We start from the raw sequence: 57,671 nt of genomic DNA, 5'->3' as shown, positions 1-57,671 counted from the left end.
ATTAATTCTACAGTAGGAAGTAAAGTGCAGCGATTACTGCCGCTGATAGTACAATGAACATGATGATGTTCATCATATCTCGATTAATGACTTTCATATCCGTCTTCAATCCTGAAGAATGCTTGCCCTGCTTCTTCGTAAGTTCATGCTGTTCCTGTTCATTGATCTGGTTCATATGGAAATTATTCCTCCTCGTAACTATCGTTGTTTACTACCGGTATGATAGAACTGAATACATCCGATCAGCGAACGACGTACTTGGAGGTAAACTTTAAGGGCATGAGACAGATGCTGAGTAATAGAAGGCGGAAAGGCACATCGAATAAATATTTGGGAACGATATTCCGTATTATGAGAATGAACAGGTAAATGAAAAAGAGAACAGCCCATTGCAAGAACGTATGAATTTTCACGATATAGTGATGCGGAATCCCGACCACCGTCTCATAATGCAGCGCATGGGCGTATTCCGCATCCGCGCTGGGCTGTCCGAGCGGATCTGCTGACAGCGCAGGCAGCAGGGAGGAACAGAGCAGCATGAGCACGCAAATGATGATGACGGCGCAGCGGGGCAAGCGGCCGTTCAAATGTTTAATCATCAAGTTCCTCCCTTTCATTCCGAATGGTATGCACCTTGTCGTGCACATAGATACTTAAAGCGTATCATAACAAGAGAAGGGGGACAATGCCTATCATTTTCGGGTATTGTTGTTCTGTGATAATGCTGCCTTGTAACTGTCTAATTCACTGGAACAGGACCCGGCTGATTGCGGGAAGGATTATAAGATAAGATTGTGTGCGATGATAAACATCCGACCCGTCTCCTGCCCGAAGAGAAAAAGCAGGGCGGAAGGTTTGGGCCTTTGTTTCATCCATTGGATTTCGTCCAATGAAATAGCGGGGTGCAGCTCTTTACGGTCGGTTCCATTGGAGTTCATCCAATGGCTTGACACTCTATCCGTGCTAATGGCTGAAAAGAGCCCGATCCATTGGACAAATTACAGTCTGCATGCCATTTAGCCGTAGAGTCCATACATTTTACTGTATGTTTTCCAATGGATCTTGCTTCGACCTCGTCCGAAGAGAACCATTTACCTCGTTTCCTTTTCATATCCTTATCTGTCTGGAGAAAGCAAAGCTGCTTGCACAACGGTAAGGCAGTTGCCTTGAGAGAAGCCGATCCGGAAAAATCCACAAACGGATGCAAAAAGAAAGAAGCGAGTATTGCGCCTCCGCGCAAACCCGCTTCAATTGATATGCCTATCATTTCCGAGCCATACCCAAAGTTTCTCTCTTCAAGCCCGGAATGAGCGCGAACGCAAATGTCACCAACGGGGATAGCCAGAGGAAAAAGGCGTACGGCGCATAATCGAGCACCGTCAGTCCCAATGCGCTCGTCATCATCGCTCCGCTGACGCCCCACGGAATGAGCGGATTGACCAAGGTCCCGCAATCTTCCAATGTGCGTGAGAGGGTAACGCGCGGAATGCCGCGTTTCTCATATTCTTCTTCAAAGAGCTGGCCCGGCAGCAGAATAGACATATACTGTTCACCGGTAATGATATTGACGCCAATGGAGCTGAGCCCGCTCGTTACGACGAGCGCTTCTTTGCTCTTTACCGGAGCGATGAGACGATTGAACATCGTCTGGATGACTCCGCAGTGCTGCAGCAGTCCGCCTAATGCGAATGCGATAGCGATAAGTGTAATGGCCCCGGTCATCGATTGAAGCCCGCCGCGATTGACGATGCGCGCGACTTCTTCCAGTTGGAAGGAGCCTTGATATCCGTGGTTCATCGTAACAATCCATTGCGTAACAGCGAAATCTCCTTGAATGAACAGCGCTATGAGCAAGCCTGTGCCGATACCGAGCAGCATCGTAATGATGATGGGCAGCCGCTTAAAGGCTGCGGCAAGCACGACGACAAGCGGGAGCAGCGTCAGTGGGTGAATATGAAACGACTGGCTAATATCACGCTGCATCGCTTCGAGCTGCGACAAGTCTGTCTGGGACGATGAACCAAAAAAGAAAAATGCGGCGAGGGTCAATACGAATGCCGGCACGGTCGTCCGCGTCATGTTCCGGATATGATCAGGCATTTGCACGCGTGCGACGGCAGATGCGAAATTGGTCGTATCGGAGAGCGGAGACATTTTATCTCCGAAGCATGCACCAGATACGACGGCACCCGCCACGATGGCTGGATGGACGCCCATAGAGCCTGCCATGCCGACCAGGGCGACACCGAACGTGCCGACGGTCGTAAGTGAGCTGCCGACGAACATCGACACGACGACGGTAAGCAGCATCGCACTAATTGTGAACCACTGCGGCTGGAACCAAGTGGTTCCATATACAAGCAGTGTCGGAACTGTACCGCTCATCATCCAGACTGCGATTAGAATGCCGATGAGAGATAGCAGCGCTGCCGGCATGACGGATGCCTGAAGTCCGCGCATGAGTGCTTGTTCAACCGATTTCCACGATTGGCCGAAGGCGAGCAGCAGACACCCGGTCAATACGGCGGCGGCGATGAGCGGAATATGGGGCTCTGCCTGCCATACGAGAATGGTAAGTAAGAGCAGGACGATAATGCTGGTGAAAATCGTAACACTTTGCGCGAAGCTAAGCGGACGAGTCTCGTTGTGTTGCTGGTGGGCTTGCATGGTGTCATCTCCTTGATACTATATACATTGTAGTTCATAGCTGGTTCGATATTAGCGTATGACTTGATTACATAATCGCTTCTACGCTTACACGCTTGTCCGTGTTAAAGCGAGTGAATAAACCTATTATAACTTATCGTGACTTGACTATAAGGTCAACGGTAACAATAACCAGTTTTTTTGAAGGCTCAGCGCTCATATCAGCGGTGAGCCTTATTTGCATGTGTAAAAAACAATATTGCATTTATAAATGCTATAATGGTATTTTGATATTTATAAATACTAAAAAAGGCTGGTGAATATGGAAGTGAGTGCAACAATAGAACGGGCTGGAGACAAAGGCGTGTCACGGGAGGGGAATGCTAAGTTGATTTCGTGTCAGGAAGCGACGATTCCTTGCGAGGAAGTCGCTATGACTTTGTCGAGACAATTCCCGATCCATATTATCGATACGATTGGCGTAGCGCCGGAATATCAGCGGCTTCATCGCCATGATGTGCTGGAGATTAATTGGATTAAATCCGGATCGGGCCATTACATCATCAATGGGCAGCGGATTAATTTTCAAGAAGGAGATATTTTGCTGATTAACTCGAATGATTTGCACAGGGCATATGAAAAAGAACATCTCGTTATGCAGGTAACGGCTTTTGACGCTTCCTGGTTTGTGCATGATCTGCGCTACGAGCATGATCTGCTGGCGCCTTTTGCAGAGCTGGGCATACATTTTACGCATCTGCTTAGCCGGGACCACAGCAAGCTGCTGCAATCCATCCTCAGCGACATGCAGGAGGAGTACAACCGGAGTCAGCCGTTACATGTATCGATAGTGCGATCGCACCTCATCCGGTTTTTGGCTTATGTGAGCCGTTATTTGCGCAGCGAAGCTCCGCTATCTCCAGACGGCGCAGCACGGCATCCCAGCTCCGAACATGATGTAAAGGTACGCGCCGCCATTCAAGCGATGGATCGGGATTTTGCCCGGCCGTGGACCTTAAAGGAGCTTGCCGGACTTGTCTACTTAAGCCCATCCCGATTCAGTGCCGTGTTTAAGCAAACGGTTGGCGTCTCGCCCGTTGAATACCTAATTTCCGTCCGCATTAAGCATGCAGTGAGGCTGCTTGAATCGTCAGACTTGCAGATTATTAACATTGCGCTGGAATGCGGCTTTCGCAATCTGTCCAACTTTTATCGGCTATTCAAAAGCAGTACGGGTTATGCGCCGAGCGAAGTACGGTCAGGGGGATTTGCAAAACGATAACATTATACAGTCTAAGCAGAAGAATACTGGAGGAAACAGGGCAGGCCGCAATTTACAATCAAGTAAGACATCGGCCATGACATGAAGTATTTCGGTCTGCAGTTCACGGACCGACCAAGGAGGGAATGCATACGATCATGGTGTTACTAGGCCGCTTCAAGCGTATTTTTGAACAATGGGATATTCAGCTCATGGTGCTGCCTGCAATAGCGTTCATTTTTGTGTTCAGCTACATCCCGATGTACGGCGTGCTTATGTCGTTTCAAGACTACAACATATTTAAAGGCTTTCTGCACAGTCCATGGGTCGGCTTGAAGCATTTCGGCATGTTTTTTCAAGCGCCCGAATTTTGGAATGTCATGCGCAATACGGTCGTCATTAGCTTGCTCAAATTCTGTATCGGCTTTCCGGCCCCGATCCTGTTGGCGCTAATGCTGAACGAAGTGAAAAACATGGTGTTCAAGCGGGTGATTCAAACCATCAGCTATTTGCCGCATTTTCTATCGTGGGTTATCGTATCAGGCTTTGTCATGTCGCTATTATCGACGGACAACGGAAGTGTGAATATGTTGTTTGAGCGTATCGGAGTTATTGACGAACCAATCAACTTTCTTTCTATGCCAGAATACTTTTGGACGATTCTTGTCACCACGGGAATATGGAAGGAGATTGGCTTCTCCTCCATCGTATACTTGGCAGCGATTGCTGGTGTCGACCCGCACATGTATGAAGCGGCTTCCATTGACGGAGCCAGCCGCTTCAAGCAAATGTTCCTCATTACGCTGCCCGCGATTATGCCGATCATTATCATCTTCATGATACTGGCCATCGGCAATTTGCTGAATGCCGGCTTTGAAGACATTTTGCTGTTGGGAGCGAGTCCTGCCGTCAGGGAGGTTGCCGACGTGCTAGATACATACGTGTACCGGATCGGCATTCAGAACTCCCGGTTTTCATACGCGACGGCAGCTGGGCTGTTCAAAGCGGTCATTAGCGTCGCGATGCTGGCAGGGGCCAACTATATTGCCCGGAGGACAGGGAACAGCTTGTGGTGACGCGATTATGGATAGAGAGAAGGATGCAGCTTGGTTAAGGATGGTTTTGGCGACAGAGTGATGTCTTTCCTCATTCACGTCTGCTTGTTGGTATTGGGCTTTGTTACGTTTTATCCATTCTGGAATGCGGCGGTTATTTCGTTTAACAGCGGCACGGATACGCTCTTGGGCGGAGTTACCTTTTGGCCTCGTGATCTGACGGTAGACAATTATACAATTGTATTTCGGGATGCCCGCTTGCTGAATGGGTTTCTAATATCGGTAATCAGAACGCTTATCGGCACCGTTTTGGCGATATTGGCAACGGCGATCTTTGCCTACGGGATGACGAAGAGGGAGCTGATAGGGAAAAAGCTGTACATGATTATGGGCATTATTACGATGTATTTCGGGGGCGGACTCATTCCATCCTTTTTATTAATCCGGGAGTTGGGTCTGATGAACACGTTCTGGGTCATGATTATTCCCGGACTGATTAGCGTATATAACATGATTATTTTCCGGACATTCTTTATGGGTCTTCCCAACGGATTAGAGGAGTCGGCGAAGATAGACGGATGTACGAACTGGGGCGTCTTATTCCGCATCGTGCTGCCGCTATCCGGTCCCGTGCTGGCTACGTTATCGCTGTTCACGGCCATATACCATTGGAACGACTGGTTCACGCCGAGCATTTACATTTCCAATTTGGATTTATTGCCTATCCAGACGAAGCTGCAGCAGATTTTGAGCTCCAACATTATGAGCGAGCAAATGGCGCAAATGGATTCCGCAGCGAAAGGCCACATGGAACGGATGAAAACGATCACGAGCAAGTCGCTCTCCATGGCAACGATGATGGTTGCGACCGTGCCGGTCATCTGCGTGTATCCTTTTGTGCAAAAATATTTTGTCAAGGGAGTCCTCATCGGATCGTTGAAGGAATAACGGTTAAGCGCAGCGCAGATTGCTTTCTATACAGCGCATACCGCTTTGCCGATGCATGTATTTATAAGTGACGGGATTTATTCTGCAACGAGGGGAAAGGGGATAGGGAAAATGAAGCACGGGAGAACATGGATGGCGTTGAGCCTTGCGTTGGTGATGCTTGCATCGCTGCTGGCGGCATGCGGCCCTTCGACCCAACAAGAAGCTGCCGGGAACAAACAAGAGGGGGAGCCAATCAATGCGGCAGCGTTTGGAGAGGCGACGATAGCCTTCTCTTTCTATGGCAACTATGATTGGTATACGATGCCGCAGTGGGGCAAGGACTTGGCCACGAAATGGATTAGAGAGAATAAAAAAGTGGAGATTACCGCAATTAGTTCCGGAGGCAATGCCAAACAGAAGCTCAATACGATGATCGCGTCCGACGAATTGCCCGATGTCATTTGGTTGGAGCGTGGTGTCGATGTCGAGCGATTGCGAGCAGCCGATCTGCTGGTGCCGTTAGATGAATATTTGGACAAGTATCCGAATTTAAAAAAATGGGCGGGGGAATCAACGCTCAATATGCTGCGCTCCCCTGACGGGAAAATCTATCAGTTTCCGAACTGGTACACGACGCAGCCAAATGGAAATGCCGGTTATGTCGTGAACAAGAAAATATATATGGAACTCGGCTCCCCCAAGCTGGAGACAACCGATGATTTATATGCGTATCTAAAAAAGGTGAAGCAGAACTATCCGAACGCAGTGCCGCTCGAAGTCGGATCAGGCGCAGAAGGAGTGGAAATATTGACGTCCGCCTTTGCGGAAAACCGCCCTTCCCTCTTCAACGTCATGCAAGCCGTGCCGATGGGTGACGAGCTGACATCGATATTTACGGATCCCGTGTTTCGCGAGGCGATGGTCTATGCCAGCAGGCTGTTCCGTGAGAGATTAATGTCGCAGGATACGATGTCGCAAACGAGAGATCAACTGGCAGAGAAAATCGTATCTGGCAGAGTTGCGGTGCTGGCCGGCTCCAGTCCGACCGAATTCGCCTCGAGAGGGGACAATATGCTGAGAGCGGAGGACCCGGATGACGGCTATATGATGGTATGGCCGCTGCGCAAAGAAGGCTTGGATAAAAACAAAATATATCCGGGCGATTTCAAGCAGCTCGGCTGGAATGTCAGCGTGATTACGAAAGCGGCGGACAATCCCGAAGCGACATTCGCATTTCTGGATTGGCTGACCGGACCGGAAGGTCAACGGATTATTTTCTGGGGACCTGAGGGGTTGTATTGGGAGGGGACAGATGCGGACGATGCGCCGATTTTTACAGAGAAGTTCACGACGGACATCGAGAACCGCAACAAACTGATGGACTCCACCATCAACTTCCAATGGAACGGAAATACGGTATACGTCGATACATCCAAGAGCAAATTTGAACAGACACTGCCGGAGGAGAAGCGGAATTGGGAAACGCGCTGGCAAACTGAAATAACGTGGAAGACCCAATATAATGGAACCGAATTTGTCAATTTGGACCCGCCGGGAGACACGGAGGAAGGCATTGCCGCGCAAAGCATAGCGGATATTTATTCCGAAACGAGGGCGAAGATCCTTCTCAATGCCAAAAGTGACGATGATGTGCTGCGGCTTCTCGATGAGGCCGAGACGAAGGCGCAGCAAGTCGGTTACGCCAAGCTATTAGCTTATAAAACCGAGAAGTGGCAGGAAAACGTGAAAAAACTAAAATAGACTGATGCGTATGAAAAATGAAAAGGCCGCAGGCTGTTTCAGAGGGATAAAACCTCTGGCGCAGTCTGCGGCATTATTGCGGTTTAATGTGTGTTGAATCTATGTGAATCTATGCTTCTTCTTTTACTTCCACAATGATTTCGATTTCGACTGGCGTATGGAACGGCAAGTCGCTCGTGCCAATCGCTGAACGCGCGTGTCTTCCTGCGTCTCCGAACACCTCGATAAGCAAATCCGAAGCCCCGTTAATGACGTAAGGCTGATCGGCAAATCCCGGTGCGCTGTTGACGAACGCCAGCATCTTCACGACCTTGGCCACTTTATCCAAGGTGCCAAGCTCATGCTTGATGACAGCCAAGGCGTTAATGATGACTTGGCGCGCGGCGCGTTGGCCTTCTTCAATCGTCAGCTCCGCGCCGACCTTTCCCTCATACATGAGCACGCCGTCAATTCGGCAATCCATGCCTGATGTGTACAATAGATTGCCTGTGCGATTGCAAGGAATATAAGAAAATTTCGGTTCCCCTACAGCTGGCAGCTCGATTCCTAATTGCTGCAGACGTTGTTCGATTTGACCCATATTATTCGCTCCTTTAGTAGGTAGTATGTTAAATAAGTAGTTAAAAAAATTGATTAGTCAATCCATTCCTGATGAAGCGGTCAGCAGCAACCGCAAGTATGGTGAAGCTGAAGGCGGCGTTCCGCTTTTAGCATGGAACCGGCGTGTACGGACTGAAATTCGCCGTGCCGCAGCGCAAGCTGACCGTTAACGAACACATGCGATATTCCGTTAGGGAACTGGCGCGGTTCTTCAAAGGTGGCCGTATCCTGCACCGTGTCCGGATTGAAGACGACGAGATCCGCCGCATATCCCGGCACAAGCAGGCCGCGTCGGCCTAGGCGGAAGCGCGCCGCCGGAAAGGCGCTCATCTTGCGCACCGCATCCTCCACGGTAAGCAGCTTGCGCTCGCGCACATATGTGCCAAGTATGCGCGGGAACGTTCCATAGAGCCGCGGATGAGGCTTGCCGGTCTCGCAGTGCAGACTGTCAGAAGCGATGAGCGAGCGTGAATAAGCGATGACCTGATCGACGTCGGATTCTGCCATATGGTAATAGACGATGGTGATCTTGCCTTGCTCTTCCAGCAGCAGTTCAATCATGGCATCGACAGGGTGAATGCCGCGCTTCGCGGCAACATCCGCAATCGATAGCCCTTCGAGCTCTTTGTTGCGATCTGTCTGCACCGCAGAGATAACGACGCTGTGCCAGCCGGTGGAAGCGACGAGATTGTCCCATGTGTCTTGCTCCTCTGCCAGCTCTTCATGCAGACGCTGCCGGATAGCCGGACGCTGCAGCGCTTCCAGCGTGGCAGGCAAGCCGCCTTCCAAGATCCAAGGCGGCAGCACCGTCGTGAGCGTGGTGGAGCCAGCATGGTACGGATATACGTCGCATGTGACGTCCATTCCGCGGGCCCGCGCCGCTTCAATGCGCTCGAGCGCATCCAGCACTTGGCCCCAGCTGCGCTTTCCAGCAGCTTTGAGATGGCTGATGTGCAGAGTCACTCCGGATTGCTCCGCAATCCAGATCACTTCATCAATCGAAGCGAGCAGGTGGCGTCCTTCGCCGCGAATATGCGTGGACAGCAGCCCGCCGTATTGGGCGACGACGCGGGACAATTCCGCAATTTCATTTTTGTCCGCGTAACTGCCTGGCGCGTACAGCAAGCCGATGGAGAGGCCGATAGCGCCCGCTTCCATTCCTTCGCGCAGAATCGTCTTCATTTCATTCAATTCCGCAGGCGTAGGCGGACGATGATCGAAGCCCATGACGGCAATTCGGAGCGCGCCGTGCGCTACGTAGGTAGCGAGGTGCTCGGCTGGAGAGCAGCTCTGAACGGCGTCCATATATTCTGCGATGCTGTTCCACGTCCACGGCTTGTTCGTTGTCCCAATGACTGGCGTAATGTATTCCCGCAGCAAGTCGCCGCGTGCGGGCACGAACGGTGCGGGCGCCAAGCCGCAATTGCCGACAACTTCAGTCGTTACGCCTTGCTGCATTTTAATGTTGCTGTCAGGGTAATCCATAATCATCAGGTCGGAGTGACAGTGTCCGTCAATGAATCCAGGAGCGATGATGTGCCCTTGCGCATCAATCGTGTCCCGTGCCTCGACATCAATGGAACCCGGAGACGCGACATGGGTAATCTGTCCGTCCTTTACTCCGATTTCGCCCCAAAACCAAGGGTTGCCGGTACCGTCGGCAACGCGTGTATTCCGAATGATTACATCAAGCATGATCCTTCCTCCTTCATTATGTTTACCAGCTGTGTCCGCGTGCTTCGATCGGAACGTGGACCGCACAGTCCGATTGAACAAGCCATGCCTTGTTATATAAATTAAGAGTGCTGCAAATGTGATTAGGAATAATATGTAAGCGATCGCCGACCTTGAAGGAATGACCGGCCGTAATACGAATCGTGCCATGCTCCTCGGATAATCGCTCCAACACGGCTTCGGGAGCTTCCATAATATGACCGAAGCCTTGCAAAAGAAGTGGGGGCGTGTTCGGCTGCACGTCGGTAGCGAATGCTTTGCTGCCGCCATCGATGATAATGATGTCGTCTTGCGGGCAGCTGACGACGGTAACGGCTACGCAACCGGCGCAGTCATCGAGCATGCATCCGCCGAATTCGACTTGCATGCGGTCTTGAAATACGTATGTGCCCGGACGGATTTCCGTCACGCCAGGAACGGCAGCCGCATAAGTGCCTGTTGGAGTCGAACCGACGCTGACATCCCGGATGTCATGACCGGCTTCACGCAGCATGTCTGCGATCCGGACCATGGTCAAGCCTTCATCACGCCCCGCGCTCTGCACATCGAGCGTACCTTCTCCGTTCAGCAGCGCTCCGCGGAAGGTGAAGATGCCGCCAAGCTGCAGGTGCGGGCAGTGCGCGATGAATTGAGCTATCGGCATAATGTCGGCTGCACGCGCGCCCGAGCGCTTCAAGCCAGTGTCGATTTCCAGCCGCACCTCAAGCACAACATCGCACTCCTGCGCGATCTCTTCCAGTATGCCGGCGCCGGCGATGCTGTCGACCCCGACAATAATGCGGGCTCGTGAAGTTAAAGCGATCGCCCGGCGTACTTTGGAAGGGGTAACGAGCGGATAGGCAATGAAAATATCGAGAATTCCATGCTCCACCATGATCTCCGCTTCTGACACCTTCGCTGCCGTAATGCCGGAGGCGCCATGATGCAATTGCATTTGCGCAATGCGTGGCATCTTATGTGTCTTCAGATGGGGACGCAGCTGCACTCCATTCTGGGCTGCCGCTTGAGCCATTGCGGATATATTGCGCTCTGTTCGTTCCAAATCGATGAGCAGAAAAGGAGTCTCGGCTATTGCTAGCTGCGGATGCTGAACGGATAGATTCGATAGAGCAGCAACGTTCTCCATTTGTCCGATTTGCAGTTCCTTCGTCATGAGTTTCACGCTCCGTTAGGTAGATTGCTTGGCTTCTTCCAAGTAGCTATATAACGTATATTTCGATATGCCCAAGTACGTGCAAATTTTCTCCCCGGCTTTTTTGATGAGGAAGGCCCCTTTGTCGTCCAAAAGAACGAGCAGCTTCATCTTGTCCTCCTTCGTCATCAATGCAACCGGTTTATCGATCTGCGCCTGAGCTTCTTGAATGAGAGTATCCAATAAATCGTTCACATTGGTCACGAACGATTCCTTCACTTCCGGCTGTAATCCGGCCATGGTGAGTGACTTCAGCGCTTTCTCCGCCATCGTCAGGTCGGTAATATCGTAATTAATGCATAGCGACCCGATAATCTGCCCTTCGCGATTGCGCATATACAATGAAGTGGAGCGGAGCAAGCGGCCATCCTTCGTCTGCGTAATATAGTTGATTTTATTGCCGTCTTGCTGTGTGCCGCGCAACAGCTCTAGGCCAAGATTCGTGCCAGGATCACCGACATGGCGGCCCGTAATGTGACCGTTTTCAATCGCAACGATCGTACGATCATACGGCAGCGTCAAATCATGGAGCACAACCTCGCACTGATCGCCGAACTGGGCGGCTATCCCTTTGACAACTGCCTGTAGAAAGGGAAGTTCTTCTTGTATGGATTCCATTGCTTCCTCCCTCAAATTGAAGTGGAGCTGCGGATGGGAGCCATTTCATAATTTCATGCTCCATCGCTCTCCACCTCATCGTATCATAATTTTGCCAGCGATCAAACTAAAAGTTTGTTGACCTAACAAAAATTAATGCTGCATAATGATCGTGACAGAGGAAGAAATAGGAAGGAGGGCTAATTGTGAATTGGATCGCACGTTCGCTGCACCGAAAATTGTTGATTTTGCTGCTGGCCTGCATCATTTTGCCGGTCATGCTGCTCGGCTACGTCTCTTACCGCACCGCATGGTCGATTACCGAGGAGAAGACGAAGCAGGCGAGCTTGAACACGTTGAGACAGATTAGCGCCATTCTCGAGACGATTGCCCAGGACGTCGAGAATATGTCTGTCTTCTTAATCGGACAGCATGATGTTCAGACCTATTTGGCGAAGAAGGAGCGGGCCAGCGCCAACGACTATTTGCGCATGATCGGATTTTTGACGAATTTGGCTTTTTCCAAAGACTACATTGCCGACATCCGCATCATTCCGCTCAACGGAAATCCAGAGCTGTCCAACACGACGATTTTGACCTCCTCGCTGTTCCAGCAAGTTCCGGCCTCGCCTGATTATTGGGAGGAGCATCCGACCTGGTGGTCCCCTCCGATTCCGATCGATACGAGTCTGGGGCGCAAACGCACGGTGTCGCTTGTCCGGCCAATTCGCAATATGAATACGTTTGAATCGCTTGGCATGCTGTCCATCGGCATCGACGGGGATGCGCTGACCGCCCGGCTGGGCAATGCTGTCGTGGAAGGCGGAGGAAGCCTCATTCTTGCAGATAACGAGGGGAACATCGTCGCTTCTGGAGCCGATGATGCGACGGCTGCCGCCTGGCAACCGCAGCTTGCGTCGCTTGGCGGCGCGATTACGGGCAACGAAGCGCAGTTTTTCGATGTCGGGGAAGGGAGCGGCCGCCATGTGGTCGTGACCATGAAGGTTCCGCTCGCCCCATGGGATGTGTACGCGATGATCCCGTACCAGACGTTCAGCGAACAGAACCGCTATGTGCTTCAATTGACTGCCGTGACGGTGGGCGTTGCCCTGCTCGTGATCGTGGCGGCAGTTGCTTATTTCGTCAGACGGGTTACGAAGCCGCTTGTCCGGCTGGCCCGTTCGATCGGATCGGTGCAGCCGGATTCCCCGTTCCGGCCGCTGCCGCTCACTTCGCAAGACGAAATTGGCTTTGTCGTGCGCAGCTATAATCGGCTAAGCGATAATATCCGCGAATTGACCGAGCAGGTGAAACGGAATGAAGCGCAAAAAATGGAAGCGGATCTGCAAGCGCTGCAGGCACAAATTCATCCGCATTTTCTATATAACACGCTCTCTTCCGTGCAGTGGCTCGCATGGATGGATGGAAACGGGAAAATAGCCGAGATGGTAGGGGCGCTGGGTGACTTTTTGCGCTTCAGCCTGAACCGGGGGCTTGAATATTGCACGATTGGCCAAGAGGTGGAGCATGTGAAAAATTATATGCATATTCAAGCGATGCGCTATCCGGAACGGTTTCAGTTCCAGATCGTGCTGCCGGTTGAGCTGGAAGAGGCGCCAATGCTCAAGCTGCTGCTGCAACCGTTAATTGAAAACGCTTTATTGCATGGGGTTCTGAAACCGGGAGCGCATGGAAATAACGGATTTCTCTATTTGGAAATGTTGATGGCAGATGAGGGGGGAATTCAATTTATTGTTCGGGATAATGGCGCTGGTATGAGTCCAGATGCGGCGGAGAGCCTCAGGCGGCAGCTGCGGACGGGAGAACGTCGGCCGCCAAGCGGTGATGCAAGCGCCGGCAGCGGTTACGGCCTATTCAATGTCCAGCGCAGATTGCAGCTTCATTATGGCGAGGGCGCGTCCTTGCACATCGAAAGTATCGCAGGAGAAGGAACGACCGTTACGTTTGCGATTCCGTCGCCAGGCTGCACATACGAGCAAGGAAAGGGGTTTTATTGATGAAATTGTTAATTGTGGATGACGAAGTCATTATTCGCACTGGACTTGCCCAAGTGATAACTTGGCATGATTTAGGATTTGAGGTGCTGCCTCCGTGTGCATCGGCGGAAGAGGCGATGGAGGCGATATCAGCGGATAAGCCGCATCTTGTGCTGACCGATATCCGCATGACCGGCGCCGACGGGTTGACGCTTGCCGCTTACATTCGCGAGGTGAGTCCGGACACGGAGATGATTGTGCTGACAGGCTATGATGATTTCCGCTATGCACAGCGGGCGCTGCGGGAAGGAGTGTGCGACTATTTGCTGAAGACGAGTCGACCTGACGACATTATGAGAGCGGCGATTCGCGCCAAGGAGCGGATAGTGGAGAAGCTGGAACGCAGCAAGAGCATGTCGAAGATAGAAGCTACCTACCGCGAACAGCTGCTGCATAAGCTGCTGCATGAGCCGCTGAGCGAGGCGGAGTGCCGCATGCTGGCGGATACGCTGCTGTTGGCAGACAGGACGCACTCGCCGACACGGAAAGTCGTCTTTGACGTGGCATGCATTCAGGCGGAAGGCTGGGGCGAAGCGCAGGAGAAGCTGCTGCTGTTTGCGGTCGGCAATATGCTGACAGAAATGGTGGCGGGGCTTGCGCTGCGTGAGGAGTCCCGCTTGCTTGTGCTGCGTCTGACAGAAGGGACGGCCATAAGCTCGGACTCGTGGGATTATGAGCTTGCGCTAATCGAGCGCAAGCTGAAATGCCGGCTGTTTGCCGGAATCGGCCGCTTGGTGACAGCGCCGGTAGAGGTGCGCGATTCGTGCCGCACCGCGAAGGAGGCTTATGCGTACCATTGGTTCAAAGGCAACAAAAGAATGCTGACTTGGCAGGAGGCAGCTTTACGGGCAGGGCGGCCTTCCATTTGTACTGCGCAGGATGAAGCAGAACTCATTCGCTGTTTGAAATCAGGCGAGCCCGAGGAGCTGCGCCGTTTCGTGCACGAACAGGTCCAGCGACTTATTGACGAACCGGAAGCGACTCCGGCCTCGATTCAGTCTTACGGCCAATCGCTGCTCATCGCGGCGCGGCGTTGGCTGGAACGGTGCGCTGAAGTGTCCGCGCCGGCACAGGCTGGCGGATTGCAGCCGGCGGATAGCGGATGCTGCGCTCAGGATGGCGGGGTGGCATGCGCGTCATGGAGCGCATCTCGACATGCGCAGGCCCGCGCCTTCGGGCTTGCGTCCGAGCCGGCTTCAAGCGCCGGAGCCGATTGCGCGGCTGTTGGCCGGCCCGAGCCTGATCTAGCCTCGCCGCGTACGGCCGCGCCGGAGCAATGGGAGCGTGCGCTGTTCATTGCGCTGCAGGAAGCGATGCAATATTTTCGCGATGTCATTGCGGACTCCTCCGCATCAGTGGTTACCCGCGCCATGAATTACATTCGCGAGAAGGCGGACGGCAGTCTGACGCTGCAGCATGTGGCTCGAGTCGTCGGGGTGCATCCGAACCATTTGAGCGACAGGTTCAAGCAAGAAACGGGCATCAATTATATTGAATATGTGACCCAAGCCCGTATGGCTCAGGCTTGCCGCTATTTTCAAGACGGCTCCGCTAAAGTGTCGGCCGTGGCTCAGCTGGTCGGTTATGAGGATTTAAAATACTTTTCACAGCTGTTTAAGAAGCATATAGGCTGCACTCCATCCGAATACCGGGACAAATGCTGACAATAGTGCGCAATCAAAAGGGAGCCGCCAGAACAACCTGCCAGAGCTGAAAAGATTCCCCGTTGCGGCTTGATTTTTTCCCTAACGCACAATTAAAGCGCTTACTTATACTGGGTATACACCGGAACGCGATGACGAGATACCCGCGCTGACGACAGCAGAATAGGTCCGGTGAACATGAACAGAATGGTCAGGAGGGTTATGATGCGCAAACGGTGGATTTCTGTGCTCGTGTTCCTGCTTGTCGTTTCCATTTTTACCGCATGTGCAGGCGGAACGGGCACAACGACGTCAGGCAAGGATGGAGCAGCGGGCGGCTCGGAGTCGAATTCGTCCGCTAACCAAGGCGGCGGGAAGGACAGCGGTGAGTCCGTAAAGCTGTCTTTATGGCATAACTTTACGGGAGACGATCTGCGCGCCCAGGCGATGCGTGACATTATCGAACAATTTAAGCAGAACCATCCGCATGTCGCCTTAGACATTCAGGCGATACCGCCGGATGGCTATAAAACGCGCTTGAAGACGGTAGCGGCAGCCAATGAAATGCCTGACGTATTCCTTATGTGGCCGGGCACGATGACGAAAGAATTTCACGGCGGCGGCTTGATTCAGCCGATCAATGAGCTGCTCGACAGCAAGCCGGATTGGAAAAGTGGCTTCCTCCCAGGAGCGTTTGACGATTTTACGCTTGACGGGGCCACATACAGCGCGCCGATGGGACTTTCGCCAACCTCCATTCTTTATTACAATCAGGCGTTATTGGATAAGCACGGTCTTCAAGTTCCTGCGACGTGGGACGATTTGATGCAGGCGGTCGCGACGCTGAAGGAGAATAAAGTCACGCCGATTGCACTTGGCAACAAGGCGGCATGGCTGGCGCAATCAAGCATTATTAGCTCGCTCGCCGACCGAGTGACCGGAACGGAATGGTTTTTGAAGGCGGCAAATCAGGACGGGGCCCAATTTACGGATTCGGAATTCGTCAAAGCGCTGGAGTTGTTCCAAGGTTTACAGGAGGCTGGCGCATTCCAAGATGGAGCGAACAGCATAGACAACACGCAGATGGAAATGATGTTCGCCCAGGGTCAAGCGGCGATGATGATTGACGGCGGCTGGGCCTTGACCAACCTGTCCGCGAATGCGACGCCGGAGGCGTTGCAGCAAATGGGCGCGACCGTTCTCCCGTCCGTCCCAGGCGGGAAGGGTGACCCGAAGACATTGTCCGGTGTCGTCGGCGTCGGTCTTGGATTGAGCAAAAAGGTAGAAGGCAAGCGCAAGGAAGCGGCCTACGACTTGATTTACGCCATGTCTGGACCAGAGGCGCAGAAGCGGACACTGGAAGCGAATCAGCTGGTCAGCTTCAAGCTGGAGCTGGATGAGAGCAAAGTATCGCCGCTCTTTGCCAAGGTAAACCGACTCGTCAATGAAGTGAAGCGCACGCCGGTATACGACGCTGTCTTAACGAGCGCCGGAACGGATGCGGTCAACAACGGGCTGCAGGAGCTGCTGATGGGCGGCAAGCCCGAGGCCGTGGCGCAGAAGATTCAGGAGGCGCAGGCGAAAGCTCTTGGCAAGTAAGCCGGGAGGCGCTGAACTTGAACGAGGTTGGAAATGGGGACGGCGCCCTGCCAGCTAGCATGTTGGCGGGGCGCGCCCGTTGCCATAACAGATAAGAAACTATAAGTGTTCTGGGCCACGAAGTCGCCTAGTCAATTGGTGGTGGCCTGAATGATGCGGTTTCCCTCTTCAAATACGCATCTCAACGCTAGCATTCGTAGTCTCTCAATCCTGTTCTAATTCCCCCTTTTGTTCACTCTCCCAATGATTCAGATTGCGCAATGAATGATGAGTGCGCAATGAATGACGAGTGCGCAACAAGGAGTAATTCAGTTGTGAAAAAAGGTGCAATATTGCGGGGGAGAGCGGATTCTGAAAACGGGAAGAAGGGTCTAATCCCTTTAGTTAAAGGCGATTAAGCTTAGCCAAACGGCGATTCGATGGGGTTCGCATTTTCTGAGTAGTGGGGCTAGTGAGCAAAAGGACTTTTTGGCAAACCTCCTATTAGGTTCTTCTCCCCTTTATTCAGAATGGGAGCGCCCAACGAGAATAGGTTGTCAGACTACTCTGCAAAAGGTCCTGATGTCCATTCTCCATACCGTCAGGAAGGATGACGATGGGGATAAGATTCTGCCAATAGTATATACCATGCCATGCAGTGGTCGCTCATCATGACAGATAGCTAGAGTCATCCTTGGTCGTGCCGCCTCCTGAAGGAGGGGGAGAATGAACCAAAGGGGTGGAAGAAGCGGAGCACCTCAGCCTGAACGCGCCATTGTATGGACGTGAACAATTCGATAGTGATTTTCTAAACCGGGTTAGCTAGAAAGAGCGTCTTTCGTACAGAGGAAGGAGGAGCCCTTATGCGCGCTTGGACCAATAAACGGTCGTTTATTACGGCAGGATTGACCCCCGCGCTCGTCTTGTACACCATTTTTGTCATCATTCCGATCTTCTGGTCGGCTTATTACGGATTTTTTGATTGGAAAGGAATCGGGGCTGCCCGTTTCATCGGCTTGGATAACTTCGTTGAAGCGCTTAAGGATTCGGTCTTCTGGCTGTCGCTCCGCAACAATATGATCGTTGTCGTTGCCTCTGTCTTCGGTCAGGTGCCGATCGCGCTCTTGCTAGCACTGCTCTTAAAGCGCGGCACATGGTTTCAGCGCTTCGTCCGGTCTGCTGTTTTTATGCCAATGGTGCTCTCATCGGTCGTAATCGGGATTATTTGGAGCAACATCTATCATCCGCAGACAGGGCTGCTGAATGCGGCGCTCAGTGCTGTCGGTCTCGAAGAGTGGCGGCGCGCATGGCTATCCGAACCTGGCATCGCCATGTGGATGATTGCGATTCCGATCGTGTGGAATTATATCGGCCCGTATTTAATTATGTTTTTGGCTGCGCTGCACAGCATCCCGTCTGAAATGGATGATGCGGCACATCTGGACGGCGCGACAGGCTTGCGGAAGCTGGGCTTCATTACGCTGCCGCTCATCTGGGATACGCTCAAGGTCACGATCGTTCTGTGCATCTCGGGGAGCTTGAAGGCGTTCGATCTGATTTATGTCATGACGAATGGCGGTCCCGCTCATGCGACAGAGCTGCTTGCCTCGTATATGTACAACAGCACCTTTACCGTCTATCGCTTCGGATATGGCAGTGCTGTATCCACCCTTATCGTTATTATCAGCTTGCTGATGGTCGCTGGATCGCAATGGCTGATGAAGAAGGAGCAGAGATGAGAGCAATGAGAGCAATGCTTCCGATATAGTTTTCTTGCGATGACTTGCACTCCTTGGTGCTGAAAAGGGACCTTTTTGAACACGTAATTTGAAAGGAGGGAATCGGTATGAAATCATCCTCAGCAGCAGCGGCCGTGCGGGCTCGGGGGCCATATCAGATGTCAGTCAGACGATGGAAGGCGCACATCACACGCTTCTGTGTTTCTTGCGGATTGGCCGTGTATGCTGTAGTTACGTTGTATCCGCTCATTTGGCTCTATTTGAGCGCGTTTAAGACGAATGAGGAATTTTACGCGCATCCGTTCGGACTGCCGCAATCCTGGCAATGGTCGAACTTCGCCCGTGCTTGGGAAGTATCGGGGATGGGACTGTCCATGCTGAATTCATTCATCGTCACGACACTGTCGTTAGCGCTCACTTTGCTGCTGGGGGCGTTGGCGGCTTATATTTTGGCGCGCTTCACGTTTCGCGGCAGGGCCTTCATTCATCTGTTGTTCGTGCTTGGCATGCTCATTCCGATTCACAGCACGCTCGTGCCGCTGTTTATGATGATGAATCAGATGGGGATATTGAACACGTATGCTGCTCTTATATTGCCGTATACAGCATTTGAGCTTCCTATCGCTATCTTTATCGTGGCGGCTTACTTGGCCAATATTCCGAAGGAAATGGAGGAAGCGGCGCTCGTCGACGGCTGTGGCTACACCGGCATTTTCACCCGCATCATGCTTCCGGTCTCTCTGCCGGCGTTGGCGACGGTGGCCATCCTCGGCTTTTTGCGCTTCTGGAACGACTTTGCCTTTGCACTCGTGTTCATCAACAGTCCGGCGCTGAAGACGCTGCCGCTCAGTCTATCCGTATTCGCCACCGGCTACTCAACGGACTATAAGCTGACGATGGCGGCATTGGGCATGGCGGCGCTGCCTACGATCGTCATCTATATCCTGTTTCAGGAACAGGTGATGAAAGGAATGGCGGCGGGAGCGGTAAAAGGGTAACAGACAATGAACAGGATGTTACCACTCTTACAACAATGTAAGCTGATTGTAAGTTAGTTAAATGGCTGGTTGCACCAACAGAGACTACAATAGGATTCAAGACAGGCGATGCCATGACTGGCGGTTACTTATCTCATGTTCTACCACAGTTAATTTTTGTGTCATGTTTAACCCTATTACTCATACGACCCATCCTGGGGTGAGTTCGTTATCGGATTACAATTGCATGTCGATGGCATAACAGTTCCCTCGAGGACGAACTTGCCCCCAACCCATTCGTGTCGGTGGAAGGAAGCTACCTGTCGGTTTCCTTCTATACCGGCACTTTTTTTATGTTCTGAAGTATGATTGAACGGATAGGGCGCAAGTACTCAAGTTAGTGAAAGCAGTAGGTACTCAGGCGCTTGGATACTAAATGCTGGTGGAAGCAGCAGTTACTCAGGCGTTTGGACGCTGAACGCAGGTTTGGCGGAGGAGTATGTGCAGCTCAGTTGGCAGAGGCGGCAGTGTTTTCGGAAGGTGGCAGGGTAGGATAGGAATGGGCTGAATGCCATTGTGCAGTTGAAAATATTGAAACTGCCATTATTTATATTATTATAAAAAAATAAACTTCACTTTTGCAGTCCAGCACAACAATTTTCGAACAATGGGAATGGGTCAAGTAAATGTACAAATGCAGTTAGAGCGTGTATTATTGCATTTACTGAACCGAAGACGTGAGACGGGACTCAAGCAATACGCATTAGCAGCAGGAGTGCATGACGAGAACGCGCCGACTCCTTGCGGCTTCCCTATGTTACGACTAGATTACGTGAATTTTGAAATATTCAGTCTGCCCGAGGCCGGATATTGTATAATAGAATACAAATGCTCCCATTAAAATTGTAAAATAATGGAATTATATCATAATCGTTGGAGGCTGATTCATGCGCAAGGTGTTATCGTTTCTCATTCCGTACCGAAGGCCGATGGGCATCGCGCTTTTCCTAATGCTTATCGAGCTCACTGTAGAGCTGTGGCATCCTTTAATCGCTGCCAAAATTATTAATGAAGGCATTATGCAGCAAGATCTTTCCGTCGTGCTTCGCTGGGGAGGATTCATGGTCGCGTTGGCCTTGATCGGATTCATCTGCGGCATCATCAATTCATTTTATGCTGCCCGCGTCAGTCAGAACTTTGGTTTCGACATCCGAAAACATCTATTCGAAAAAATCCAATCGTTTTCTTTCGCCAGCTTCGATCGATTCTCGACCGCTACCTTGATTACCCGCGTAACGAGCGACGTGACGCAAATGCAGAACGTCGTATTCATGAGCTTGCGCATCATGATGCGGGCTCCACTGCTCGTTATCGGCGGTCTAATCATGGCGCTGGCCGTTAACGTGAAGCTGGGCCTGATATTGGCGGTGGTCATGCCGCTTCTGCTTGTGCTCCTCATTTGGATTATGAGCAAGGGATTCGTGTTGTTCCGTTCCGTCCAGGAAAAATTGGACGAGGCGAACAGCGTGCTACGTGAGAATCTGCTTGGCATGAGATTGATCAAAGCATTCGTGCGGCACCGCCATGAAAACAAACGGTTTGCGAAGTCCAATGAGGAGTTGATGGCCAAGACCGTAGCCGCTCTGCGCCTCGTCGAGCTGACGATTCCGCTACTGCTGCTCATCATGAACCTTAGCGTGCTCGGCATCCTCTGGTTCGGCCATTTGGAAGTTAATGCAGGCGGGGTGAACGTCGGCGAAGTCGTCGCTATCGTTAATTATGCGGCACGGATGACGGGAGCCATGTCCATGGTGTCGATGATATTGATGGTCATTTCCCGTGCGAAGGCGTCGGGGCAACGGGTAGCGGAGGTGCTTGGCACCGATGCGGATATAACCGATGCCGACGATGCGAATGCATCCCTGTCCATCCGGAACGGGAAGATAGCGTTTGAGGACGTGTCGTTTCGCTATCCGGGAACGACGGTGCCTGTCCTGCAGTCCGTTACATTCACTGCACATCCGGGAGAGACGGTCGCCATCCTCGGCGCAACCGGTTCGGGGAAGACCTCGTTGTTCCAGCTCATTCCCCGCCTATATGACGTGAGCGGAGGAAGCGTGCGGATCGATGATATGGATATCCGGACGATGAAGCTTGATACGCTTCGTCGCGGCATCGGATTCGTGCCGCAGGAAGCGCTCCTGTTCTCGGGAACGGTCATGGACAATATAAAATGGGGCAAAGAAGGCGCCACGACGGAAGAAGTAATTGCCGCCACCAGCAACGCCCAGATCCATGACACGATTATGAGGCTCCCGCAGCAATATGACACGGTGTTGGGACAGAAGGGCGTCAATCTGTCCGGCGGTCAGAAGCAGCGCTTGTCTATCGCGCGGGCGCTCATCCGGAAGCCGGCGATTCTGCTCTTGGATGACAGCACGAGCGCCTTGGACGTCAATACGGAAGCAAGATTGCTCGCATCGCTCCAAGAGTATCCGTGTACAACCTTGATTATTACGCAAAAAATCAGCACGGCGCTGCAGGCCGACACCATTCTTCTGCTGGAGGATGGCAAGCTGCTGGCACAGGGCGATCATGCATCCCTCTCACAGCATTCGGAGATGTACCGGCGCATCGTTCAATCCCAGTTCGGAGAGGAGGCTGCAACCCATGCCAATGCCGTCACATAAGCCTGTTCAACCTGGCGCAAGGGAAACTCATGGAGCGAGCGGCAAGAACTATGCCGCACCGGGAGGCAAGTCCAAATCAAGACCGAAAGATTGGGCGGGCACGCTGAAAAAAATCTGGTCCTACTTAGCGGACTATAAAGGGCTATTAACGCTCATCTTCATCATGGTACTGACAAGCACCATGATGGGGCTGCTCGGACCTTTTTTCGTGGGGATAGCCGTCGATCAGTTCATCGTGGCGAGCGACAGTCAGGGACTCATCCTGCTTATCGTGCTCATAGCGGGCGTGTATGTGCTGAACTTCGCATCGCTCTGGCTGCAGAACTACTGGATGATAGGGGTCGCCCAGAAAGCAGTGTACAGCATGCGGACGGAGCTGTTCCGTAAGCTGCATCGGCTTCCGGTATCGTACTTTGCCAAGCGGCAGCATGGCGAGCTCATGAGCCGCCTCACCAATGATATCGACAATGTGAGCCAGACGCTGAACAGCTCGTTCATTCAATTGTCATCCAGCATATTGACGTTCATCGGCATGATTACACTCATGCTGTGGCTCAGCCCGCTTCTGACCTTGATTACGTTAATCATCGTCCCGCTCATGTTTCTTGGCATGAAGTGGATTACGAAGCGGACGGGGAAATATTTCAAGGAACAGCAGCGCAATTTGGGGGATTTGAACGGATTTATCGAAGAAACGTTCTCTGGTCAAAAAATCGTCAAGACGTTCTCGCAGGAGCAAAGAGTCATCTCGCAGTTCGTCGAGAAGAGCGAGAAGCTGAAGATGTCCGGCTACTGGGCGCAGACGTACTCGGGCTTCATTCCGAAGCTGATGAATGTGCTGAACAACTTGAGCTTTGCGATCATCGCCGGAGCGGGCGGCGTGCTTGCCGTTCAAGGCATGATTACTATCGGGGTCATCGTCACGTTTTCCGAATATGCGCGGCAGTTTACGCGCCCGCTCAATGATTTGGCGAACCAGTTCAATACGTTTCTATCCGCAATCGCCGGAGCGGAGCGCGTATTCGAAGTGCTCGAAGAGGATGAGGAGAGCAAGGATGAGCAGCGGGCGGTCGAGCTTGCGGAAGTGCGCGGCGAAATCGAGTTCACAGACGTGTCCTTTGCCTACGACAAGGGCGGGCAGACGGTCACAGACATTTCGTTCCATGCGTCTCCTGGCGAAACAGTCGCCTTGGTCGGTCCGACGGGAGCGGGAAAGACGACGATTGTGCAGCTGCTCTCCCGCTTTTATGATTCGGACGGCGGACATATATGTGTCGACGGCGTTGACATCAAGGAAGTGAAGCGGAACAATCTGCGCTTGCATATGGGGTTCGTGCTGCAGGATTCCTACCTGTTCCAAGGCACGATTCGCGACAACATCCGCTACGGGAAGCTCGATGCGACCAACGCCGAGGTGGAGCGGGCAGCCAAGCTGGCGAATGCCCATTCCTTCATTATGAAGATGCCGCAGCAGTACGACACGGTGCTGGAGCAGGACGGCAGCGGCATCAGCCAAGGGCAGAAGCAGCTGTTATCCATCGCCCGCGCGCTGCTGGCCGACCCGGCTATCTTAATATTGGATGAGGCGACGAGCAGCATCGATACGATCACGGAGCTGAAAATCCAAGAGGCGCTGTACCGGCTGATGAAGGGGCGAACGAATATCGTCATCGCACACAGGCTGAATACGATTCGGCAAGCCGATCTCATTCTCGTGCTGGAAGAGGGCACCATTATCGAGCAAGGATCGCACGATTCTCTGATGGCGCAGAGAGGATTTTACCACGGCTTGGTGAACAGTCAATTCCATCGCATTAGCGGGTAAGAATTCGGGTTATAAGGAACACCAAACACACGTTGCGGATTACGAGCAACGTGTGTTTGGCTTTTCGTTGGCGTCAATGGGCTCTCGCTTTGCGTTTGCCGAGAAATGCAGTTCCCAATATGCCGAGAATAATCATGCAGGCGCCAATCAGGTGAAAATATTTCAGCTGCTCGTCTAGCACCAGGACGCCGGCAATCATCGTAATGAGCGTGGCGAAATTGCCGAACACGCTCATCTTCGAGGCTTCCATATGCGAGAGGGCGTAGTTGGACAAAAAGGAGGTGACGAGTGAAGACAACACGCCCAAATACAAGATCGATATAATAAACGTCGTATCCGTGAAAGGCGCGAAGTAGAGCGATACCGTACCGTTCAGGCCGTGGTTCACGAGCGACATCACATTAAACGTCAGGAAGCCGACGAGCGTCATCATATACGTGATATCGATGAGCTTGAATCTGCGCGTCATCGGCCGCGCCATCACGTTGTACCCTGCCGAGGCGAGCGCGGACAACAAGATGAGAACGGTCCCTTTCACGTTGGAAGCATCAATGGCGACTCCATTCATGACGAAGATGTAAATGACCCCGGCAACGGACAAGGCGACGGATAGCTTCTGCCATAGACTCGAACGTTCTTTTAAAAAATAGGAAGCAAGCAGCATCGTGAAAATCGGCACCGCCGCCTGAATGATTCCCGCTTCGGAGGAACTGGCGTAGACCAAGCCGAACGCTTGGAAGGCGAAAAACATCGCCGGATAGAACAGCGCCAACGGCAGGATGCGCACAATGTCTTTGGGCGTTATGTTCAGCTTTACCCACCCGAATATAACAGGTATGGTTGCGATGACAATGGATATGGTAAAGCGATGGGCGAGCGTGCTCATCGGATCGGTTGCCGTCAGGGCCAACTTTACGAACACGAACGAGAAGCCGATGATGAAGGCGTATAATATAGCTGCAAGATAAGCCTTTTTCTGGGATGAATCTATCATGGTTCCACTTCCTTTATAGAGGTGTATATAAGTTGAGCGGCTAAACGGCACGTGGACTATGCTTTGTCCAGTAGAGCCGGCTGTTTTTCAGCTGCTGCGGAAGGAGTGCCAAAGCATTGCACCTAATCCGAAAGTTACCTGTATGATCTCTCATACACAGTGAAGCGCGCTTAATAGGTACCGGCCGGTATAGTTACATCGTATTAAATCCCCCCACATGATACAATACAAATAAACTATATCTGTACCGGTATAGAATTCGGAATGAGATTGAGAGGCGTCTATGTATAAATACTTATCCTTGTTAAATGACTTGGAGCATTGGATTCAGAGCGGCGAGTACAAAGAGGGGGACAAGCTGCCATCGATTCGCATGCTGGCCGAGCAATATCGCTGCAGCAAAAGCACGATTATCCGTGCGCTCGATGAACTGGAGCAGCGGCATATGGTGTACTCTGTTGCGAAAAGCGGATATTATGTGATGAAACGAAAGCAACCGCGGCATAGAGATCGGTCCACGGTCGATTTTTCCTCCTCTGCACCGGATCCAGAGGTGTTTCCGTATTTGGATTTTCAGCAATGCATCAATAAAGCGATCGATATTTACAAAAATGAACTATTTGTGTATGGAACCAGGCAAGGGCTGCCTTCGTTAATCAAGGTGATCGAGAAGCAGTTGGCGAATTATCAAGTGTTTACGAGCGCAGATCACATCTATATCACTTCTGGCATTCAACAAGCATTGGCGCTGCTGACGACCATTCCGTTTCCGAACGGGAAGGATACGATATTGATCGAACAGCCGGGCTATCATTTGTATATCGAATATGTGGAGACGCATAACGTGCCCGTGCTGGGGATTGAGCGCACGAGCGAAGGCATAGACCTGCAGGAACTGGAACGGCTGTTCCAGACGCAACGAATTAAGTTTTTCTATACGATGCCGCGCTTTCATAATCCGCTTGGAACGTCTTACTCTCAGCAGCAGAAAAAGACGATCGCCAAATTGGCGGAGCGGTATGACGTGTATATCGTGGAGGACGACTATTTGGCCGATTTGGATCGGGATGCTAAGGCGGATCCGATATATGCCTATGATCGCTCTGCGCATGTCATTTATTTAAAAAGCTACTCAAAGATCATTTTTCCGGGCTTGCGCGTCGGTGCCGCCGTCATCCCGCCAAGCATTGCCGAGCCGTTCCACAAATATAAGAAGCTGCTTGATGTCGACAGCTCTATGCTGTCGCAGGCAGCGCTCGAGATCTACATCAAGAACGGCATGTTCGAGCGCCACAAGCAGAAGATTCGCTCCGCTTATTCGTCGCGAACGGAACGTTTGACCTCTGCATTGGAAGAAGCGCAGCGCCAAAGCAAGGGGCTGTACCGTTATACACCGGCGGGTAATCCGTGCATTCATACGTACATGTCACTGGATAAAAGGGTGCAGGGTCAAGAGCTTATGGCGAGGTTGAAGCGGCAATCCATTCTCGTCGACATGGCGGAAGCGAATTATTTATCTTCTTTTCCGAAGAGCTCACTGCTGAAATTAAACGTCTCGAATGTAAAAATCGAGGATATAGAGAGGGGAATTGAACGTGTCATGCTAGAGATTAATAAGTACGACAAAGAGACCCTGTAAGTCCTGTGCCAAAATTGTCAGGGCATCTCCTTGCCGGTACTATTTATAAATATTTATAGTGCAGGTTCAAATGGCCCCTATTCAGCACCGAGAAGTACAAGTTTTCGTAAGAAAACTGCAGCGGAAGCATTCCTGAAGAAGGAGCGCAGTGTAGAACAACCTCTTATAGCAACTCCAAGCCTAGTCTTATTGTACGGGCTGCAGCTGTCCGACCGACTGACGCATATGTACGCTGCAAGGGAGCACAATGCGTCTCGGAGGCACGTCCTGATTTTTGATGCGCTCCAACAGCAGTTGAATTCCTTTCTCCCCGAATTCGTACGCAGGCTGCGAAGCGACTGAGAAGAACGGATTCGCCTCTTCTGCCCAGCCGAAATCGTCGAAGCAAGCGAGCGAGAGGTCCTCGGGAACGCGCAGGCCCATTTCCCGGACGGCCTTGAGCACGGACAAAGCAAGCATGTTGTTCGCGGCAAAGATAGCCGTTGGCCGCTGTCCCGGCGCTAAATCCATCCAATGAGCGAGCGATAACGGCCCATGCTCGCCCAGATAGCTTGTCTCCATCACCAATTGATCGTTAAATTGAATGCCAGCCTCCTGCAATGCGTCCGCATACCCTGCCTGACGTTCCCGCGCTGTCGATACGTCCTGCGAACCGTTCACGAGCGCGATGCGGCGGTGTCCGCAGCGGATCATTTCCCGAACCACTTGCTGTGCGCCGATACGGCTGTCTCCGAGTACAGCGTCGCATTCTACGCCAGGAACCTCGCGGTCCAGCAGCACGAACGGAACGTTCTGACGGGTGAGCCACTCCAAATGCTCGCGGGAACGGTCACCGCTTGGTGAAAATAGCACGCCGTCCACACGCATGGACAAAATCATTTCAACATAGTCCTTCTCTTTTGCAAAGCTCTCGTCACTATTGCCGAACATGAGCCGGTAACCGTGCCGCATCGCAGCGTCTTCCGCACCTCGCGCCATCGTTGTAAAAAATGGATTCGTTATGTCTGTAATGAGCAAAGACAATATTTTGCTCTCCTGTGTCACAAGGCAGCGGGCAACGGAATTGGGGATATAATGCATCTCTTCCATTACTTTCTTAACCTTCGTACGGGTTTTCTCACTGACTCTGCCCGTGTTGTTAATGACCCGTGATACTGTCATCGCCGACACATTGGCCCGTTTCGCAATATCATAAATGGTAGCCATAGACTGAATTCTCCTATAATTTATTGAAATGGGTACGAGAACGAAAATAGTTATACCGATTTCATTTTATTCTATTTGTAACATTGACATCAAGGGGAACAGGTGATATCGTTGAGTTAACGGTAACATTTCCATTTAAAGGTGGAGGGATTTGCGTGAAAGAAAAGGCCATGCAAAAGGGTGTAAGCGTTATCGTAATGGATGATCGCGACCATGTCGCGACCGCTCTGAGGGAGCTTGTTCCAGGCGAGACCATTACGTGCGAAGTTCAAGGGAATTCAGTGTCGCTAGCAGTCAATCAGCCGATTCCTTTCGGTCATAAGGTGGCAGTCATTCACATAACGGAAGGCGAGCATGTGCGCAAGTATGGGGAAGTCATCGGGCGCGCCGTCTGCGACATTCCGGTCGGCGATCATGTGCATGTGCACAATATCGAAGGAATTCGGGGGCGCGGAGATCAGGCTGGGGGAGAGCCATCCTCGGCGGAAGCGTAACGGAGCCGACAGGCACCTGAAATAGCAAGCATAGCTCATTTGTACGGGAAAGGGGAACCTAGCATGAGTTTAACGTTTCAAGGCTATCGGAGACCGAATGGTGAGGTCGGGATTCGCAATCATCTATTAATTATTCCTACCGTTATCTGCTCGAATCAAGTGTGCAACCGTATTCAGCAGCTCGTACCGAATACGGTGGCTATCCCTCATCAGCACGGCTGCAGCCAGATTGGCGCGGATAAGGATCGCACCTTCGACGTGCTCGCCGGAACGGGCAAGAACCCGAATGTCGGCGGGGTCGTCATCGTAAGCTTGGGCTGCGAGGTCGTCGATCCGACACAGCTGGCAGAGGAAATTCGCAAGACAGGCAAGCTCGTGGAAGTATTTGATATTCAGAGCGTTGGAGGATCGGTCAAAGCGATTCAGCATGGAGTTCAGTTAGCGCAGGAAATGAGAGCGAAGCTGGATGCGATGACGAAGGAAGCAATTCCGTTCTCTGAGCTGAAGATCGGCGTGAAATGTGGCGGCTCCGATGCGACGAGTGGTCTCGCGTCGAATCCGGCTCTTGGCGTGGCTGCCGATGCGCTTATTGCCGAAGGCGGCACTATCGTTATTGGCGAAACGACGGAAATTATCGGGGCGGAGCATGTGCTGGCAGACCGCTGCCGCACGACGGAGACGGCGGACGATCTGTATTATATCGTGAACCGCTTCGAGAAGGAAGTCGAGCGGATGGGAGCCGATATGCGCGGCGGCAATCCGAGTCCGGGCAACATTGCCGGAGGCTTGAGCACGATCGAGGAGAAGTCGCTCGGCTGCATCAGCAAGTGCGGAACAGCGCCGATTGAAGGGGTAATTGAATACGCCGAGTCGATTCCGCAAGGCGGTCTATATTTTATGGATTCGCCAGGCAATGACATCGAATGCGTATCCGGCATGGCGGCAGGCGGCGCGCATTTGGTCTGCTTCACGACGGGGCGCGGAACGCCTACCGGCTCAGCGGTCATTCCGGTGATCAAGATTACCGGCAACCGCATCTGCGCGGAACGGATGGCAGACAACATGGATGTGGACGTCAGCGGAATGCTGGAAGGAAGCGTCTCCTTGCAGGAAGCGGGCAACCATATTTGGGATGAAATTCGCGCCGTGAGCGATGGTCAATTGACGAAGGCGGAAGTGCTCGGCCATGCGGAGTTCAGCATTAACCGAATCGGTCCGAGCTTATAGAAAATGCTCAAAAGGGTGCTTTTTGAACACGCACTTATAATCAATGATTACTTATGGGATAACAGGAGGAACTAACATGGGGCGTTTAGCGGGACGTATTGCATTAGTTACCGGGGGGAGCCGCGGTATTGGAGAAGCGATTGTATATCGATTGGCGGAAGAAGGAGCGGACGTCGCAATTAATTACGCCTCTGCGTCATCTTACGAGAAGGCATTGGCTGTAAAGCAGAAGGTTGAGGAACTGGGTCGTAAGGCGGTTGTCGTGCAAGCGGACATCGGCAGCAAGGCTGAAGTGCTGAACATGTTCGACGAAGTCGAGAAGGAATTGGGCTACGTTGATGTGCTCGTGAACAACGCGGGCATCGCGCCGTTCGAGTCGTTCATGAAGGTGACGGAAGAAACGTGGGATCGTACGTATAACACGAATGTCAAAGCAATCTTCATGACCTCGCAGCGCGCGGCGGAACATATGATTGAGAAGGGATACGGCAAGATCGTCAACGTGCTGTCGACAGCCAGCTTGATGGTCACAAGCCCTGTTATTCCGCACTATCAATCTTCAAAAGCAGCTGCTCATATGCTGACGAAGGGCATGGCGATCGAGCTGGGCAAATATAACATTAACGTGAACGCGGTCGGGCCTAGCACGGTCGATACCGATATGTGTACGGACTTCTTGGCAGCTCCGGGCATGCGTGAAAAGGAAGAGCAGGCGAATCCGATGAAGCGGCTCGGAACGGCACGCCAAATCGGCGATGCAGTTGTATTCTTGGCGTCCGAGGAAGCGATGCAGGTGAACGGTCATCTGCTCATGGTGGACGGCGGCCTTACCGTTAAGGCGGCACAACCGGAAGACCATATGGAACGGTAGGTGACGGCATATGCTTAACATTTCGAGAATGGTCGATCTGTCGCAGGATCTGTACCATCTGTGTCCGGTGCTGCCGGACTTTGAACCGCCGAAGATGGATTACATCTGTGTAGGACCGCGGGACGGTTGGAAGCTGGAGAAGATTACGATGAACCTGCATACCGGAACCCATATGGATGCGCCTGCCCATCTCGGCGAATTCGATCTTACGCTGGATCGCATTCCAGTGCAGCAGTTTCAAGGGCGGATGGTGTTCGTGCCGCTGCAGGACAGAGGGGCGAAGCATCCGATCGGGCGTGCGGATCTGGAACCGTATGAGGAGCAGTTGAACGAGCATTCGATTGTGCTGCTGTATACCGGTTGGGGTGAGAAGCGCGGTTGGACGAAGGAATGGATTTATGAGTCTCCTTATTTGTCCAACGAAGGCGCCCGTTATTTGGTTGAACGGGGCATTAAGGCAGTTGGCATCGATCATTTCAGCATCGGCGGCACAGGAGAAGAAAACGAGGAGACACACCGCATCGTCTTGGGAGCGAACATCTGGGTGGCGGAAGGCTTGCAGTTGAATGATCCGACGCTTCGTGAGGGAGATTGGCATGTCATGGCGCTGCCGCTTCACATCCGTGATTCAAGTGGCGCTCCGGCCCGTGTGGTGGCCTTCCAATGGGAGGTTGAATCACGTTGAGTCTTTCTAAGTGGGAATATCGCATCGAGCATGATGCGGCTCCCTTGAACGAATTAGGGGAACAAGGCTGGGAGCTCGTTGCCGTCACCGTTGTCGATGGTGTGGAGCAATTGTATTTGAAGCGGCCGGCTCCGAGCTTCCGCGAGCGGCTGACGCTGGATCAACGAGAGGAAGTGGCCCGGCAGGCCGCTTTCTCTTCCACTAGCACCAAGGAGGTGAGCCGATGAAAAAGGGCGGCATTCTGCATCCGCAGCTGAACCGTATTCTCTCGGAGACGGGTCATACCGATATGTTAACAGTCTGTGATCGGGGATTTCCGGTGCCGATGAGCGTTGAGCGGCTCGACCTGGCTTTATGCGACGATATTCCGACTGTCGTGGACGTGCTGCAGGCGGTGGCTGGAGAATTCATCATCGACTGCGTCGTCATTACAGAAGAGATGCAGTCGTTCAGTCCGGAACGGGTGGCTGAGCTCAAGGCGCTTTTGCCGGATGTGCGGTGGAAGGTGATGGCGCACGTTGAGTTCAAGCAGCTGTGCCAGGAATCGAGAGCGGTCATTCGGACGGGAGATACGACGCCATATGCCAATCTCATGATCGTATCTGGTTAACGTTCAATGATGCATGTGTGAACGGCGATGAATTTATATCGACATGGCGATTGCCGAAAGCCAATAACGGTACGTTGCCAAGTCCTTCTATCCACTCTCCCTCTCATTCAGAAACCGTATGGGTGAAGATTAACTGTGGCCAACATTGGTTCTCAGTCGATGCGGCAACATCACCGTTCGATCACACCGTCTAGCGCCTGAGATATGCGGGAACGTTGTTACTGATCGAAGGGGAGATTGATCGAAAGCCGCGAAAGTAGAGGTCGTCGCTATGATAAGCCGCAGACCGGAGTGCGCCAACTTTTTCAATCTAGTTACCCTACAATTGCAGTCCAGCGTGACGAAAGACGGAAAAAAGATGCTCTTAACTGTATTATTGCAGTTGGAGACGCTCCCATTCACTCAGCAAGTTCCCCATCTCAACCGTTCGTCCACACCATGGAGCTCTTGGGCGATATTGGAACCATTGTTGTTGACCGAGGGGGAGAATGATCGGAATTCAATAGTTCAACTTATCTGCGATCTAGCATAACTAGCATAAAGATTACATTCGAATAGAAGGAAAGGAGATTCAGCATGCGCTTGGAAGCAAAAGTATGTATCATCACGGGCGCGGGCTCCGGCATTGGCCGGAGTACCGCCCTACGTTTCGCGAAGGAAGGCGCGACCATTGTCGTAGCGGATATTCAATCAGAAGGCGGACAAGAAACGGTACGGATGATTGAAGAACTGGGAGGAAAGTCGATGTTCATTCAAGTCGACGTCACTTCTCCAGAGGAAGCGAAGGCGATGGCGGACGCCGTAGTCAAGCAATATGGACGCATCGACGTCTTGTTCAACAATGCGGGCGTGAGCGGTGTAGGGAGATTGCACGAAATCGAGCCAGAGGCATGGGACCGCGTCATTGCGATTAATATACGCGGCGTGTTCTTGCCGAGCAAATATGTTCTCCCTTACATGATGGAGCAGCAAAGCGGGACCATTATTAACATGTCCTCTTGCATTGCGGAGATGGGCTTGGCGAATCGCGCTTCCTACGCGGCAACGAAGGGAGCGGTTCTCTCATTGACGAAGTCCATGCAGGTGGACTATGCGCCATACCACATCCGGGTGAACGCACTGCTGCCGGGAACCATTTTCACACCATTTGTGGAGAACTATTTGCGCAATTCCTACGATGATCCGGAAGCGGCCATTGCCTCCATTAAGACACGGCAGCTCAGCGGGGAACTGGGACGTCCTGAAGATGTCGCGGAAGGTGCCCTGTTCCTGGCTTCCGACGAATCCAAATTTATGATGGGCTCCCCGCTTTATATCGATGGCGGAGTTGTGTTCGGCAAAAATGCGTAATGACATAACACATATATATGATTGTACTTCACGGAGGAGGAATTAGCGGTGAAATATGTCACGTTCTATGATCAAAATGGACAGCTTCGAACGGGGGCAGCAACAGACCGTGGTGTGGTCGACGTAAGTGAAGCATATTCGATGCACGATATTATTGCAGGCGGCGCAGGCCTGCGTTTGGAAGTCGAAGCGTATGCGGCGAATGCGAGTGTGGTGCTGAATGAGAGCGAATTGAATTATGGGCCATGTGTGCCGCAGCCGCAAAAAATCATTTGCGTCGGCTTGAACTACCGCAAGCATGCCGAAGAGACGAATGCGCCGATTCCGCAGTATCCCATTCTGTTCAACAAGTTCAACAACACGCTCACGGGGCATGGTCACGATGTCGTGCTTCCGCGTGTAAGCGATCAGGTGGACTACGAAGCGGAGCTTGTCATGGTTATCGGGAAGACGGCGAAGGATGTGAGCAAAGAGGAAGCGCTCGATTACGTCTTCGGATATTGCTGCGTCAATGACTTGTCTGCACGCGATCTGCAGATGCGCACCCAGCAATGGCTGCTCGGCAAGTCGTGCGACGGATTCAGCCCGCTCGGACCGTATCTGGTCACGGCCGACGAAGTAGGCAATCCGAATGAGCTCGACATCAAATGCATCGTGAACGGCGAGACGCGCCAGCACTCCAATACGTCCGACATGATCTTCGATTGCGACGAAATCGTCAGCTACATTTCACGTCACATGACGCTTGTGCCGGGTGATATCATTTTGACAGGCACGCCGGAAGGCGTTGTGCTCGGACTGCCGGAAGACAAGCGCGTCTACTTGCAAGACGGGGACCTCGTCACCATCGAAATCGAGAAGCTCGGTTCGCTTACCAACCGTATGGCAGCCGAGCGCTAATGACTTAAGCGCTCGACGGCTGAAAGGCCTGCGGGCGCTTCTTTTCCATTCTGCTCGTTCCTCGATGAACGACGATGAAAGAAGGGGCAATTATGCGCGTATCGTTATTTGTAACTTGCTTGGCGGATACTTGCTTTCCCCATGTTGCTGAAAGCGTTGTCCGGCTCCTGCACCGGCTCGGCTGTGAAATGGATTTCCCGCCGCTGCAGACGTGCTGCGGGCAGCCTGCCTTCAACAGCGGCTATCATGATGATGCAAGGGAAGTCGCCAGGCAATGGATTACAGCATTTGAGCATAGTGATTATGTCGTGACGCCATCGGGCTCCTGCGCCGGTATGGTGCATCATTACTACGAAGATTTGTTCATGGATGAACCGGAGTGGCTCGAAAAAGCGAAGCGTCTCATTGAACGCACGTATGAATTTTCCCAGTTCATTGTTCAAGTATTGGGAAGAACGGATATCGGGGCGGCGTTCGATGGCAAGGCCACGTATCATCCTTCCTGTCATGCCACGAGATTGTTAGGCATCACTGAGGAGCCTATGCTGCTGCTGCAGCAGGTGAAGGGCTTGACGTTAGTCGATTTGCCGCATAAGGAAGATTGCTGCGGCTTCGGCGGCACATTCGCCATCAAGATGCCGGAAATGTCTGAAGCGATGGTTACGGAAAAAGCGCAGTATGTCGTTGATACAGAGGCGGACATCTTAATCGGTTCCGATATGGGATGCTTAATGAACATCGGAGGGCGGCTCAATAAAGAGGGGCGTCCGATTCGGATCATGCATCTTGCGGAGCTGCTCGAGGAAGGAGTGAAGCGTCGTGAGCACAACTTCATCCAACAACGTTAACGGAGGTATCGGCAGCGGACTGAAGCAGCGTACGCAGGAGGTGCTGCAGAACGATTTTCTGCGCCAAGCCGTCGCCTTCACTACGGATAAGCTGCGTACGGGACGTCTTTCCGCCGCAGAACAATTCGGGGATTGGGAAGAATGGCGGGAACGGGGCAGAGTGATTCGCGAGCATACAATTGCGCATCTGGATTATTACTTGGGACAATTTGCGGATCAGGTGCGGAGCCGGGGCGGACACGTCCATTTTTGCGGCACAGGGGAAGACGCGGTTCAGACCTTCCTGCGCATTGCGGAGGAGAAGCAGGCGAAGCTTGTAGCCAAAGGCAAGTCCATGGTGTCGGAGGAAATGCATCTGAATGAGCGCCTCAAGGAGCGCGGCATCGATGCCATCGAGACCGATCTGGGCGAATATATTTTGCAGCTGGCGCAGGAGACGCCGTCCCATCTCATTATTCCGGCGATTCATAAAAACAAGTCGCAAATTGCGGAGCTGTTCACGAAGGAAGCGGGCAAGAAGCTCCCGCCGGAGACCAAGGAGCTGGCCTCTTTCGCGAAGCGCAAGCTGAGACAGTTCTTTCTGGAGGCGGAGATCGGGCTGACCGGATGCAACTTCGGCATTGCGGAATCGGGCACGGTGACGTTGGTGTCCAATGAAGGCAACGGCCGTATGGTCACGACCGTTCCGAAGACGCATGTCGTCGTCATGGGAATGGAGCGGCTCGTTCCGACCTTCGAAGATGTCGAGGTCATGCTTAATTTACTCGCCCGCAGCGCTACGGGGCAGAAGCTGACGACCTACACGTCCTTCATCACTGGACCGCGGCAAGAAGGGGACTTGGACGGACCTGAAGAGCTGCACGTCATTATTTTGGATAACGGACGTTCCGCGCAGTTGGGCGATCCACAGTTCCAGCAAGTGCTCCATTGCATCCGCTGTGCAGCCTGTCTGAACGTATGCCCGGTCTATCGCCATGTCGGCGGCCATACGTATGGTTCGGTGTACAGCGGACCGATCGGCGCCGTGCTGACCCCGCTCCTGCAGCAGGATATGAAGGAGGCGGGTACGCTCGCTTACGCTTCTTCCTTATGCGGGGCTTGCTATGAGGCGTGTCCGGTTAAAATTCCGCTGCATGATATGCTCGTGTATTTGCGGGCGCGTAAGGTGAAAGAAGGCTTCACTCCATCTGCGGAACGTCTTGGTTTCAAAATGTTCGGCAAGGTATTCGGCAATGTCAAATGGTACCGTATGGCTGGAAAAGCAGCTTATTATGGGCAGAAGCCGCTTGTCCGTGACGGAGTCATCCGCAAGGCGCCTGGACCGGCGGCAGGGTGGACGAAGTCTCGTACCTTCCCGGCGATACCGAAGCAATCGTTCCGGGATTCATGGGCGGAGCTGCAGCGTGAATTGCAGCAGGATCCAACTTCACGGGAGGCAACCGCTTCAGAAGACAGAGGAAAGGACGGAGTGGACAGATGAATGAGCAGCAGTTTCTGACGCAAATCGCAGTGCGCCTCGGACGCGCCAAGCCGCTTCAACAACCGCCGGCCACGATGTTCAATGGGGTGCCTGATTCCTATCGCAAGCGGATGGGACAATTGGGCCAAGAGGAATGTGTACAGTTGTTCATGGATAGCTGGACGGCGCTGACGGGGCTTGTCCGCGTGGCGCCTGTCTCGCAAGCGGCAGAAGCCATCTCCGCTAGTATTGCCGAGCTGAAGGAGCGTGGCATGCTGGAGCGTGTAGTCTATGCCAAAACACCGGAATTGCAGTCCTATGGCGTTCCGCAGGTGCTGCATGAGCAGCGCCTAGTCGGTGTGCCATGGTCGGAATCGGCAAGCGCAGCAGACGAGGAAGACGCGTGGAAGGCTGCATTAGAGCAGTTGGGCACATCAGAGCCCGGAGAAGCGGGAGCGCTTGCTGGGGAGAAATGGCAGGCGCGCAGTCCGCTGCTTCGGGCTGTGGAACGATGTCATCTTGGAATTGTCGTTCCCGAAGCCGTCGTGGCGAATACGGGCACGCTGGCAGTGCTGTCTGCGGGAGCGCAAGGCCGTTCGGTCAGTCTTATGCCCGGCATGCTGCTGGCAGTCTTCCCGGCGGAGCGCATCGTCGCGCGCATGGGGGAAGTGTTCGAACGGCTGCGGGCGTCTCACGGTGAGATGGCGAACCTTCCGTCATCGTTGAACTTGATTACCGGACCGAGCCGCAGTGCTGATATCGAGAACGACCTGACGATTGGAATTCATGGTCCTGGAATCGTCAGCGCCGTCATATTGACATAATTTACAAACCGATAAATGAAGTGTTAAATATAATACAATCCGACCGTATATGGCAGCGGAACCGTGAAATTCAATTGTTCCAAGGACGGCCAGGACGTTGGCAGCAGGCCGTCCGCATCCGGACTGAACAGCAGCTTCACAACGTCCTGCTCCTCCAGCTGAACCAGTTCGGCGTCAGGATAGCGGAGCTGTACAGCACCATTATCAAGCTGCTTCACTTCAATATGCGCGGCGAGCGCCTCGCGCTCCTGCCACCAACTCTGCAAATGCTGGCACAATCGTTCGATATTCGGAATGAATACGGTCCCGTCATTCGCTTGCACCTGAGAAGGATAGGCGGATAACGTGTCATGCAGGCTCTGGTCCTGCCATGGCACATAGATTTGCAATTGGGTGAATTTCTTTTTGTTCAAGAGCAGCTGCATGAGAAGAGCGATGTCTGGTCCCGCCCCCCCATATTCCAATATGCGAGGCACGCCATCCACCTGCTTGGCTGATGGCCGCAGCGCATAGGCATAGGCTGCAATCTTGCCGCCACGTTCGAGCACATACAACTTCGGCTTCATCATGACGCAAGAAGCGTAAGCCCCTGCATGCTCCAGCCCGTACAAATCCCACATGCTGAAATCAAACGCTGCTTGACGCTGCTCGACAAGCTCATGCCATGCGAAGCAGTCCAGCACTGTAAGCTCGCGTACATGCGCCTGTTCGCTCTCAGACAACGCCGCATTCGATGTTACGGCCTCGTCATTACGGCTCACCGTATATACGGACACTTGTCCGAATGGGTAACAGCGGTTGCGCGTATACAAGGAGCGGCCGCCGGAAATGAACATAAGCACGGCTCCAGTCTCATCGGCATGACGCTGCACCTGATGAAGCAGCTCGGTTCCGACGCCATTGCCGCGCGCCACGGGCGATGTGCAGACAGAGCCGAGCGAGAAGACAGGCAGCCGAACCGAATTCAGGCGCAGCTTGGATGGGAGCATTCCCATATGCGCGACAAGCCGTTCTTCCTCAAATGCGCCATACGAGTGGGAATAGATTGGAGAAAATAAATACGGAAAACCTTGTTCCATCGACATTTGCGTATCATTGCGAAATACTTCATCTGATATGGAGACCGCTCCGGCAAAATCGAGCGGCTGCAGCATACGAATCTGATACATGAAAGTTCAATCCTCCTTTAATTGTTGCTCCAATCGAGAGCGTGTGGGCATCCCACTCTGGGCTCCGAACTGAGTCACCGCTAACGCACTGGCAGCCACCGCACCATGCACCGCGTCATCCATGCTGTTGCCTTCGGCAAGAAGCACGGCGAGCGCGCCATTGAATGTATCGCCTGCTCCGGTTGTATCGATGACATTGACTTCATATCCTGGCTGATGATGGAGATGGCAGGCGGTATCCGACCAATAAGCTCCGTCCGCGCCGCGGGTCAAGACGATGCGCCCAGGCATGGAGCGTATAGCCGTCTTCCACTCAAAAGCCTGCTCCGAATCATCCCCGCCAAAGAGAGCCGCCAATTCATGCTCATTCGGCGTCAGGATGGAGACGTGCGCCAGCATCTCATCCGTCAGAGGCATGGCCGGCGCCGGATTGAGAATGACGGGCACATGGCTCTCGGCAGCAATGCTCAACGCTTCCCGCACGGCAGGGAGCGGAATTTCAAGCTGCATGAGTATGACGTCGGAGCTCCGGATTGTCTCGGCATGTCGTCTAATATGATCTGGTGTGAGCAGGCCGTTCGCCCCCGGAACGACGATGATGCGGTTATCCCCATCATTGACGATGATGGATGCGGTTCCAGATGCTACCTCGCTAATGATGTCGACGCCTTTTATATGAATTTGTTCCTGCTGCAAATTGTCCAGCATCATCCGGCCGAACGTATCGTCGCCTACACATCCGATAAAGCGGACCTCGGCGCCGAGACGGGCGCAAGCGATCGCTTGATTCGCGCCTTTGCCCCCGCACAAGGTGGCGAATCTGTCTCCTTGCACGGTTTCGCCTTGCTCTGGAATGGTCGAGGTGACCGTAACCATATCGACATTCAAGCTTCCAATTACTGTTACCCTGGCTTTTCTCACTCCATAAACCGTCCTTTGTTCTCATCTCGTAGAACACAAATAAACAGACGCGTCCCTTGGAACAGGTTCGCGTCTGTGTTCGTGGTGTTAGCTTAGCTTTTGCGGTTAAAAGGGGATGGTTCTTTTTGATCGACTTTCACCGCATCCCGCACCTGTTTGCCGTTCATTTTAACACCAAATGAAATAGATTCCAAATATATAAATTGCTTTTTCTCGTAAGCTTCATCTTTTTTAACGATTTGATCTTTGTAAATAAAATAAGGATCGAACGACATTGAAATGTCATCCTCGTCAATCATTAACGACAACAGTCCCGTATCTGCGCGATTGTTCCTGACATAATCGGGGAACAGGAAATTGCCGATGGAATAGGCGATCGGTTTATCCTTGTAAAATTCAAACCCTTGCAGCACATGCACGTGACTGCCGATTATCGCGTCTGCTCCGGCATCGATCATTTCCCGTGCGTAAGTGCGCTGCCACTTTTCAGGGCGGTTGTTTTTCTCAACGCCCCAATGCATGTAGACGAGCAAATAGTCGCAGTCTTTGCGTTCCCGTTCAATGACGGGAAGGACGCTGGACTTGTTATAGGCTTCGGCAATCCCAGGTCTGTCTTTTCCAGCGAACCAATACGTTTGCGGAATGAAGCGGGAGAAGGCGAGAAATTTAATCGTCTTCCCTTTCAAGGTGACGGTATGAGCCCGATAGGCTTCCTCTTTGTTCATCCCTCCGCCTACATAGGGCAGGTCATATTCCTTCAAATAATGCAGCGTATCGAGAAAGCCCTTCTGCTTGAAATCGAGTGTATGATTATTGGCGATCGAAACGAGATCAAATCCGGCATTTTTCAATCCTTTCAGCGATATCGGATCCGATTTGAAATTGTATAATTGATTCGTGTCCTTTTCGGTATGGTGAGTGACCGCAGTTTCCAGATTGACGATCGCATAATCGGCCTTCTGCACTTCGCTGGCTACATATTGAAAAGGATAATCAGGCCCCTTTTGCTGAATTGTTTTTTTGACGGACCAATCCATTAGCGCATCTCCAGCGAATATGATATGTATTGGCCCTTCCTCTGCAGGATCGGCTGCCGCTTCGTTGTTCGGCATACCCTCTTCCCTCTTCGTCGCTTCTTTCTTCGCTGCCGATGGAGTAGTGGAAGAAGGTGAAGCTGAAGGGGGCGCGTCTTTGAATTCGCCTTGGCCGGATAACTGTTCGTCAGATGCTGAAGAGTAGTAGACTCCGACGAATATGCCGCAGATGACGACGGCAAGCAAGCTGCATAGCGCTGCTGTGCGTTTCATTCGTTGTTTTCTAAGCTGTTTCCGCTTTCGATGCCGTTCGGTTCGACTTACTTGATTGTGATGCAATCGGTTCCTCCTATTCACATTGAACAGGCAATGTTACTATTCTGTTCTTATGGGTAATATTTACTTTATTATATTGTACATCTGCATAAGATAAGTATCAGAACGATTGCAATTAAATATATTTTTGTTACGAATGGGACTGCCGCCCCCGTTTTCTTTTTAAAAACGCTATGGTAAAATAAATATGCTTACATTTTGTAAGTTAAGAAGGAGGGATGAACGGATGGAATCACATCATTTGGGTATGTGCCCGCGGTTTGAAGCTGCGTTCTGCGTGCTTGGCAAGCGCTGGAACGGACTGCTCATACAGGTGCTATTGAGTGGCCCGAAGCGATTTAAAGATATTTCCGCACTCATTCCTACCATGAGCGACAAAATGTTGAGTGAACGTATGAAAGACCTTGAGGCGGCAGGTATTGTCGTACGGAATGTGTATCCAGAGACACCCGTTCGCATTGAATATGCGTTGACTGATAAAGGGCGCGCTCTGGAGTCGGTCATGGAAGCCATTCAAGAGTGGGCGGAACGTTGGGTGAACGACCCGGTGGAGTGCATTAGCGACGATGATTCAACTTCAGAACATCCGGTGAATTCATAAAGGGAAGAACTCTTCATGAAAGGATGAGAATGAATGCAGGATATCATTGTTATCGGTGGGGGACCTGCCGGAGGAAGCGCGGCATTGTTCGCGGCCAAATCCGGCAAATCTACGCTTGTGCTGGATAACGATCACGGTCTGACCAAGCGGGCGTGGCTTGCGAACCATTATGGAGTGAGCGACATTTCCGGACCTGACATGCTGACGATTGGACGTGAGCAAGCTGAGAAATTCGGAGCTGTCTTTAAGCAGGACAAAGCGGTTCTCATTGAATCCGGTTCTTCTTCTGTTACCGTGAAGACGGAGAGCGGAGACAGCTACGAAGCTCAGCATGTCATTGTAGCAACGGGACTTGCTCTGGACGCTGCGGAACAGAGCGGATTGAAGCTGAAGCCAGGCACAGAGCCGCGCGTGAAGACGGTTATCGACACGGATGATAAAGGCCGGACGAGTGCGGAACGGGTGTGGGCCGCGGGAACTGCCGCCGGGGTGAGCATGCATACGATCATTACGGCAGGAGACGGTGCCAAAGTAGCAATCAACGTCATCAGCGAGTTGAATGGCGAGCGTTACGTGGACCATGATGTGTATAAAGGATAAGAAGTCAGAGCGGCATAAAAGCTAATGAACCGAGGAGAACTTCCGTTCCTCGGTTTTTTGTGTTTCCTGCGGGCTGGCTTCTTTTAGTCGTTGTAAACTGGTAGGGTACCCCTTATAATAGATCGGAATGACGCTGAAAATAGACTAAAAAGACAGGGGAATGACATGACCATTCACATCATTACGGACGGCAGTTCAGATTTGACTCCAGAGATCATTCAACAATTCGGCATTCACGTTGTGCCTCTCTACGTTCGGTTCGGTCAAGAGGTGCTCACTTCCGACATGGACACGACAGTTTTCTACGAACGGATGCGGGAGGAGGAAGAATTGCCGAAGACGTCCAGTCCGTCGCCTGCCGATTTCTATCATATGTATAGGTCGCTTGGCACGGAGAATGATATTTTGGTCTTAGCCTTAACTTCCAGCTTGAGCAGCACTTACAATCATGCTGTCATGGCAAAGGAAATGTATGAGGAAGAAGGTCATCCGAATCAAGTCGAGGTCATTGATACGAAGACGACCTCTTTGGGACTGGGGTTGCTGGCCGTGCGTGCGGCTCAATTGGCCAAGGAAGGCGCAGGACTGCAGGACCTGATGAACAAGATGATGAATTACGTGAATCAGACCCGAACTTACTTTACGTTGGATACATTGGAGAATGTCATTCGTGGCGGTCGGTTGAGCCGATTGAAGGGCACGGTTGCCTCCATGTTAAATATAAAGCTTCTGATGGAAGCAAATGAAGAAGGCGCGATTGAAGTCATGGAGAAGATTCGCGGAACGCAGAAGACGCTCCGCCGTCTGCTCGAAAAAGTCGGCGATGCATGGCATCAAGTGGATAAAGACTGGGTGGCGCTTGCGCACTCTAACTGTGAGGAGCGCGCCAAAGCATTCTTGAAGGAATTAATGGATAAATATCACTTTGATCAAGTATTGTTCATCAATATGGGGCCGATCATCGGTACGTACGCCGGAGAAGGCGGGGTATTAGTAACGTTCCAGCAAGCTGCCCAGCCGTCGTAAAATTGTATAAAACGAAGTGACTGTAATCACGCTTCCGTTACTTTATCTGTCGTATGATGAATCCAGATTCACAAGTCATCATACCATTTCAGCTCTGTTGCATGAAGCAAGAGCGAAGGATAAAGGAGTGGAAGCGTTATGTTTTCAACCGAAATGACCGTGCGCGATGCGGTATTGCAATATCCGGCGGCCAGCGATGTGTTCAAACGTTTAAAAATAGATTTCTGCTGCGGAGGGAATCGTCCGATTGCTGAAGCGGCAGCCGAGCGAGGATTGCAGGCAGAGGCGATCGTCGCCCAACTAACGGAAATGAAGGCTCAAGCGCCGACCGCTGGTACGGCGATGGATTGGCAATACATGTCATCCCGTTCATTAATCGAGTATGTCGTGAATAAGCACCATCGTTATTTGCGCGAGCAGCTGCCGCAAATCGCAGCCAATGTGGCCCGTGTAGCTCATGTCCATGGTGGAGATCAACCTCATCTAATCGAACTGCTTGAGAAGTTCAACCAACTGAAAGCAGAGCTCGAAGAGCATATTGCCAAGGAAGAGGACCTGTCATTCTCAATTATTCTTGCAGCGGAGGAAGAGCCTGCTTCCGTGACACGAGATGAGGTCGCGCGCACGATTCAAGAACTTGAAGGGGAACATGATGGAGCGGGTACGCTTCTGAAGCAAATACGCATGTTGACCGAGGACTTTACGCTGCCGGAAGGCGCATGCACGACATACCGGATTACGTATACGCGGTTGGAAGAATTGGAGGGTATGACCTTCGAACATGTTCACTTGGAGAACAACATTCTCTTTCCGCGATACGGCGCCGCCTAAGCTGATGTTGTCTTGCCGACATCTGGAGTCTAGTGCTGTGACATTTGATCATAGTGTTGGCGATAGATTGATTAGGCCAGCCGACGCCCGTTAGGGATGGAGCATATATGGAACACTGTAGAACGATCGACGATACGTCGGTCGTTTTGCTTTGCCGTCGATGTTTGATGCACATTTAGGAAAATCTATGTTAAACTGGTATGGAATCCTAATATATAGAGAAAGGGATGTGTAAATATGGTGAGAATTAAGGTGCAAGAACATTTTTTAAATCAATTGGTGTCAGAAAAAATGATGGTGACGCTAATTACAAAAAATGGCGTGCGCATGCAAGGTACGATTACTTGTTTTGATACGTACAGTATTTTGTTGCAGACGGATTTGAAATCGAACCTGATCAACAAAGCGGCCATTTCCACTATTGTTCCTTCCAAGCGTGTGTCATTATCGAATCACAACGACCGAGGCAACACCACGAACTGAATGGCGGTCTTGTCACCTCTGAAGAAATGCAAAGACGAGTGAAAGAGTCCCTTGATAGGGACTTTTTTCAATATTCTAGAATGCCGAACTCCCGTACAATGGCCCTTAGGACCGGAACATTTGCCCACAAAAGATGCTCCAGTTAGATGTATTTGACTGAATCATATCTATATAAAGGACATTTCTTTGTGATATGATGTTAAAACAGGAAAGTATGCAGCGAAACTGTTGACGGTTGGAGGAATCAGTATGTACACCATTATGATCGTGGAGGACGATGACAAGATCGCTTCCATTTTACAATCTTCCCTTGCGAAATACGACTACAACGTCGTACGGGCTACTCAATTCAAAGCGTTGAAGGATGAGCTTTTAACGATAAATCCGGACCTGATTCTGCTTGATATTCATCTTCCGGCATATGATGGGTTTTATTGGTGCCGGCAGTTCCGCAATGTAACGAATGCGCCGATTATTTTTGTGTCTGCGCGCACGGGCGAGATGGATCAGGTGATGGCCATCGAGAATGGCGGTGACGATTTTATTACGAAGCCGTTCCATCTGGATGTGCTTCTGGCTAAGGTGAAAGGCGTGCTGCGCCGCACGTACGGCGAGTACGCGGCAAATGGCGGGGGTAATGGAGAAGAATTGGTTGTTCAAGGGCTTGTGCTGCACCGTTCAAAAAATACGTTGGAATGGCAGGGCGAACGGGTGGACTTGACCAAGAATGAAGCGCTCCTGGTCGGCTGCTTGATGGAGCGAATTGGACATATCGTATCCAGAGAAACGCTCCTTGAAACGTTATGGGACGATGTCGACTTCGTCGATGACAATACACTGACCGTAAACGTGACAAGAGTGCGCAAGAAGATGGAGGAAATCGGGATACACAAAGCAATTGAGACAGTTCGGGGGCAAGGGTACCGCATGCTGGCATCGTGGGTGGAGCAATGAAACCTGGCATGACCTTTCTCCAATATGTGAAGGACCGCTTGACTATCATTTGTTCTTGCTTGATTGCGATTGCGTTGTCTCTAGTCGTCGTATGGCTGGATCTCGGTATCGGGCAGCGATATGTGAACAGCGAGAGTTTGGTTTATATTTTCATTCTCGGAGCGATTGTAATGATGGCGGGCTTAGTGTATGACTATACAAATCAGCGCCGCTGGTATAAAGAGATTTACAATGCAGAATCGAACATGAGCGATAGCGATTTCACGCTATGTTTACAGCACCCTGTATCGAGAGAGCAGAAACGGATGCACGCATTGGTGACCCGTCAGTACCGCTCATTTATGAACGAGCTGCTCTCTTTGCGTCAGGACAGGGAACAGCATGTTCATTTTACGAATCAATGGGTTCACCATATGAAAACACCGCTATCGGTCATCCATCTGCTAACGCAGCAGCCTTCACATGATTTGACGAGCACAGAGACGGAGCAACTCCTCTCTAGCATAAGCGAAGAGGGCGACCGCTTGACAAGAGGGCTGGATATGATGCTGCACACCGCCAGACTCGACAAATTCGAGCTGGATTTGCACGTATCGGGCCTTCATTTGCAAAATGTGATCCGACAAGTGATCAACCAGAACAAAAAAGCGCTTATCCGCTATCAGATTTACCCGAAGGTAACTCCAGGTGACGTCATCGTGGAAAGTGACGAGAAGTGGTTATCCTTCATCCTTACTCAATTGGTGACCAACGCCATTAAATATTCGAAGGACAAGCCCGGCAATAAGTCGCTTCAATTCCTTGTGGAGGAAGCGAATGGAGTCGTTCGTCTGCAGGTGGAGGATGAAGGCGTCGGCATTGCAGAGCAGGATATTCCGCGCGTGTTCGAACCTTTCTTTACGGGTGAAAATGGCCGGAAAGAAGGGGATGCAACCGGTATGGGGCTTTATTTGGTAGGCAAAGTTTGCGCCCGCCTCGGACATAACGTGAGCATCGCTTCCAAGCTTAATGAAGGAACTGCGGTGACGCTGCTGTTCTCGACGACGGCACTGCACCATGATTTGATTCAACGCTCTTAAATGTGCCATAGGCAGAAATTCAGCCCTTTTTCATACAGAAGAAGGGCTGTTATTATTGAAGGTTACAAATTTGTAAGTGATGGAAATCGGATTGAAAGATTATTCGATGTCGGAAGGGATTCCCAAGGGGGTATACTGAGAACATATCGAATGGAATACTGACAAAGCATAGGATAGGCAGGACGGAAAGGAGTTTGCTGCTCATGGCTGTATTAAAGGCGGAACAATTATCGAAAGTGTACGGAACGAAAGGGAAGATGACCTATACTGCGCTGCAGGATATTAACTTGCAAGTGGAGGAAGGTGAATTTGTAGGAATTATGGGTCCTTCCGGAAGCGGGAAGACGACCCTTCTTAATATTTTGGCGACGATTGACAGCCCGACATCAGGCAATATTTTTATAAATGGGACGGATCCGACGAAGCTGAACAATCGGAAATTGGCACATTTTCGCCGCCGTGAGCTTGGATTCGTGTTCCAAGATTTCAACCTGTTAGACACGCTAAGCATTAAAGAAAACATCATCTTGCCGCTCGCGCTAGACGGAGTGAATACGAAAGAAATTGAACGTCGTCTGGCAGAAACCGTAAAGTGGCTTGGTATCGAACATATATTGGACAAACGAACTTACGAAGTATCGGGCGGACAGAAGCAGCGCACCGCGATCGCGCGAGCCGTCATCCACCAGCCCTCACTGCTGCTGGCTGATGAATTGACGGGCAACTTGGATTCCAAGTCTGCCAAAGACGTGATGATAGCATTAGAAGACTTGAATGAGAATGCGAACCGCACCATTCTGATGGTGACGCACGATGCCTTTGCCGCGAGCTTCTGCAAACGAATCATTTTTATTAAAGACGGACGTTTGTTCTCGGAAATTCGCCGTGGAGCGAACCGGCAGACCTTCTTCCAGCATATTTTGGATTCGTTAAGCTTGTTAGGAGGGAACTTCGATGACGTTCCGACGGCTCGCTACCAGTAATATACGTGGAAGCTGGCACCGATACAGTGCCTATTTCCTAAGCAGTGCCTTTGCTGTGATGATATTTTTCGTCTACGCCGCATTCATCTATCATCCCGATGTTGTGAACGGAAATATTCGCGGCGGCGATTCTGTGCAGAAAATGATGGTGGCCTGTGAATATTTGATTATCATCTTTTCGTTCTTTTTCACCCTGTACTCCAGTTCGGCATTTTTGAAATCGAGACAGAAGGAATTTGGACTCCTTACGTTGTTCGGAATGACGAAGACCCAACTGCGTCGCTTAGTTTTTTATGAAAATATGATCATTTCTTCGCTAGCCATTCTCGTCGGAATCGGAATCGGAACTGTAGCTACCAAGCTGTTCCTGCTGGCGATGTCCCGTATTCTTGGAGTGGAATCTCCGATGCGCTTCTACATCGATTCGTCAGCTATTATTCTGACGGTCGTAGGTTATTTGGTATTGTTTGCTGCGATTTCATTGTTCTCTCTCAGAAAAGTAGGTCGTACGCAGATTATTGATTTAATACATTCGGAGAAGCAACCGAAGACGCCGCCAAAGTTCTCATGGGTGCTTGTTATTTTGGCACTGTTCTCCTTAGTGCTGGGTTATGGATTGGCGTTTGTTACGAACATCGAACTGTTTATCGCAACGGCGCTGCCGACGATCGGATTTACGGTGCTCGGCACGTATTTTTTATATACGCAGCTGAGTGTCGCGATCATCAGGCTTTTGCAGAAAAATAAAAGTTTCTACTACCGCCGAACGCATTTACTGAACGTGTCGCAAGCGGCGTATAAAATGAAAGACAATGCGCGGGTATTATTCAATGTCTCGATATTGTGCACCGTCATCTTGACGGCAACAGCGACTTTTTATGCGTTTGATCAGGGGATGAAGCAGCAAACCCTTGCAGGTAATCCTTATGTATTTACATTGGGTACGCCGAAAAACGATATTCCTGTACTCCTTCCTGAGCTGGTGAAGGGATGGGGGCAAGATGATGGGTTCAAGGTTACGGATTATGCCGAGGTTCGGCATGTGAGGGTTGAACTCAAAGGAAAACAATTTGAAGACGACTATACCGGCATGATTTCCGTATCCGACTATAACCGCTTGGCAGACATTCTGCATACGGACCAATTGTCCGTCACCGGAAAGGAAGCGATCCTCGTCAATCAATCGAGGTACGGGATGTACGGAACTGAAGTGATGGAAGAACCGATAAACGAGAAGAAATATATAGGTCCCATGAAGGCGACCATTAACGACACCGAGCATAGCATGGTGCTCCAAGTAACGAAGCGCTTGCAGCAGCCGGTTCTGGATCCGGGGTACTACGGGTTCAACCTGCTCGTCGTGGAAGATCCGGTCATCGATCAGATGTATGCAGCGGCTCCGTCCCGTACGGCTCGCACCATTCAAGTGTACAATTGGAGCAACTGGGAGAACTCCATAAAGCTGGAACAGAAAATTCGCGACCACCTGCCGAAAGAAGGAAGCTATTCGATTACAAGCCGCGTAGAGATGTGGAATGATTATAGGCATGCGACATCGTTGACGCTGTTCATCGGCATGTTTATCAGCTTGCTATTCTTTATCGCTAGCGGAAGCGTCATTTACTTTAAATTGTTTACGGAGCTGCAGGATGATCAAGCTCATTTCAGGGCGTTAACGCGCATTGGGTTATCGATTAAAGAGATCCGACACGTCGTGACGGTGCAGGTCGGTCTCATCTTCTTTGCTCCTTGCCTGGTTGGCAGCATGCATACGATATTCGCCATGAAGACGCTAAGCAACCTGTTGATGACAAACGTGATGTGGTACGCTCTCATCGTGGTCGGCATGTTCGTGCTGATGCAGACGATTTACTTTTTAGCTGCACGGCGCACGTACATGAAAAAAATATTGGAGGAAGTTGTCATATAAGTGCATGTTCAAAAGGGGGATTTTTGAACAGCCTCTATAAAAATGTCATCATATCGCTGGACCATGTTGTCGATAAATGAACAAACGGACATTTTTTGTTACGGGATTGATACGATTTCTTGCTCTCTTTGCTGCATAATAGACTTAGAAGTCCGATGTATGCAGTTGAAATAGAGGGCAAGAAAGTGAGTGAAGGCATGATAAATCAGACGCTCAACTACATTAGGCGTGTACAGAGGAGAGGAACGCTTATCGCGTTGCTGCTGCTTCTTTTTACCGCAGCGTGTTCTAAAGCACCTGATCAAAATGACATGATATCCGAAGAAAATCCAGTTCCGACACCAAAAATTGCGATAAAAATTGATGGCGGATCCTATATACCAAATTTATCTGAGCATATATCGTTGGAGTGGAAGTCCGGAATGACGGTGTCCGAAGCGTTAAAGCAATCAGGCTCCGTGAAATTAGCGGAAGATAACATCACGATCGCATCTGTCGGGGACGTGTCGTTGGACTCCAAGATGGGGTGGGGCATTCTGTTGAACGATGAGGAACTGCGGAAGCCCGAGTCCATGGAAAGCAATGTACAGCCAAGTGATTCGATCGTCGTATTTGTGAAACGACATGATGTAAAAACGAATGCGGTTCCTTCTCCCGGATTCACGCTACGAATTGAGGGGGGGAAGACGGTGCCTGAAATTACAAATTCCTACGTTGTGTCATGGCAGGAACAGATGAAAGTCAGCGATCTTGTTGGGGAATTTGCTCAAATTCAGTTATCTTCAGACGGAGCAGAAGTGACAAGCATCGGCAAGAAGAAGCTGGACAGCTCCGTAACGGTCAACATTAAAGTGAATGACAAACAATTGCAGCCGGGTGAGGGGATGGAGCAGATTCTTGAACCGGATGATCGTGTGGAATTGATTATTTCGCCCTGACGAACCATGATGTATGAAGAAAAAGCCCCTGAATTCAGAATTGTCGCAAGACGAGCTGAATTTCAAGGGCTTCTTGTATTGTTATGGTTAGACTAACATGCGGAATGTGAGTCAATATCTACTTCGTGCGGACGATAGACTGCGATGATGTCACCTTTCTCATCTGTGGCAAACATCACAGTTCGCTCACTCTCAAGCTCAAAGCTGTAGGAATGCTTATGAACCGGATGGGAGATGCGCACGTTAACAGGTTGGCTGTATTCGGATACGAAAATGTACAAATCGCCAGCGGCGAAGGATATACGGCGTCCGTAAATGCCGCTAATGTCTTGTCCTTCTTCCCATTCCATCTCTTGTCCGATTCCAGCCGTCTTCATAGCATAATCATACAGCGAGGCAATGGAAGCGGGGCGATCGTTCCATTCCACCGGCAAACCGATCCATAGTAATGTCCCTTTGCCGATCTGACGACGGATGAGTGACGGACATGCTTGCGTCCCAACTGTGCTATCGATTTCCTTATAGACCTGCATAATCTTCTTGCCGCCATAGGATAACGGAATGCAGTCGCCCTCAAGCAGGAAGCACTCTTCCCGTAAAATGTTATGCAGCTGCCGCTCGCCGACGAGGCTGTCCCAGCGCGAAGACGGCTGCCAATATTCGTTGCGCCCGACCGGTCCGGTGACGAGCAGAGTGGCGCCGGTATGTTCTATGAAGCTGAGCAGCTTATGAAGAGCATCATCCGTCAAATGATGGGCGGACGGAACGATAATGAGCTGTGCCGGCTGAGCGTATAACGCATCCAAATGAAGCTCACCGAGTGCGCGGAACGGTGACTTAAGCTCATAGGCAAGCACACGCGAGGCTGACGAAGTGGCTTCGACCGCCATTCTGCGGTTAGATAAATCGTTAGATTCCGGATAGATAACGACGACAGGCTCCAATTCCCGCTCTTTGAACAGGGAAGCTGTGTCTTTCATGAATGCGCCGAAATCGTAGGATACATCGGCTTCGGGCTTCTCCGTACCGTCTGCCCGCAGCGCACCGATATTGGATTCGTTGACGTTGTTCATATAGAAATTCGTGTTCCAAATCCACTGAATGGCTCCGGCACAGCCGGTAGAGAATGCATAGGCGTATTTGCGCTCCAGTATGTTGCGAAGCTGCTCTTCGGAGCGCATCGCCATGCCGTCCGGGGTCAGCGCGTACATGATGCCCGTTTCTTGAATGATGTTCGGCTTATACGGTGTCTTCGTAAATACGCTGTCCCACACGATCTGATCATACATCCACCAGGAGTGATTGGACGTATAGTCAACCGCTCCTTCGTAGAAGAACGTGCTTGGACGTTGGGAAGCGAGTGCTTCATCCTGTCCAACGCAGACCAACTGCTGCGGTTGAAAGGACGAGATCGTGTCCCGCATCGCGTAGACCCAACGGTTGAACATGTTCATCGAGAACAGCGCATAGTCTAACCAGCGTGTTCCTTTTTTCTCCCGTATCATATCCTGTGAATTGAAATTAATGTCTTGCGGCTCCGGCGGCACGATAGCCCCGAACCCCGGCACCTGATCCGGTGTCATTGCCCAACGTTCCTGCAGCAGCCGAATATCGCCTTGATATCGTTCCTTCAGCCATTCTCTGAACGCCGCAACCTCGTATTTATCCTTCGCGCTGCGCGGTCCGGCGAACACGCGCTTCGGATCGAATACGGACGGTTCGTTAATCAAGTCCCAATGCACGTGGGTGGAATGACGATGACGTTGTACAATGGCGCCGATGAATCGTTTCTGCGCTTCCACGCTGCGCGGATCAAGATACGGATTGGACCCTTCCCACAGTTCTGGTGCGAAGGAGAAGAAGTTGAAGCAGATCTCAATGCCATGCCTTTTGGCCGTCAGGAAGAAGGCGTCGATCGCCCGCAGCACATCCTCGGCCGGATGGCCGTCCACATACATCACATGACGATAAGCCGTCCAGATTCCAGTTCGAATCATGTTGATGCCGGCCCGCTTCATCTGCGCCATATCGCGATCCCATACCGCTGCGTTCGGCAGAAAAATGAACTTGCGCGCGACATCGCTGGACATATACGTCATGCCGACTATCGGCATCGGTTCGCCGTCGCGCTCGAAATAATCGCGGCTGACCGTTAAGAAGGAGCCGCTTCTCAGAAGCACTTCATCCCGGCACCAGAACCCTTGATGGAGATGACGCACTTCTCCGAGGCTGCTGCGCAAGCTTGCAGTTGCCCGGTACATCCCCGGCTCTAATAGTATGTCAGGAAGGAAGGACATCACTTCCAGCTCCCTGCCGCAAGCAAGCTCTAGCTTTTCCTCCCACAGAAGGTTACCGCTATCATCATGCAGCGTCAATTCCCCCAGCCACGTGATGGGACGGTCTTCCGCATACTCGCTTCCTCTCAACAAAGGAGTTCCATTGCGGTAAGCGTGTCTCGCTTGCGGCAAATATTGCGATTGCAGCGTCAATTTCGGTCTGTCACCCGGATCGTAACAAGCGACGCTTGGCTTCAACCACCATTCGCTTACACCTTGTGCGCAGTATTCAGCCCAGTCGGTTAATTGCTTGATAGAAGACAGGTTCCAGAAAGCTTCTGAGAGACGCTGATTGACGAACAGCCAGCGTGATCCGGAGAAGGTGCCCTTCGTATTCTCGAGCAGGACGACCGGCGCGCCGATTTCACGCTGATCCTTGGATACAGCCGTCACGAGCGGAGTAATGTGTGCATCCATCGATCCTGCCGACCCATGTTCTCCTGGGCAATCGTCGTTCCGTGTCACCCACAGCACGAAGCTGCACGTTGGCTCTTTCTCCCATGCGAAGACCGCATCGGCGAAGAGAGGACGTTCTTCGTTCGCTACAAAGCGGGAGAAGCGTTCGTCATTAACAGTCATGCATTCATGGATTTGCAGCTGCTGGTGATATGCGGTCTGTTCCGGTTCGGCAATCCAGCTGTTGCCGTCCTGATAGACAGGAGTGCGGAATGGCGCTCCGCCAATGCTTAACAGATTCCCGCCCCGTTGCAGGAAGGACAAGATTGATTTCCAGGCATGCTTAGGGAAATAAGGGGCGTGAAGATTGATGAACACTCCGTCTTGAAGACCATCTAGCGTCTCGGACAAACGATCCGCTTGCACAATATTCCACTTTTCAGTAAGCGTTTGCAGAATGTCCGAACGAAGGGGATCCATAGATATAGGCATGTTCGGATCATACAGACATACATAAGAAAGACTCATATTATATAGCTCCTTTATTCATTGCAGTCAGCAAATTGTTCACAACCCATTATAGTTGAAGGCACATGGTTTGTCTTTATAAGATATTCCTATTTTTAAATTAATCGTGCACCCTTTGAGCCCTATGATCCGGAATATTGATGAACCGACCATTTGGATGAACAAATTGTGACAAGCCGATAGCAGATTTTTAAATTTGTGAATATTGCCACAATCGGAGTGAGTGTAATCACACTACGGGTTCATATATTTCCAGTAAGATACAGGTGTGATCAGCGTATCATGACTATGAAGTTCATTGGGAACATGCAGCTAGATAGAGATAGAGGAAGAACGGCACATTTCGTTATATTATGTGAAAAATAGAACATGTACATGTTTGTAGTCCGCTTGCTTACATCATGCGGGGCGATGGAGGAGGAACCAATCATGAAACGGAAACTGCAATTGGTCGTTATTGGAAATGGGATGGCGGGAATGAACGCGGTGGAGCAATTGATGAAGCTGACCGACAGCTGCGACATTACTGTCATCGGTCAAGAGCCGCATCCAAATTACAACCGCATTATGCTGTCCTACGTATTGGATGGCAGCAAGACGATGGATGATATTGTCATCAACCCGCGTGCTTGGTACGACGAAGCGGGCATTACACTTCATACGGGCACGACAGCGACTAGGGTGGACACGACCCGCCGCGTCGTCGTGATGGACAACGGGCACGAAGTCGGTTATGACCGTGTCATTATTGCCACGGGTTCGACGCCGTTCATCCTGCCGGTTCCAGGAGCGGATAAACAAGGCGTCATCGGATTCCGCAGCATAGAAGACTGCGACCGGATGATGGAGGCTGCGAAGCTATACAATAAAGCGGCCGTCATTGGCGGTGGCTTGCTAGGTCTCGAGGCAGCGAAAGGTCTCGTACAGCTCGGAATGGACGTAACGGTTGTCCATTTGCCGGATTTCCTGATGGAACGGCAGCTGGATGAGAAGGCCGCCCGGATGCTGCAGACGGAACTGGAGCGGCAAGGGCTTAAGTTCGCGCTCGGCAAACAGACGCAGGAGCTGATCGGGGGAGAGCGAGTCGAAGGACTGCGCTTCAGCGACGGTACCGAGCTGGAAGCGGAGTTCGTCGTTATGGCCGTCGGCATCCGCCCGAACGTGGAGCTCGCTCGTGCCAGCGAATTGACCGTCAACCGCGGCATCGTGGTTGACGATTATATGCGCACCTCAGCACCGGACGTATATGCCGTAGGCGAATGCACGGAGCACCGCGGTGTGTGCTATGGCCTCGTCGCCCCGTTGTTCGAACAAGGGGCGGTGTTGGCTAAGGGATTGGCTGGAGTGGAGACGAAGCCGTATGAAGGCTCGGTATGCTCAACGAAGCTGAAGGTGTCCGGCGTGGACGTGTTCTCGACAGGCTTGTTCCTGGAGACGCCGGAATGCGTATGCGTGACGTTCCACGATGCTTGGAAAGGGACCTACAAAAAAATCGTCTTAAAAGACAACGTCATCGCTGGCGCGGTGCTTTTTGGCAATATCGATAACGCATCAAAATTGGAACGGCTCGTCAAGCAAGGCGCGGAAATGACGGAGGAGCTCTACAACGAACTGACCGGAGCAGGAGGTTGCTGCGGCACCAAAGCGAATGCGGCGGCCGACTTTGCCGACGATGATATCGTATGCGGCTGCAACGGCGTCACCAAAAAAATGATTGTGGACGCCATCACGGAACAGGGCTTGACTACGCTCGACGAGGTGAAAGCCTGCACAGGCGCATCCCGTTCTTGCGGCGGATGCAAGCCTTTAGTAGAACAACTGCTGCAGCATGTGCTCGGGGACGGCTTTGAAGCTGGGGGGAGCAAGCAGGGGATATGCGGCTGCACGACGATGTCGCGCGACGAGATTGTAGCGGCTATTCGCGAGAAGGGGCTCCGCGCGACGAAAGAGATCATGAACGTGCTCGACTGGAAGCAGGAGGAAGGCTGCTCGAAGTGCCGCCCGGCACTGAACTATTACTTGGGCATGATTTGGCCGCAGACGTATCAGGACGAGAAAGAATCGCGCTTTGTCAACGAGCGCATGAACGCGAACATTCAGAAGGACGGCACCTATACAGTTGTTCCGCGCATGTACGGCGGTATGACGACACCTGCGGAATTGAAGAAGATAGCAGACGTATCATTAAAATACAATGTGCCGCTTGTGAAAATGACTGGCGGACAACGGATCGATATCGTCGGCGTGAAGAAGGAGGATTTACCCAGTGTATGGGAGGAGCTGGATATGCCTTCCGGGTATGCCTATGCCAAGTCGCTGCGCACCGTCAAGACTTGCGTTGGCGCGACTTATTGCCGCTTCGGCACGCAGGATTCGATGGGAATGGGCGCACTCTTGGAACGCAAGTTCGAGCGCATTGACTATCCTGCTAAAGTAAAGTTCGCTGTTAACGGCTGCCCGCGCAACTGTGCTGAATCGTGCACGAAGGATATCGGCATCGTCGGTAACGACGGCGGATGGGAAATTTATATCGGCGGCAACGGCGGCATTAAGGCGCGTCTGGCCGACTTGCTCTGCAAGGTGAAGACAGATGAAGAGCTAATTGAAATTACAGCCGCAGTCCTACAACATTATCGCGAAACGGCAAATTACTTGGAGCGCACTTCGGACTGGGTGGAACGAATCGGATTGGAACACATCCACAAGACGACGGTCGAAGACGCGGAGGGGCGCAAACAACTGGTGGCACGGATGGATGAAGCATTATCGTCACGTTCAGAGGAACCGTGGCAGCAAGTTATAAGCGATAAAGGGCTGCGCGACAAGATGTTCGGTAAAGTCGTCTTTCAACAATAACGGAGTTAAAGTGGTGAAGGGAGCGTTGGCATATGGCAATAAATAGGGAAGCGGCATGGGTTGCCGTAGGCAAGCAGGATGACTTCATGCCCAGAGTAGGGCGTGTCATATTAATCAACGGCGTAGAGGTAGCCGTATTCCGCACGACGGAGGCCGTATATGCAATTGAGAACCGCAGTCCGCATCCGAAAGGCGGACCGTTGAGCGAGGGGATCGTGTCTGGCCATTATTTGTACGATCCGCTGCACGATTGGAAAATCGATCTGCGCGACGGGTGCGTCCAAGCGCCCGATACAGGGCAGGCGCGAACTTTCGCGGTTCGGGTTGAAGAGGATTCGGTTTATATCGCTGTGATGTGAACCGTTAAGCGTTGCGTTTCGGCACACACGCTCGAAGGGAGAGAAACCCATGTATACACCGACATTGGAGAAAATCAATGAAACAGTCGAAGCAAAAAAGAAGCTGATGTCCAGCGGGTTGCTCCGGTATGTGGTGGCTGCAATGCTTGCAGGGGCGTATGTCGGATTTGGAATCGTGCTCATTTTCACAGTGGGCGGCAACTTTAAAGCAGCAGGATCGCCCGCCGTTCCGATGGTGATGGGCATGTCGTTCGGAATCGCGCTCACACTCGTCATCTTTGCGGGGTCAGAGTTGTTCACCGGCAATAACATGCTGTTTACAGTAAGCAGCTTATCCGGCAAAACACCATGGATGCAAACGTTGAAAAACTGGGGTATCGTCTTTGCCGGCAATGTGCTCGGAGCGGTTCTGTTCAGCTTGCTCATTAGAGCTTCAGGCGTGTTCGGCGGCATTCCGCCAGAACATTTGCTGTTCGCAGCGACGGCGAACAAGATGAGCATGCCGGTGACGGAGTTGTTTTTTCGCGGAATTTTATGTAACTGGCTCGTCTGCCTGGCCATTTGGACATCAATGCGTGCAAAGGAAGACGTCGCAAAGCTGCTGCTCATCTGGTGGATGCTGTACGCGTTCATCGCCATCGGGTTCGAACATAGTGTAGCTAACATGTCGCTCATGACCGTGGCGCTGCTCTTGCCGCAGCATCCGGACACGATTACGCTGGCGGGCTGGCTGCACAACATGGTGCCCGTCACACTCGGCAATATTGTCGGCGGGGCCGTTTTCGTCGGAATGGCCTACTGGTTCATCAGCCCGGTCAGAAGCGCTCGCAGCAAATCCTAGAACCTAAGCAGCAAATAAGTGAAAAAGTAAAGCAGCTTAGAACCCAATAGCGGATAAGTTAATAACTCAACTTTCGCA

Annotated in this window: 49 protein-coding genes; 36 read left to right on the top strand and 13 right to left on the bottom strand. The window is 51.7% G+C overall.

Translation table 11 applies throughout. The features are described from left to right. Positions 1–7: 7 nt before the first annotated feature. From A372_RS37680 to nhaC, 3 genes are all read right to left on the bottom strand, one after another. Positions 8–175 (bottom strand): hypothetical protein, encoded by a 168-nt coding sequence (locus tag A372_RS37680; protein WP_019424077.1) that lies wholly within the window; start codon positions 173–175, stop codon positions 8–10. 67 nt (positions 176–242) lie between these two features. Further along, positions 243–599: a hypothetical protein gene (locus tag A372_RS0127130; protein ID WP_019424076.1), complete on the bottom strand. Its 357-nt coding sequence runs from the start codon at positions 597–599 to the stop codon at positions 243–245. Positions 600–1,263: 664 nt separating this feature from the next. Next, entirely contained in the window at positions 1,264–2,667 is a 1,404-nt protein-coding gene (nhaC, locus tag A372_RS0127115; protein WP_019424073.1) for a Na+/H+ antiporter NhaC, read from the bottom strand. Positions 2,668–2,974: 307 nt separating this feature from the next. Here nhaC and A372_RS0127110 point away from each other — a divergent pair, with 307 nt between their 5' ends. The 4 genes from A372_RS0127110 (at position 2,975) to A372_RS0127095 (ending at position 7,653) form a co-directional block, all read left to right on the top strand. Further along, the gene (locus A372_RS0127110; protein ID WP_233697229.1) at positions 2,975–3,928 is read left to right on the top strand and encodes an AraC family transcriptional regulator; all 954 of its coding nucleotides are present in this window, start codon (positions 2,975–2,977) and stop codon (positions 3,926–3,928) included. Between the two features lie 125 nt (positions 3,929–4,053). After that, the gene (locus A372_RS0127105; RefSeq protein WP_019424071.1) at positions 4,054–4,983 is read left to right on the top strand and encodes an ABC transporter permease; all 930 of its coding nucleotides are present in this window, start codon (positions 4,054–4,056) and stop codon (positions 4,981–4,983) included. Between the two features lie 30 nt (positions 4,984–5,013). Then, entirely contained in the window at positions 5,014–5,910 is an 897-nt protein-coding gene (locus tag A372_RS0127100; protein ID WP_019424070.1) for a carbohydrate ABC transporter permease, read from the top strand. Positions 5,911–6,021: 111 nt separating this feature from the next. Continuing rightward, positions 6,022–7,653: an extracellular solute-binding protein gene (locus tag A372_RS0127095; RefSeq protein ID WP_019424069.1), complete on the top strand. Its 1,632-nt coding sequence runs from the start codon at positions 6,022–6,024 to the stop codon at positions 7,651–7,653. A gap of 109 nt (positions 7,654–7,762) precedes the next feature. On the opposite strand, the gene A372_RS0127090 is transcribed toward A372_RS0127095, so the two are convergent. The 4 genes from A372_RS0127090 to A372_RS0127075 form a co-directional block, all read right to left on the bottom strand. Then, complete coding sequence (locus A372_RS0127090; RefSeq protein ID WP_019424068.1) at positions 7,763–8,233, bottom strand: RidA family protein; 471 nt, start codon at positions 8,231–8,233, stop codon at positions 7,763–7,765. A gap of 80 nt (positions 8,234–8,313) precedes the next feature. Next, positions 8,314–9,948, bottom strand: a complete 1,635-nt coding sequence (locus A372_RS0127085; protein WP_019424067.1) for an N-acyl-D-amino-acid deacylase family protein — start codon at positions 9,946–9,948, stop codon at positions 8,314–8,316. A 22-nt stretch (positions 9,949–9,970) separates the two neighbouring features. Further along, the gene (locus tag A372_RS0127080) at positions 9,971–11,140 is read right to left on the bottom strand and encodes an alanine racemase (RefSeq protein WP_019424066.1); all 1,170 of its coding nucleotides are present in this window, start codon (positions 11,138–11,140) and stop codon (positions 9,971–9,973) included. Between the two features lie 15 nt (positions 11,141–11,155). Continuing rightward, positions 11,156–11,797, bottom strand: coding sequence for a helix-turn-helix transcriptional regulator (locus tag A372_RS0127075; RefSeq protein ID WP_019424065.1), 642 nt, complete (start codon positions 11,795–11,797; stop codon positions 11,156–11,158). A gap of 185 nt (positions 11,798–11,982) precedes the next feature. Between A372_RS0127075 and A372_RS0127070 the strand changes: the two genes are divergently transcribed. The 7 genes from A372_RS0127070 to A372_RS0127040 all read left to right on the top strand — a co-directional run bounded on the left by A372_RS0127070 (position 11,983) and on the right by A372_RS0127040 (position 24,285). After that, positions 11,983–13,794 carry a cache domain-containing sensor histidine kinase gene (locus A372_RS0127070; RefSeq protein ID WP_019424064.1) on the top strand — a complete coding sequence of 604 codons (1,812 nt, stop codon included), beginning with the start codon at positions 11,983–11,985 and terminating at the stop codon, positions 13,792–13,794. Further along, positions 13,794–15,497, top strand: a complete 1,704-nt coding sequence (locus A372_RS35645) for a response regulator transcription factor (protein WP_019424063.1) — start codon at positions 13,794–13,796, stop codon at positions 15,495–15,497. Before A372_RS0127070 ends, A372_RS35645 begins: the two co-directional genes overlap by 1 nt. Before the next feature lie 204 nt (positions 15,498–15,701). After that, the gene (locus A372_RS0127060) at positions 15,702–17,075 is read left to right on the top strand and encodes an extracellular solute-binding protein (RefSeq protein ID WP_019424062.1); all 1,374 of its coding nucleotides are present in this window, start codon (positions 15,702–15,704) and stop codon (positions 17,073–17,075) included. Positions 17,076–17,917: 842 nt separating this feature from the next. Continuing rightward, positions 17,918–18,793 carry a carbohydrate ABC transporter permease gene (locus A372_RS0127055; RefSeq protein WP_019424061.1) on the top strand — a complete coding sequence of 292 codons (876 nt, stop codon included), beginning with the start codon at positions 17,918–17,920 and terminating at the stop codon, positions 18,791–18,793. A gap of 107 nt (positions 18,794–18,900) precedes the next feature. Continuing rightward, entirely contained in the window at positions 18,901–19,791 is an 891-nt protein-coding gene (locus A372_RS0127050) for a carbohydrate ABC transporter permease (protein ID WP_019424060.1), read from the top strand. A 926-nt stretch (positions 19,792–20,717) separates the two neighbouring features. Then, a complete protein-coding gene (locus A372_RS0127045; protein ID WP_019424059.1) occupies positions 20,718–22,460 on the top strand; it encodes an ABC transporter ATP-binding protein in 1,743 nt (580 codons plus the stop codon). Further along, positions 22,441–24,285, top strand: a complete 1,845-nt coding sequence (locus tag A372_RS0127040) for an ABC transporter ATP-binding protein (protein ID WP_019424058.1) — start codon at positions 22,441–22,443, stop codon at positions 24,283–24,285. The genes A372_RS0127045 and A372_RS0127040 overlap by 20 nt, the downstream gene beginning before the upstream one ends. A 73-nt stretch (positions 24,286–24,358) precedes the next feature. Here the strand turns inward: A372_RS0127040 and A372_RS0127035 are convergent, their stop codons facing one another. Continuing rightward, positions 24,359–25,279 carry a DMT family transporter gene (locus tag A372_RS0127035; protein WP_019424057.1) on the bottom strand — a complete coding sequence of 307 codons (921 nt, stop codon included), beginning with the start codon at positions 25,277–25,279 and terminating at the stop codon, positions 24,359–24,361. Positions 25,280–25,562: 283 nt separating this feature from the next. Between A372_RS0127035 and A372_RS0127030 the strand changes: the two genes are divergently transcribed. Further along, positions 25,563–26,918 (top strand): aminotransferase-like domain-containing protein, encoded by a 1,356-nt coding sequence (locus A372_RS0127030; RefSeq protein ID WP_019424056.1) that lies wholly within the window; start codon positions 25,563–25,565, stop codon positions 26,916–26,918. Positions 26,919–27,104: 186 nt separating this feature from the next. Here A372_RS0127030 and A372_RS0127025 read toward each other — a convergent pair whose 3' ends face one another. Further along, on the bottom strand, positions 27,105–28,124 hold the full coding sequence (locus A372_RS0127025) for a LacI family DNA-binding transcriptional regulator (RefSeq protein WP_019424055.1): 1,020 nt from the start codon (positions 28,122–28,124) through the stop codon (positions 27,105–27,107). 155 nt (positions 28,125–28,279) lie between these two features. Between A372_RS0127025 and A372_RS0127020 the strand changes: the two genes are divergently transcribed. The 11 genes from A372_RS0127020 (at position 28,280) to A372_RS0126965 (ending at position 37,392) form a co-directional block, all read left to right on the top strand. Then, positions 28,280–28,618: a UxaA family hydrolase gene (locus tag A372_RS0127020; RefSeq protein WP_019424054.1), complete on the top strand. Its 339-nt coding sequence runs from the start codon at positions 28,280–28,282 to the stop codon at positions 28,616–28,618. 63 nt (positions 28,619–28,681) lie between these two features. Beyond that, positions 28,682–29,845, top strand: coding sequence for a UxaA family hydrolase (locus A372_RS0127015; RefSeq protein ID WP_019424053.1), 1,164 nt, complete (start codon positions 28,682–28,684; stop codon positions 29,843–29,845). A 76-nt stretch (positions 29,846–29,921) separates the two neighbouring features. Then, positions 29,922–30,716: an SDR family NAD(P)-dependent oxidoreductase gene (locus A372_RS0127010; RefSeq protein ID WP_019424052.1), complete on the top strand. Its 795-nt coding sequence runs from the start codon at positions 29,922–29,924 to the stop codon at positions 30,714–30,716. Positions 30,717–30,726: 10 nt separating this feature from the next. Beyond that, a complete protein-coding gene (locus A372_RS0127005) occupies positions 30,727–31,401 on the top strand; it encodes a cyclase family protein (RefSeq protein WP_019424051.1) in 675 nt (224 codons plus the stop codon). Then, positions 31,398–31,628 carry a hypothetical protein gene (locus tag A372_RS0127000; RefSeq protein WP_019424050.1) on the top strand — a complete coding sequence of 77 codons (231 nt, stop codon included), beginning with the start codon at positions 31,398–31,400 and terminating at the stop codon, positions 31,626–31,628. The genes A372_RS0127005 and A372_RS0127000 overlap by 4 nt, the downstream gene beginning before the upstream one ends. Continuing rightward, the gene (gene rbsD, locus A372_RS0126995; RefSeq protein ID WP_019424049.1) at positions 31,625–32,011 is read left to right on the top strand and encodes a D-ribose pyranase; all 387 of its coding nucleotides are present in this window, start codon (positions 31,625–31,627) and stop codon (positions 32,009–32,011) included. The genes A372_RS0127000 and rbsD overlap by 4 nt, the downstream gene beginning before the upstream one ends. Positions 32,012–32,587: 576 nt before the next feature. Beyond that, positions 32,588–33,361 (top strand): SDR family NAD(P)-dependent oxidoreductase, encoded by a 774-nt coding sequence (locus A372_RS0126985; protein ID WP_019424047.1) that lies wholly within the window; start codon positions 32,588–32,590, stop codon positions 33,359–33,361. A 48-nt stretch (positions 33,362–33,409) separates the two neighbouring features. Then, on the top strand, positions 33,410–34,261 hold the full coding sequence (locus A372_RS0126980) for a fumarylacetoacetate hydrolase family protein (RefSeq protein WP_019424046.1): 852 nt from the start codon (positions 33,410–33,412) through the stop codon (positions 34,259–34,261). A gap of 92 nt (positions 34,262–34,353) precedes the next feature. Then, on the top strand, positions 34,354–35,109 hold the full coding sequence (locus A372_RS0126975) for a (Fe-S)-binding protein (protein WP_019424045.1): 756 nt from the start codon (positions 34,354–34,356) through the stop codon (positions 35,107–35,109). Continuing rightward, positions 35,081–36,589: a LutB/LldF family L-lactate oxidation iron-sulfur protein gene (locus A372_RS0126970; protein WP_019424044.1), complete on the top strand. Its 1,509-nt coding sequence runs from the start codon at positions 35,081–35,083 to the stop codon at positions 36,587–36,589. The genes A372_RS0126975 and A372_RS0126970 overlap by 29 nt, the downstream gene beginning before the upstream one ends. Beyond that, on the top strand, positions 36,586–37,392 hold the full coding sequence (locus A372_RS0126965; RefSeq protein WP_019424043.1) for a LutC/YkgG family protein: 807 nt from the start codon (positions 36,586–36,588) through the stop codon (positions 37,390–37,392). Before A372_RS0126970 ends, A372_RS0126965 begins: the two co-directional genes overlap by 4 nt. A 23-nt stretch (positions 37,393–37,415) precedes the next feature. On the opposite strand, the gene A372_RS0126960 is transcribed toward A372_RS0126965, so the two are convergent. The 3 genes from A372_RS0126960 to A372_RS0126950 form a co-directional block, all read right to left on the bottom strand. Further along, positions 37,416–38,561 (bottom strand): GNAT family N-acetyltransferase, encoded by a 1,146-nt coding sequence (locus A372_RS0126960; RefSeq protein WP_019424042.1) that lies wholly within the window; start codon positions 38,559–38,561, stop codon positions 37,416–37,418. A gap of 6 nt (positions 38,562–38,567) precedes the next feature. Beyond that, the gene (rbsK, locus tag A372_RS0126955) at positions 38,568–39,482 is read right to left on the bottom strand and encodes a ribokinase (RefSeq protein ID WP_019424041.1); all 915 of its coding nucleotides are present in this window, start codon (positions 39,480–39,482) and stop codon (positions 38,568–38,570) included. A 92-nt stretch (positions 39,483–39,574) separates the two neighbouring features. Further along, on the bottom strand, positions 39,575–40,855 hold the full coding sequence (locus A372_RS0126950) for a CapA family protein (RefSeq protein WP_019424040.1): 1,281 nt from the start codon (positions 40,853–40,855) through the stop codon (positions 39,575–39,577). A gap of 223 nt (positions 40,856–41,078) precedes the next feature. Between A372_RS0126950 and A372_RS0126945 the strand changes: the two genes are divergently transcribed. From A372_RS0126945 to A372_RS0126900, 10 genes are all read left to right on the top strand, one after another. Then, a complete protein-coding gene (locus A372_RS0126945; protein ID WP_019424039.1) occupies positions 41,079–41,453 on the top strand; it encodes a winged helix-turn-helix transcriptional regulator in 375 nt (124 codons plus the stop codon). A gap of 33 nt (positions 41,454–41,486) precedes the next feature. After that, positions 41,487–42,053 (top strand): FAD-dependent oxidoreductase, encoded by a 567-nt coding sequence (locus tag A372_RS0126940; protein WP_019424038.1) that lies wholly within the window; start codon positions 41,487–41,489, stop codon positions 42,051–42,053. A 165-nt stretch (positions 42,054–42,218) separates the two neighbouring features. Continuing rightward, entirely contained in the window at positions 42,219–43,079 is an 861-nt protein-coding gene (locus tag A372_RS0126935; RefSeq protein ID WP_019424037.1) for a DegV family protein, read from the top strand. Positions 43,080–43,217: 138 nt separating this feature from the next. After that, a complete protein-coding gene (gene ric / locus A372_RS0126930) occupies positions 43,218–43,910 on the top strand; it encodes an iron-sulfur cluster repair di-iron protein (RefSeq protein WP_019424036.1) in 693 nt (230 codons plus the stop codon). 237 nt (positions 43,911–44,147) lie between these two features. Next, complete coding sequence (hfq, locus tag A372_RS0126925; protein WP_019424035.1) at positions 44,148–44,393, top strand: RNA chaperone Hfq; 246 nt, start codon at positions 44,148–44,150, stop codon at positions 44,391–44,393. A 249-nt stretch (positions 44,394–44,642) separates the two neighbouring features. Beyond that, positions 44,643–45,347 carry a response regulator transcription factor gene (locus A372_RS0126920; RefSeq protein ID WP_019424034.1) on the top strand — a complete coding sequence of 235 codons (705 nt, stop codon included), beginning with the start codon at positions 44,643–44,645 and terminating at the stop codon, positions 45,345–45,347. Then, complete coding sequence (locus A372_RS0126915; protein WP_019424033.1) at positions 45,344–46,426, top strand: sensor histidine kinase; 1,083 nt, start codon at positions 45,344–45,346, stop codon at positions 46,424–46,426. The genes A372_RS0126920 and A372_RS0126915 overlap by 4 nt, the downstream gene beginning before the upstream one ends. 203 nt (positions 46,427–46,629) lie before the next feature. Further along, positions 46,630–47,409 (top strand): ABC transporter ATP-binding protein, encoded by a 780-nt coding sequence (locus tag A372_RS0126910; protein WP_019424032.1) that lies wholly within the window; start codon positions 46,630–46,632, stop codon positions 47,407–47,409. After that, the gene (locus A372_RS0126905; RefSeq protein ID WP_019424031.1) at positions 47,381–49,339 is read left to right on the top strand and encodes an ABC transporter permease; all 1,959 of its coding nucleotides are present in this window, start codon (positions 47,381–47,383) and stop codon (positions 49,337–49,339) included. The genes A372_RS0126910 and A372_RS0126905 overlap by 29 nt, the downstream gene beginning before the upstream one ends. 185 nt (positions 49,340–49,524) lie before the next feature. Next, complete coding sequence (locus tag A372_RS0126900) at positions 49,525–50,277, top strand: hypothetical protein (RefSeq protein ID WP_233697251.1); 753 nt, start codon at positions 49,525–49,527, stop codon at positions 50,275–50,277. Between the two features lie 92 nt (positions 50,278–50,369). Here the strand turns inward: A372_RS0126900 and A372_RS0126895 are convergent, their stop codons facing one another. Further along, entirely contained in the window at positions 50,370–53,537 is a 3,168-nt protein-coding gene (locus tag A372_RS0126895; protein WP_019424029.1) for a beta-galactosidase, read from the bottom strand. 429 nt (positions 53,538–53,966) lie between these two features. Here A372_RS0126895 and nirB point away from each other — a divergent pair, with 429 nt between their 5' ends. Genes nirB through A372_RS0126880 form a run of 3 tightly spaced genes read left to right on the top strand, consistent with a single transcriptional unit; the run spans position 53,967 to position 57,593 of the window. Further along, the gene (gene nirB, locus A372_RS0126890) at positions 53,967–56,393 is read left to right on the top strand and encodes a nitrite reductase large subunit NirB (protein ID WP_019424028.1); all 2,427 of its coding nucleotides are present in this window, start codon (positions 53,967–53,969) and stop codon (positions 56,391–56,393) included. Positions 56,394–56,425: 32 nt separating this feature from the next. After that, positions 56,426–56,752 (top strand): nitrite reductase small subunit NirD, encoded by a 327-nt coding sequence (gene nirD / locus A372_RS0126885; RefSeq protein ID WP_019424027.1) that lies wholly within the window; start codon positions 56,426–56,428, stop codon positions 56,750–56,752. 49 nt (positions 56,753–56,801) lie between these two features. Next, positions 56,802–57,593 carry a formate/nitrite transporter family protein gene (locus A372_RS0126880; protein WP_019424026.1) on the top strand — a complete coding sequence of 264 codons (792 nt, stop codon included), beginning with the start codon at positions 56,802–56,804 and terminating at the stop codon, positions 57,591–57,593. The last annotated feature ends 78 nt before the right edge of the window (positions 57,594–57,671 follow it).

The organism is Paenibacillus sp. OSY-SE (genome assembly GCF_000283315.1).
In the GTDB taxonomy this organism is placed as follows: domain Bacteria; phylum Bacillota; class Bacilli; order Paenibacillales; family Paenibacillaceae; genus Paenibacillus_B; species Paenibacillus_B profundus.
Note: the sequence above shows the minus strand (reverse complement) of the source record. Positions and strands in the feature narration are given on the sequence as shown.

Bases quoted from the DNA above. Each gene is read 5' to 3' on its own strand.
- A372_RS37680 (WP_019424077.1), bottom strand. From the start codon at position 175: ATGAACCAGATCAATGAACAGGAACAGCATGAACTTACGAAGAAGCAG.
- A372_RS0127130 (WP_019424076.1), bottom strand. From the start codon at position 599: ATGATTAAACATTTGAACGGCCGCTTGCCCCGCTGCGCCGTCATCATC.
- nhaC (WP_019424073.1), bottom strand. From the start codon at position 2,667: ATGCAAGCCCACCAGCAACACAACGAGACTCGTCCGCTTAGCTTCGCG.
- A372_RS0127105 (WP_019424071.1), top strand. From the start codon at position 4,054: ATGCATACGATCATGGTGTTACTAGGCCGCTTCAAGCGTATTTTTGAA.
- A372_RS0127095 (WP_019424069.1), top strand. From the start codon at position 6,022: ATGAAGCACGGGAGAACATGGATGGCGTTGAGCCTTGCGTTGGTGATG.
- A372_RS0127090 (WP_019424068.1), bottom strand. From the start codon at position 8,233: ATGGGTCAAATCGAACAACGTCTGCAGCAATTAGGAATCGAGCTGCCA.
- A372_RS0127085 (WP_019424067.1), bottom strand. From the start codon at position 9,948: ATGCTTGATGTAATCATTCGGAATACACGCGTTGCCGACGGTACCGGC.
- A372_RS0127080 (WP_019424066.1), bottom strand. From the start codon at position 11,140: ATGACGAAGGAACTGCAAATCGGACAAATGGAGAACGTTGCTGCTCTA.
- A372_RS0127075 (WP_019424065.1), bottom strand. From the start codon at position 11,797: ATGGAATCCATACAAGAAGAACTTCCCTTTCTACAGGCAGTTGTCAAA.
- A372_RS35645 (WP_019424063.1), top strand. From the start codon at position 13,794: ATGAAATTGTTAATTGTGGATGACGAAGTCATTATTCGCACTGGACTT.
- A372_RS0127060 (WP_019424062.1), top strand. From the start codon at position 15,702: ATGCGCAAACGGTGGATTTCTGTGCTCGTGTTCCTGCTTGTCGTTTCC.
- A372_RS0127055 (WP_019424061.1), top strand. From the start codon at position 17,918: ATGCGCGCTTGGACCAATAAACGGTCGTTTATTACGGCAGGATTGACC.
- A372_RS0127050 (WP_019424060.1), top strand. From the start codon at position 18,901: ATGAAATCATCCTCAGCAGCAGCGGCCGTGCGGGCTCGGGGGCCATAT.
- A372_RS0127045 (WP_019424059.1), top strand. From the start codon at position 20,718: ATGCGCAAGGTGTTATCGTTTCTCATTCCGTACCGAAGGCCGATGGGC.
- A372_RS0127040 (WP_019424058.1), top strand. From the start codon at position 22,441: ATGCCAATGCCGTCACATAAGCCTGTTCAACCTGGCGCAAGGGAAACT.
- A372_RS0127035 (WP_019424057.1), bottom strand. From the start codon at position 25,279: ATGATAGATTCATCCCAGAAAAAGGCTTATCTTGCAGCTATATTATAC.
- A372_RS0127030 (WP_019424056.1), top strand. From the start codon at position 25,563: ATGTATAAATACTTATCCTTGTTAAATGACTTGGAGCATTGGATTCAG.
- A372_RS0127025 (WP_019424055.1), bottom strand. From the start codon at position 28,124: ATGGCTACCATTTATGATATTGCGAAACGGGCCAATGTGTCGGCGATG.
- A372_RS0127015 (WP_019424053.1), top strand. From the start codon at position 28,682: ATGAGTTTAACGTTTCAAGGCTATCGGAGACCGAATGGTGAGGTCGGG.
- A372_RS0127010 (WP_019424052.1), top strand. From the start codon at position 29,922: ATGGGGCGTTTAGCGGGACGTATTGCATTAGTTACCGGGGGGAGCCGC.
- A372_RS0127005 (WP_019424051.1), top strand. From the start codon at position 30,727: ATGCTTAACATTTCGAGAATGGTCGATCTGTCGCAGGATCTGTACCAT.
- rbsD (WP_019424049.1), top strand. From the start codon at position 31,625: ATGAAAAAGGGCGGCATTCTGCATCCGCAGCTGAACCGTATTCTCTCG.
- A372_RS0126985 (WP_019424047.1), top strand. From the start codon at position 32,588: ATGCGCTTGGAAGCAAAAGTATGTATCATCACGGGCGCGGGCTCCGGC.
- A372_RS0126975 (WP_019424045.1), top strand. From the start codon at position 34,354: ATGCGCGTATCGTTATTTGTAACTTGCTTGGCGGATACTTGCTTTCCC.
- A372_RS0126965 (WP_019424043.1), top strand. From the start codon at position 36,586: ATGAATGAGCAGCAGTTTCTGACGCAAATCGCAGTGCGCCTCGGACGC.
- A372_RS0126960 (WP_019424042.1), bottom strand. From the start codon at position 38,561: ATGTATCAGATTCGTATGCTGCAGCCGCTCGATTTTGCCGGAGCGGTC.
- A372_RS0126945 (WP_019424039.1), top strand. From the start codon at position 41,079: ATGGAATCACATCATTTGGGTATGTGCCCGCGGTTTGAAGCTGCGTTC.
- A372_RS0126940 (WP_019424038.1), top strand. From the start codon at position 41,487: ATGCAGGATATCATTGTTATCGGTGGGGGACCTGCCGGAGGAAGCGCG.
- A372_RS0126935 (WP_019424037.1), top strand. From the start codon at position 42,219: ATGACCATTCACATCATTACGGACGGCAGTTCAGATTTGACTCCAGAG.
- ric (WP_019424036.1), top strand. From the start codon at position 43,218: ATGTTTTCAACCGAAATGACCGTGCGCGATGCGGTATTGCAATATCCG.
- hfq (WP_019424035.1), top strand. From the start codon at position 44,148: ATGGTGAGAATTAAGGTGCAAGAACATTTTTTAAATCAATTGGTGTCA.
- A372_RS0126920 (WP_019424034.1), top strand. From the start codon at position 44,643: ATGTACACCATTATGATCGTGGAGGACGATGACAAGATCGCTTCCATT.
- A372_RS0126915 (WP_019424033.1), top strand. From the start codon at position 45,344: ATGAAACCTGGCATGACCTTTCTCCAATATGTGAAGGACCGCTTGACT.
- A372_RS0126910 (WP_019424032.1), top strand. From the start codon at position 46,630: ATGGCTGTATTAAAGGCGGAACAATTATCGAAAGTGTACGGAACGAAA.
- A372_RS0126905 (WP_019424031.1), top strand. From the start codon at position 47,381: ATGACGTTCCGACGGCTCGCTACCAGTAATATACGTGGAAGCTGGCAC.
- A372_RS0126895 (WP_019424029.1), bottom strand. From the start codon at position 53,537: ATGAGTCTTTCTTATGTATGTCTGTATGATCCGAACATGCCTATATCT.
- nirB (WP_019424028.1), top strand. From the start codon at position 53,967: ATGAAACGGAAACTGCAATTGGTCGTTATTGGAAATGGGATGGCGGGA.
- nirD (WP_019424027.1), top strand. From the start codon at position 56,426: ATGGCAATAAATAGGGAAGCGGCATGGGTTGCCGTAGGCAAGCAGGAT.
- A372_RS0126880 (WP_019424026.1), top strand. From the start codon at position 56,802: ATGTATACACCGACATTGGAGAAAATCAATGAAACAGTCGAAGCAAAA.